Annotated in this window: 58 protein-coding genes and 1 pseudogene (2 of these 59 cut by a window edge); 28 read left to right on the top strand and 31 right to left on the bottom strand. The window is 45.4% G+C overall.

Annotated features, from left to right (window positions below; genetic code table 11):
- The 3 genes from ctaD to PCAR9_RS19625 form a co-directional block, all read left to right on the top strand.
- Positions 1-675 carry the 3' end of a cytochrome c oxidase subunit I gene (gene ctaD / locus PCAR9_RS19635; protein ID WP_179985045.1) on the top strand. It extends 969 nt beyond the left edge of the window, so only the last 675 of its 1,644 coding nucleotides appear in the window; its start codon lies off the left edge, out of view; its stop codon occupies positions 673-675.
- Between the two features lie 151 nt (positions 676-826).
- A complete protein-coding gene (locus tag PCAR9_RS19630; protein WP_179985293.1) occupies positions 827-1,414 on the top strand; it encodes a cytochrome c oxidase assembly protein in 588 nt (195 codons plus the stop codon).
- A 23-nt stretch (positions 1,415-1,437) separates the two neighbouring features.
- Positions 1,438-2,331 carry a cytochrome c oxidase subunit 3 gene (locus tag PCAR9_RS19625; RefSeq protein WP_118491159.1) on the top strand — a complete coding sequence of 298 codons (894 nt, stop codon included), beginning with the start codon at positions 1,438-1,440 and terminating at the stop codon, positions 2,329-2,331.
- 16 nt (positions 2,332-2,347) lie between these two features.
- Here the strand turns inward: PCAR9_RS19625 and PCAR9_RS19620 are convergent, their stop codons facing one another.
- Positions 2,348-2,557: a DUF2909 domain-containing protein gene (locus PCAR9_RS19620; RefSeq protein ID WP_118495343.1), complete on the bottom strand. Its 210-nt coding sequence runs from the start codon at positions 2,555-2,557 to the stop codon at positions 2,348-2,350.
- A 45-nt stretch (positions 2,558-2,602) separates the two neighbouring features.
- On the opposite strand from PCAR9_RS19620, the gene PCAR9_RS19615 reads away from it, so the two are divergent.
- From PCAR9_RS19615 to PCAR9_RS19590, 6 genes are read left to right on the top strand one after another with little or no spacing between them, the layout of a single operon-like run.
- A complete protein-coding gene (locus PCAR9_RS19615; RefSeq protein ID WP_179985044.1) occupies positions 2,603-3,307 on the top strand; it encodes an SURF1 family protein in 705 nt (234 codons plus the stop codon).
- Positions 3,300-3,839 carry a redox-active disulfide-containing membrane protein gene (locus PCAR9_RS19610; RefSeq protein WP_179985043.1) on the top strand — a complete coding sequence of 180 codons (540 nt, stop codon included), beginning with the start codon at positions 3,300-3,302 and terminating at the stop codon, positions 3,837-3,839. The genes PCAR9_RS19615 and PCAR9_RS19610 overlap by 8 nt, the downstream gene beginning before the upstream one ends.
- A 5-nt stretch (positions 3,840-3,844) precedes the next feature.
- Entirely contained in the window at positions 3,845-5,119 is a 1,275-nt protein-coding gene (locus PCAR9_RS19605; RefSeq protein ID WP_179985042.1) for a COX15/CtaA family protein, read from the top strand.
- Positions 5,112-6,029: a heme o synthase gene (cyoE, locus tag PCAR9_RS19600; protein ID WP_179985041.1), complete on the top strand. Its 918-nt coding sequence runs from the start codon at positions 5,112-5,114 to the stop codon at positions 6,027-6,029. Before PCAR9_RS19605 ends, cyoE begins: the two co-directional genes overlap by 8 nt.
- Positions 6,026-6,670, top strand: coding sequence for an SCO family protein (locus PCAR9_RS19595; RefSeq protein ID WP_179985040.1), 645 nt, complete (start codon positions 6,026-6,028; stop codon positions 6,668-6,670). The genes cyoE and PCAR9_RS19595 overlap by 4 nt, the downstream gene beginning before the upstream one ends.
- 1 nt (position 6,671) lies before the next feature.
- On the top strand, positions 6,672-7,259 hold the full coding sequence (locus PCAR9_RS19590) for a GNAT family N-acetyltransferase (protein WP_179985039.1): 588 nt from the start codon (positions 6,672-6,674) through the stop codon (positions 7,257-7,259).
- Between the two features lie 91 nt (positions 7,260-7,350).
- Here PCAR9_RS19590 and PCAR9_RS19585 read toward each other — a convergent pair whose 3' ends face one another.
- A complete protein-coding gene (locus PCAR9_RS19585; RefSeq protein WP_179985038.1) occupies positions 7,351-8,571 on the bottom strand; it encodes a polysaccharide deacetylase family protein in 1,221 nt (406 codons plus the stop codon).
- A gap of 121 nt (positions 8,572-8,692) precedes the next feature.
- Here PCAR9_RS19585 and PCAR9_RS19580 point away from each other — a divergent pair, with 121 nt between their 5' ends.
- Positions 8,693-10,039, top strand: coding sequence for an MATE family efflux transporter (locus PCAR9_RS19580; RefSeq protein ID WP_179985037.1), 1,347 nt, complete (start codon positions 8,693-8,695; stop codon positions 10,037-10,039).
- An 87-nt stretch (positions 10,040-10,126) separates the two neighbouring features.
- Here the strand turns inward: PCAR9_RS19580 and PCAR9_RS19575 are convergent, their stop codons facing one another.
- The 5 genes from PCAR9_RS19575 to nfuA all read right to left on the bottom strand — a co-directional run bounded on the left by PCAR9_RS19575 (position 10,127) and on the right by nfuA (position 13,230).
- A complete protein-coding gene (locus PCAR9_RS19575; RefSeq protein ID WP_179985036.1) occupies positions 10,127-10,801 on the bottom strand; it encodes a class I SAM-dependent DNA methyltransferase in 675 nt (224 codons plus the stop codon).
- 205 nt (positions 10,802-11,006) lie between these two features.
- Positions 11,007-11,390, bottom strand: a complete 384-nt coding sequence (locus PCAR9_RS19570) for a VOC family protein (RefSeq protein WP_179985035.1) — start codon at positions 11,388-11,390, stop codon at positions 11,007-11,009.
- A gap of 74 nt (positions 11,391-11,464) precedes the next feature.
- A complete protein-coding gene (locus PCAR9_RS19565) occupies positions 11,465-12,172 on the bottom strand; it encodes an aspartate/glutamate racemase family protein (protein WP_179985034.1) in 708 nt (235 codons plus the stop codon).
- Positions 12,173-12,375: 203 nt separating this feature from the next.
- The gene (locus PCAR9_RS19560) at positions 12,376-12,606 is read right to left on the bottom strand and encodes a hypothetical protein (protein ID WP_179985033.1); all 231 of its coding nucleotides are present in this window, start codon (positions 12,604-12,606) and stop codon (positions 12,376-12,378) included.
- A gap of 45 nt (positions 12,607-12,651) precedes the next feature.
- Positions 12,652-13,230, bottom strand: a complete 579-nt coding sequence (nfuA, locus tag PCAR9_RS19555; RefSeq protein WP_118491185.1) for a Fe-S biogenesis protein NfuA — start codon at positions 13,228-13,230, stop codon at positions 12,652-12,654.
- A gap of 161 nt (positions 13,231-13,391) precedes the next feature.
- On the opposite strand from nfuA, the gene PCAR9_RS19550 reads away from it, so the two are divergent.
- The gene (locus PCAR9_RS19550) at positions 13,392-16,049 is read left to right on the top strand and encodes a M14 family zinc carboxypeptidase (RefSeq protein ID WP_179985032.1); all 2,658 of its coding nucleotides are present in this window, start codon (positions 13,392-13,394) and stop codon (positions 16,047-16,049) included.
- A gap of 67 nt (positions 16,050-16,116) precedes the next feature.
- Here PCAR9_RS19550 and PCAR9_RS19545 read toward each other — a convergent pair whose 3' ends face one another.
- Positions 16,117-16,830, bottom strand: a complete 714-nt coding sequence (locus PCAR9_RS19545) for a ComF family protein (protein ID WP_179985031.1) — start codon at positions 16,828-16,830, stop codon at positions 16,117-16,119.
- 99 nt (positions 16,831-16,929) lie between these two features.
- Between PCAR9_RS19545 and bioH the strand changes: the two genes are divergently transcribed.
- From bioH to PCAR9_RS19530, 3 genes are all read left to right on the top strand, one after another.
- Positions 16,930-17,739 (top strand): pimeloyl-ACP methyl ester esterase BioH, encoded by an 810-nt coding sequence (bioH, locus tag PCAR9_RS19540; protein WP_179985030.1) that lies wholly within the window; start codon positions 16,930-16,932, stop codon positions 17,737-17,739.
- A gap of 176 nt (positions 17,740-17,915) precedes the next feature.
- Positions 17,916-18,233 (top strand): hypothetical protein, encoded by a 318-nt coding sequence (locus tag PCAR9_RS19535; RefSeq protein ID WP_179985029.1) that lies wholly within the window; start codon positions 17,916-17,918, stop codon positions 18,231-18,233.
- Between the two features lie 14 nt (positions 18,234-18,247).
- Complete coding sequence (locus PCAR9_RS19530; protein ID WP_179985028.1) at positions 18,248-19,198, top strand: putative metalloprotease CJM1_0395 family protein; 951 nt, start codon at positions 18,248-18,250, stop codon at positions 19,196-19,198.
- A gap of 163 nt (positions 19,199-19,361) precedes the next feature.
- Here the strand turns inward: PCAR9_RS19530 and PCAR9_RS19525 are convergent, their stop codons facing one another.
- The 3 genes from PCAR9_RS19525 to greB form a co-directional block, all read right to left on the bottom strand.
- Entirely contained in the window at positions 19,362-21,140 is a 1,779-nt protein-coding gene (locus PCAR9_RS19525) for a C1 family peptidase (protein ID WP_179985027.1), read from the bottom strand.
- A 396-nt stretch (positions 21,141-21,536) separates the two neighbouring features.
- Entirely contained in the window at positions 21,537-23,927 is a 2,391-nt protein-coding gene (locus PCAR9_RS19520) for a Tex family protein (protein WP_179985026.1), read from the bottom strand.
- A 178-nt stretch (positions 23,928-24,105) separates the two neighbouring features.
- Complete coding sequence (gene greB / locus PCAR9_RS19515; RefSeq protein WP_179985025.1) at positions 24,106-24,591, bottom strand: transcription elongation factor GreB; 486 nt, start codon at positions 24,589-24,591, stop codon at positions 24,106-24,108.
- A 174-nt stretch (positions 24,592-24,765) separates the two neighbouring features.
- On the opposite strand from greB, the gene PCAR9_RS19510 reads away from it, so the two are divergent.
- Positions 24,766-25,035, top strand: coding sequence for a hypothetical protein (locus PCAR9_RS19510; protein WP_179985024.1), 270 nt, complete (start codon positions 24,766-24,768; stop codon positions 25,033-25,035).
- 266 nt (positions 25,036-25,301) lie between these two features.
- Here the strand turns inward: PCAR9_RS19510 and fkpA are convergent, their stop codons facing one another.
- Positions 25,302-26,087: an FKBP-type peptidyl-prolyl cis-trans isomerase gene (fkpA, locus tag PCAR9_RS19505; protein ID WP_179985023.1), complete on the bottom strand. Its 786-nt coding sequence runs from the start codon at positions 26,085-26,087 to the stop codon at positions 25,302-25,304.
- 197 nt (positions 26,088-26,284) lie between these two features.
- On the opposite strand from fkpA, the gene PCAR9_RS19500 reads away from it, so the two are divergent.
- The 3 genes from PCAR9_RS19500 to PCAR9_RS19490 all read left to right on the top strand — a co-directional run bounded on the left by PCAR9_RS19500 (position 26,285) and on the right by PCAR9_RS19490 (position 27,884).
- Positions 26,285-27,217 (top strand): WD40 repeat domain-containing protein, encoded by a 933-nt coding sequence (locus PCAR9_RS19500; protein ID WP_179985292.1) that lies wholly within the window; start codon positions 26,285-26,287, stop codon positions 27,215-27,217.
- A gap of 9 nt (positions 27,218-27,226) precedes the next feature.
- Entirely contained in the window at positions 27,227-27,475 is a 249-nt protein-coding gene (locus tag PCAR9_RS19495; protein ID WP_179985022.1) for a SlyX family protein, read from the top strand.
- A 250-nt stretch (positions 27,476-27,725) separates the two neighbouring features.
- On the top strand, positions 27,726-27,884 hold the full coding sequence (locus tag PCAR9_RS19490) for a hypothetical protein (protein WP_012520154.1): 159 nt from the start codon (positions 27,726-27,728) through the stop codon (positions 27,882-27,884).
- Positions 27,885-28,066: 182 nt separating this feature from the next.
- On the opposite strand, the gene PCAR9_RS19485 is transcribed toward PCAR9_RS19490, so the two are convergent.
- Together PCAR9_RS19485 and PCAR9_RS19480 are read right to left on the bottom strand one after the other, a co-directional pair.
- Complete coding sequence (locus PCAR9_RS19485; RefSeq protein WP_179985021.1) at positions 28,067-29,176, bottom strand: DUF748 domain-containing protein; 1,110 nt, start codon at positions 29,174-29,176, stop codon at positions 28,067-28,069.
- Between the two features lie 178 nt (positions 29,177-29,354).
- Positions 29,355-29,561: a YheV family putative zinc ribbon protein gene (locus tag PCAR9_RS19480; protein ID WP_012520152.1), complete on the bottom strand. Its 207-nt coding sequence runs from the start codon at positions 29,559-29,561 to the stop codon at positions 29,355-29,357.
- A 118-nt stretch (positions 29,562-29,679) separates the two neighbouring features.
- On the opposite strand from PCAR9_RS19480, the gene PCAR9_RS19475 reads away from it, so the two are divergent.
- The 4 genes from PCAR9_RS19475 (at position 29,680) to PCAR9_RS19460 (ending at position 33,492) form a co-directional block, all read left to right on the top strand.
- Positions 29,680-31,653 carry an ATP-binding cassette domain-containing protein gene (locus tag PCAR9_RS19475; protein WP_179985020.1) on the top strand — a complete coding sequence of 658 codons (1,974 nt, stop codon included), beginning with the start codon at positions 29,680-29,682 and terminating at the stop codon, positions 31,651-31,653.
- Positions 31,640-32,140: a TIGR02444 family protein gene (locus tag PCAR9_RS19470; RefSeq protein WP_179985019.1), complete on the top strand. Its 501-nt coding sequence runs from the start codon at positions 31,640-31,642 to the stop codon at positions 32,138-32,140. The genes PCAR9_RS19475 and PCAR9_RS19470 overlap by 14 nt, the downstream gene beginning before the upstream one ends.
- Positions 32,141-32,160: 20 nt before the next feature.
- Entirely contained in the window at positions 32,161-33,195 is a 1,035-nt protein-coding gene (locus PCAR9_RS19465) for a hydrolase (RefSeq protein WP_179985018.1), read from the top strand.
- A gap of 63 nt (positions 33,196-33,258) precedes the next feature.
- Entirely contained in the window at positions 33,259-33,492 is a 234-nt protein-coding gene (locus tag PCAR9_RS19460) for a YheU family protein (protein ID WP_179985017.1), read from the top strand.
- A 92-nt stretch (positions 33,493-33,584) separates the two neighbouring features.
- Here PCAR9_RS19460 and PCAR9_RS19455 read toward each other — a convergent pair whose 3' ends face one another.
- Positions 33,585-34,139, bottom strand: coding sequence for an outer membrane beta-barrel protein (locus tag PCAR9_RS19455; RefSeq protein WP_179985016.1), 555 nt, complete (start codon positions 34,137-34,139; stop codon positions 33,585-33,587).
- 812 nt (positions 34,140-34,951) lie between these two features.
- On the opposite strand from PCAR9_RS19455, the gene PCAR9_RS19450 reads away from it, so the two are divergent.
- Both PCAR9_RS19450 and mdoH read left to right on the top strand, forming a co-directional pair.
- Positions 34,952-36,577, top strand: a complete 1,626-nt coding sequence (locus PCAR9_RS19450; protein WP_179985015.1) for an OpgD/OpgG family glucan biosynthesis protein — start codon at positions 34,952-34,954, stop codon at positions 36,575-36,577.
- A complete protein-coding gene (gene mdoH / locus PCAR9_RS19445; protein ID WP_179985014.1) occupies positions 36,558-38,558 on the top strand; it encodes a glucans biosynthesis glucosyltransferase MdoH in 2,001 nt (666 codons plus the stop codon). Before PCAR9_RS19450 ends, mdoH begins: the two co-directional genes overlap by 20 nt.
- Positions 38,559-38,621: 63 nt before the next feature.
- Here mdoH and PCAR9_RS19440 read toward each other — a convergent pair.
- The 5 genes and pseudogenes from PCAR9_RS19440 to nudE all read right to left on the bottom strand — a co-directional run.
- Positions 38,622-39,476: pseudogene (locus tag PCAR9_RS19440) on the bottom strand (IS3 family transposase); the annotation flags it as partial.
- Positions 39,464-39,964, bottom strand: a complete 501-nt coding sequence (locus tag PCAR9_RS19435) for a transposase (RefSeq protein WP_179985291.1) — start codon at positions 39,962-39,964, stop codon at positions 39,464-39,466. The pseudogene PCAR9_RS19440 and the gene PCAR9_RS19435, both read right to left, overlap by 13 nt.
- Positions 39,965-40,093: 129 nt before the next feature.
- Positions 40,094-40,678, bottom strand: coding sequence for a YceI family protein (locus tag PCAR9_RS19430; RefSeq protein WP_179985013.1), 585 nt, complete (start codon positions 40,676-40,678; stop codon positions 40,094-40,096).
- Between the two features lie 127 nt (positions 40,679-40,805).
- Entirely contained in the window at positions 40,806-41,651 is an 846-nt protein-coding gene (cysQ, locus tag PCAR9_RS19425) for a 3'(2'),5'-bisphosphate nucleotidase CysQ (protein ID WP_179985012.1), read from the bottom strand.
- 3 nt (positions 41,652-41,654) lie between these two features.
- The gene (gene nudE, locus PCAR9_RS19420) at positions 41,655-42,218 is read right to left on the bottom strand and encodes an ADP compounds hydrolase NudE (protein ID WP_179985011.1); all 564 of its coding nucleotides are present in this window, start codon (positions 42,216-42,218) and stop codon (positions 41,655-41,657) included.
- Between the two features lie 71 nt (positions 42,219-42,289).
- On the opposite strand from nudE, the gene yrfG reads away from it, so the two are divergent.
- The 4 genes from yrfG to PCAR9_RS19400 all read left to right on the top strand — a co-directional run bounded on the left by yrfG (position 42,290) and on the right by PCAR9_RS19400 (position 46,521).
- The gene (yrfG, locus tag PCAR9_RS19415) at positions 42,290-43,003 is read left to right on the top strand and encodes a GMP/IMP nucleotidase (protein ID WP_179985010.1); all 714 of its coding nucleotides are present in this window, start codon (positions 42,290-42,292) and stop codon (positions 43,001-43,003) included.
- 13 nt (positions 43,004-43,016) lie between these two features.
- Complete coding sequence (yjjX, locus tag PCAR9_RS19410; RefSeq protein ID WP_179985009.1) at positions 43,017-43,562, top strand: inosine/xanthosine triphosphatase; 546 nt, start codon at positions 43,017-43,019, stop codon at positions 43,560-43,562.
- A 280-nt stretch (positions 43,563-43,842) separates the two neighbouring features.
- Positions 43,843-45,231 carry an NAD-dependent succinate-semialdehyde dehydrogenase gene (locus PCAR9_RS19405; RefSeq protein WP_179985008.1) on the top strand — a complete coding sequence of 463 codons (1,389 nt, stop codon included), beginning with the start codon at positions 43,843-43,845 and terminating at the stop codon, positions 45,229-45,231.
- A 252-nt stretch (positions 45,232-45,483) separates the two neighbouring features.
- Positions 45,484-46,521, top strand: a complete 1,038-nt coding sequence (locus PCAR9_RS19400) for an MBL fold metallo-hydrolase (protein ID WP_232091259.1) — start codon at positions 45,484-45,486, stop codon at positions 46,519-46,521.
- Between the two features lie 291 nt (positions 46,522-46,812).
- Here the strand turns inward: PCAR9_RS19400 and PCAR9_RS19395 are convergent, their stop codons facing one another.
- The 11 genes from PCAR9_RS19395 to gspE form a co-directional block, all read right to left on the bottom strand.
- Positions 46,813-48,246, bottom strand: coding sequence for a YdgA family protein (locus tag PCAR9_RS19395; RefSeq protein ID WP_179985006.1), 1,434 nt, complete (start codon positions 48,244-48,246; stop codon positions 46,813-46,815).
- A gap of 87 nt (positions 48,247-48,333) precedes the next feature.
- A complete protein-coding gene (locus PCAR9_RS19390) occupies positions 48,334-49,089 on the bottom strand; it encodes a type II secretion system protein N (RefSeq protein WP_179985005.1) in 756 nt (251 codons plus the stop codon).
- Positions 49,086-49,565, bottom strand: coding sequence for a type II secretion system protein M (locus tag PCAR9_RS19385; protein ID WP_179985004.1), 480 nt, complete (start codon positions 49,563-49,565; stop codon positions 49,086-49,088). Before PCAR9_RS19385 ends, PCAR9_RS19390 begins: the two co-directional genes overlap by 4 nt.
- On the bottom strand, positions 49,562-50,761 hold the full coding sequence (gene gspL, locus PCAR9_RS19380) for a type II secretion system protein GspL (protein WP_179985003.1): 1,200 nt from the start codon (positions 50,759-50,761) through the stop codon (positions 49,562-49,564). Before gspL ends, PCAR9_RS19385 begins: the two co-directional genes overlap by 4 nt.
- Positions 50,761-51,771, bottom strand: coding sequence for a type II secretion system minor pseudopilin GspK (gene gspK / locus PCAR9_RS19375; protein ID WP_179985002.1), 1,011 nt, complete (start codon positions 51,769-51,771; stop codon positions 50,761-50,763). Before gspK ends, gspL begins: the two co-directional genes overlap by 1 nt.
- 59 nt (positions 51,772-51,830) lie before the next feature.
- The gene (gspJ, locus tag PCAR9_RS19370) at positions 51,831-52,457 is read right to left on the bottom strand and encodes a type II secretion system minor pseudopilin GspJ (protein ID WP_179985001.1); all 627 of its coding nucleotides are present in this window, start codon (positions 52,455-52,457) and stop codon (positions 51,831-51,833) included.
- Between the two features lies 1 nt (position 52,458).
- A complete protein-coding gene (gene gspI / locus PCAR9_RS19365; protein ID WP_179985000.1) occupies positions 52,459-52,887 on the bottom strand; it encodes a type II secretion system minor pseudopilin GspI in 429 nt (142 codons plus the stop codon).
- Between the two features lie 26 nt (positions 52,888-52,913).
- On the bottom strand, positions 52,914-53,540 hold the full coding sequence (gene gspH, locus PCAR9_RS19360; RefSeq protein ID WP_179984999.1) for a type II secretion system minor pseudopilin GspH: 627 nt from the start codon (positions 53,538-53,540) through the stop codon (positions 52,914-52,916).
- Positions 53,541-53,545: 5 nt separating this feature from the next.
- Positions 53,546-53,983, bottom strand: a complete 438-nt coding sequence (gspG, locus tag PCAR9_RS19355) for a type II secretion system major pseudopilin GspG (RefSeq protein ID WP_012520130.1) — start codon at positions 53,981-53,983, stop codon at positions 53,546-53,548.
- Entirely contained in the window at positions 53,983-55,209 is a 1,227-nt protein-coding gene (gene gspF / locus PCAR9_RS19350) for a type II secretion system inner membrane protein GspF (RefSeq protein WP_179984998.1), read from the bottom strand. Before gspF ends, gspG begins: the two co-directional genes overlap by 1 nt.
- Positions 55,210-56,282: the 3' portion of a type II secretion system ATPase GspE gene (gspE, locus tag PCAR9_RS19345; RefSeq protein WP_269475078.1), read on the bottom strand. It continues 487 nt past the right edge of the window; the window shows 1,073 of its 1,560 coding nt (coding positions 488-1,560); its start codon lies off the right edge, out of view; it ends in the stop codon at positions 55,210-55,212.

Here is a 56,282-nt window from a genome sequence, read left to right as displayed (position 1 = left end):
CATATGTTTACCACGGGCATGCCGGTGTACATGGAAATGTTCTTTATGTTTGCCACCATGCTTATCTCTGTGCCCACTGGGGTTAAGGTGTTTAACTGGGTAGCGACAATGTGGCGTGGTTCACTAAGCTTTGAAATGCCAATGATGTTCGCTATTGCCTTCATTGTTCTGTTTACCATCGGTGGGCTATCAGGACTAATGCTGGCGATAACACCCGTGGATTTCCAATATCACGATACCTATTTTGTAGTGGCTCACTTTCACTATGTTCTGGTAACTGGGGCGGTCTTTTCAATAATGGCGGCCGTTTATTACTGGCTGCCTAAATGGACAGGCAAAATGTACGACACTACTTTGGCTAAATGGCATTTCTGGTGCTCTTTAGTATCGGTAAATGTGTTGTTCTTCCCTATGCACTTTGTTGGTTTAGCGGGTATGCCACGTCGTATTCCTGACTATGCATTACAGTTCGCTGATTTCAATAAATGGATAAGCTTGGGGGGCTTCGCTTTCGGTTTATCTCAGCTTATCTTCCTTGCCCTGCTTATTAAAGCGTGTAAAAAGCAAGGTGAAGCGGTATCGGCGCAAGTTTGGGATGGCGCTGAAGGGTTGGAGTGGGAAATTCCATCCCCTGCTCCTTATCACACGTTTGAAACGCCGCCTGTCGTGAAGTAACGATAGGTGGGGTTTGTGAATTAGCCATTCTTGTAAAGCGCTAGGCAGTAACGGTAAGGATGGTATTCACATATTGCTGACGGTGAAGTAGGTAAGCGGCTATACAAGCGTTTACCAAGCTTCACTTTTGAAGTTACCCGGAGGTTGCGTGATGTCACAGCAAAGTGCAAATAACAAAATGGTTATCAAGCTTGTTGCTATTGTCATTGGCATGTTTGGCTTTGGCTTCGCCTTGGTTCCTTTGTATGACGTATTTTGTGACGTAGCGGGCATTAATGGCAAAACCGAGAACACGGCAGCCGTCTACCAATCAGTTGAGATTGATGAATCGCGAGAAGTGACCGTAGAGTTTATTACTCGTACAAATACCGGTATGCCGTGGGAGTTTCGCGCCGAAACTAAGCGTGTGAAAGTGCACCCTGGCGAGCTAAACACGGTATCGTTTTATGTGAGAAATCCTGCATCAAGTAATATCGTCGCTCAAGCCATTCCCTCTGTATCCCCCGGCACAGCAGCGCTCTATCTGAATAAAACGGAATGCTTCTGCTTCAATCAGCAGCCACTTGATGCGGGGAGTGAGGCCTATATGCCTATGCAGTTCTACGTCGACCCACAGCTTCCTGAAGATATAACCTTTTTTACCTTGCAGTACACACTCTATGACGTCACAGCGCGAGCCAGTGACCTAACGACAACACCGAATCCCTTTATGGCTTCAACACCATCAACTGGCGAATAAGCAGAAGGGATAAGGAGAAGAAAATGCAAACCGAAGTACAGAATCACGAATACCAAAAATACTATGTACCCGCGCAAAGCCCATGGCCCATTGTAGGGGCCGTTGCTCTATTTCTTATCGCCGTAGGTGCAGGAAACTATGTGGTGCAGGCAACCAAAGGCGAAACCGGCTATGGCGGTCATATCCTTTTAGCGGGAATAGCCGTATTGCTGGTTATGCTAGTGGGCTGGTTTAAAAACCAAATTGATGAGTCTATGGCTGGGCTTTACAGCGACCAGCTAGGCCGTTCGTACCGCCAAGGCATGAGCTGGTTTATCTTTTCAGAGGTGATGTTTTTCGCTGCGTTTTTCGGTGCGCTCTACTACGCACGGTTTATCTCGGTTCCATGGCTTGGTGGTGCATCGAATAACGCTATGACCAATGAAGTTCTGTGGCCGACTTTTGAGGCCATGTGGCCGCTGGTATCAACGCCAGGAGGCATTACTACGCAAGAAATGAGCGCTGCTGGGCTACCGACTATTAATACAATTATCCTGCTTATCTCATCTATTACACTGCACTTCGCCCATGTGGGTCTAGAGCAAAACAAACGCAAGCAGTTAACGCTAATGCTGGGCATTACCATTTTACTTGGGTGTGGGTTCCTGTTTTTACAGGTGGAAGAATATATACATGCTTATCGCGACCTAGGTCTTACTCTGCAGTCGGGCATTTACGGCAACACCTTCTTTATGCTGACCGGGTTTCACGGCATGCATGTGACCCTTGGCACCATCATTCTTATTGTATTGTTTTTTAGAGTGTTGAAGGGGCATTTCACACCGGAAAACCATTTCGCTTTTCAGGCGGGAAGCTGGTATTGGCACTTTGTAGATGTGGTGTGGGTCATGCTCTACATCTTTGTTTACGTGCTCTAAAAATAACGCCCCAAACTTAATAAGGTCTTGGGTTTGGGGTAATTAAACCAGTACCAATAGCGATAAGAATGATAACGACGATGATGGCAGAAGTGAGCACACGTCGACCAATATATTTACTCATTGGCCCCTTAGATGTGTCGTTTTTTATCATAATGCGCATCGCCATGAACAGATTAACAATCATGTACAGTACCAAAGCAACAAGGACTATTTTTATCAACATACTCACCTCTGTTTTTATTCTCATTTTGCAGGGTGCGAGATAATCATGCTTTTTCGCACTCGCTACGTTATTCCTTGGTTACTCACGGGTTTTAGTGTGGCGATTATGTGCGGGCTAGGTTACTGGCAACTTGATCGCATGGTCCAAAAGCAACAACGTTTAGCTAGCATAGCGCAAAAGCAAAGTAATGGAACCTTGAGTTTAGAAGAGGCACTGAACCACACCGATCCAAGAGATATCACCGTTTCTTTCAGTGGTTCCTTAGATGCAAATCACCTATTGCTTTTAGACAACCAGATTTACAATCAACGGGTAGGGTTTGACGTGATAGCGCCGGTATATACCAATGCCGGATGGCTTTTAGTGAACTTTGGCTGGGTGCCCGCACCAGATTTAACTCGCACCTTGCCGGATATAAGCTTTACGAGCGAAATTCGCGATTTTACCGGTGTCATCAGTGTACCGGGTAATAACCCTTTAATTAAAGAAACCAACATGGCCTTGGCGCAAAGCCCCGCACTTATACAACACATCGAATTCCCCGAATTAAACGACGCCTTAGAGCGAAATTTTTTACCTTTTATTCTTCAACTTACTACGCCAGATCCTGCGTTTATTCGTGAACATCAGGCCGTTGTAATGTCTCCCGAAAAGCACCTGGGTTATGCCGTTCAGTGGTTCGGTTTAGCCATTGCCGCTGCGGCGATAGGTGGTTTTGCAATAAATAAGAAAGGACGTAGTTATGAGTAATGCAGCTTCGAAAAAAACGTTAATTATCATGGTAGCTGTGTTTGTTTTGCCTGTCGTTATGGCGAAGCTTGCACTTGATAACGATTGGTTTACCAAAGGCGCTACTAATAAAGGTCAGCTGCTTGCGCCAACAATCGACATGAGCGCACTTTTGAAAGATGCAGAGCCTAAGTGGCGTTTACTTTATGTCATGCCGAATGAGTGCGATGCAGTGTGCGAAAACGCACTTTTTAGCATTAACCAGGTATGGCTTGCTTTAGGTAAAGAGTCTGATCGCGCCCAAGCGGTAGTCGTTACAAGTGATTCAAGTGATCAAGTAGCGATAGCAGCCTTAGCCGACTATCCCTTTGTAGAAACCTTGCCTGTTACCACGCCAACTGCCCTTGCCTCTAGCAGCGTTTATATCGTCGATACCCAAAATAACGCCATGCTCTTTTACGAAATCAAAGACGATAGGAAAGACGCGGTGATGGAAAGCCGCAACATGCTGGCGGATATGAGAAAGCTATTAAAGCTATCACGCATAGGATAAACGCTATGAAAAAGTTAACCCTATTCAGTATATTTTTAGCGGCTGTTGTTATTATTCTAGGTGCCTATACCCGTTTGACCGATGCCGGGTTAGGCTGCCCCGATTGGCCGGGGTGCTACGGTAATTTAACCGTGCCTTTGAGTGAGGAAAAGGTGTCGCAAGCCAACGCTGCTTTTCCTGAACGTCCAGTTGAAGCATTTAAGGCGTGGAATGAAATGATTCACCGCTATTTTGCTGGAGCGCTGGGACTGTGTGTACTGGCTATTGCCATTATTGCTGTTCGGCAGCGCGACAAAGGCACGCCTGTTAAATTACCTCTGTTACTGCTGGTGCTTATTATTTTCCAAGCAGCCCTTGGTATGTGGACAGTGACGCTCAACCTCCTTCCCGTTGTCGTAATGGGGCATTTGTTAGGAGGCTTCTCCGTAATATCCTGCCTATTTATTCTCTATCTTCGCTTGCGCAATACCGCAGGCGGTGCACCGAAAACTAAACAAGCGCCCATAGCGTCAGCTATGCATGATCAGGGCATTACCGACCTACCTCAAGCCAAAATCTTTCAGCGAAACCTTAAACTTTTCGCCCTTGTTGGACTTGGTGTGCTTGTTACACAGGTTGCACTTGGTGGATGGACTTCTGCCAATTATGCTGCGTTAGCCTGTACGGAAATGCCGGTTTGTGAAAGCGGATGGCAGGACAGAATCGATATTGCAGGTGCATTCAGCGTACCTGACGCAGACAACTATGAATTTGGCGCTCACGATTACGGCGAGCGGGTCACTATGCATATCGTTCACAGGTTTGGCGCAGTGGTTACGTTTTTATACTTGTTAGCACTTGGTATAAACGTCTTAGTTAGCCGTTACGCCACAAATAAACAAAAGTATGTGAGCGCATTTATGTTGGTAGCACTGTGTACTCAAGTTGCTCTGGGGCTTAGTAACATTATCTTTATGCTGCCACTGGCTGTCGCCGTCATGCATAACGCAGTAGCAGCCGTACTGCTACTATCCTTGCTAAACCTTATTTTTACCGTTTTCCGAATTCTGGAAAACGATCAGGTTTTCGATTCAGAAAAGCAAAGTAAAGCGCCATTCTCGGTGTCTGAACCGCTGCAAGGCGCCTATAGAAAACAGCAGGCTTTTAGAAACCAGCAAGCTCGTAATACATCACTACACGAATCTGAATACGCATCTTTACGCGGCTCTTTTCAAGATCCTTTGAGCGGGTCTACGTCCTCGCACATTCTCCCTAAAGCTCCAGGAGGTTTCCATGGCTAAATCGGTCTCTTTACTTGCACGTACTACCCGCCACCACGATATAGTAACGTGGCGCGACTATTACGAAATGACTAAGCCAAACGTGGTTATGTTACTGTTGTTAACTGCGCTGGTGGGAATGTGTTTAGCTACGCCTACATGGGTAAATGCAACGGTACTCATCTGCGGCTTATTGGGTATTGGTATGTTATCGGCCTCTGCAGCAGTCATTAATCACGTTGTCGACCATAAGATAGACAGCATCATGGCACGTACGTTTAACCGGCCTGTCGCGAAAGGCAAAGTCAGTGTGAACAACGCTCTGTGGTTTGCCGGTATCTTAGGTGTGGTAGGGTTCGTGGTGTTGGCGTTATTTGTAAATATGTTAACCGCGTGGCTGACCCTAGCGAGCTTAGTCGGGTACGCGTTCATCTATACCATGTATTTAAAACGCGCTACGCCTCAAAATATTGTGATAGGTGGTTTGGCGGGTGCCGCGCCGCCACTTTTAGGCTGGACGGCGGTAACCGGGGAAATACATGCCCATGCACTACTTTTGGTACTAATTATCTTTACTTGGACCCCTCCCCATTTTTGGGCCCTCGCCATCCATAGAGAAAAAGACTATGCCAAAGCGAAGGTGCCTATGCTGCCGGTAACACATGGTGTTTCATTTACGAAAACTTCAGTATTGTTATATACAGTGTTACTAGGGCTTGTGTGCTTGCTTCCCTACCTTACAGGTATGAGCGACCTCATTTATTTAATTGGCTCAAGCGTGCTTAATATTGGATTTTTATATTATGCATTAAAGCTAAAATTTGATGCACAGTCTCAAACGGCAATGAAAACTTTTAGGTTCTCTATCATTCATCTCATGGTATTGTTCGTAGTATTACTCCTAGATCATTACATTCCATTGAGTTTATGAACCAACGAACTATTGTCGGTCTTGTTGCATTTTTAGCGTTATGTGCGGGCATTGTCGGGGCGCTTTACATAGCGCCTCCAAGTGTTGAAAGTCAGCCTGAATACTTTCAAACTTATCCTGAGCCAAGGGCATTATCACCTTTTAAACTAACGTCACATGAAGGTGACGTATTCGATAATTCCTCGCTTAAAGGCCAATGGAGCTTAGTATTTGTGGGCTATACATTTTGCCCAGATATCTGTCCCACTACCATGGCCGAGTTAAACGGAATATACTCTGAACTAAAAGCGTTAAATACTGTCGAACCAATTCGAGTTGTATTTGTATCCGTTGATCCGAATCGCGATTCAATAGAAAGACTTTCAGAGTATGTGAGCTATTTTAATGAGGAGTTCATCGCTGTTACCGGAGAGCACAAAGCGCTATTCCCGTTCGTACGTAATTTAGGGATGATGTATGCTATTGCTGAAAGTACCGATAACCCCAACTATTTAGTTGATCACAGTGCATCTGTTGTACTTGTCGACCCTGAGGCTAGGGTGATAGGAAGATTCAAACCAAAAAGAGAGCCAGGAAAGCTATCGATAAGTGATTCTCAGCAAATATTGGCAGATATGCCGATAATTACCTCGAAGCAGTAGTATGGAAATAGAAATTAGGCAAGGTGTGGCATCTGATGCCGCGCAAACTACGCCGCTCATATTGAACGCGGCGCAGTCATTATTAACGTCTATTTTTGGACATAATAAGAATAAAACAGCCGATGGTTACCTTGCTCATGCTTGGGAACTCGGCGGCGGTCAGTATGGCTTCAACAATCATTGGGTGGCATGCAGTGGTGACGAAGTGCTAGGCGTGGTAACTGCTTGGCATAGCAAACTGGGTGCTGCATTTGATAGAGCAACTCTAGACAGCATAACGTCATATTTTACGCTTGATGAAGCTATGACAGTACTCATGCGTAACCAAACAGTAGCGGTAAACCTTACACCCCCCACCAATACAGAGCTTATGATTGGTCATCTTTCAGTAGAAGAGAGTGCACGCCGTACGGGGGTAGGCTCAATGCTGGTAGATACAATGCACGCACGAGCGGAAAAATTGAAAAAACGTAAACTTGTGCTTGATGTTGAAGTGTCGAACGTGTCGGCTATTCGTTTTTACCAACACCACGGGTTTGAAGAAGAGTCGATAAATAAAGGCTTTATAAGATTCGCCCGTAACGTTTAGGTAAACGTTTTCTTATATAAGCGCGAGCTCATTGACGATAACTCGCGCGAGCCCACATTAGGCAAACTCCAAGTTAAAACTTTTAATTTACTTAGTCAGGATAATTACCACTTTCATCTGCTACAAAGAAAGGCGTAGAGTACCAATAATACCGTCCAGCTTGAGTATTGGATGGTGCTGTACAGTTCACCCGTGAACGTCCTACGGGAAGTGCCTTATCTAAGGTGAACGAAAGCACCTTACCTTCAAGATTTGTCTCGATAGTATCGCCCCCAAAAAAACAATTAACCTGAGTAAGGCGCACATCGTCACTGTCTATCGTCAAGCTTATGGGTGAGGACAAGGTTCGTGTCGTCATGCGAGGGTTTTCGTGTGTACTGTGTGTTACTGGCATTGCTAGGCTATTTAGCTTGGTCTTAAGTGTTGCAAGGTTGGCGTAAGGCCCCGCTGCTGGAAACCGTGGAAGCGCTTGCATGTTGCTATTTGGGCCTACAGCTCCAGAGTGTTGACCAAACCCAATGTAACCTTCTGCTTCGAGCTTATTAGCAAGCGCTGTGTTGTACTCCCCAAATGGGTACGCTAGATATCTAAGGCTTATATTTAGCTTGTCTTTTATCTTCTTTTCAGCACTTTCTACGTTTTCCCACACTTTTTTCAGCCATGCGCGCTCGCCCATCATTTGCTCACCGTTTAGCATGTGAAGATGATCTAGCGTGTGATTGGCAAAAGTAACACCGTCGTTATGCATGGCAATCACTTGGTCCCACGTCAGCTGCTTCGGGCCTACACCGATTTCATCGGGGTTGATAAATACCGTGTACGGGAAACCTAGGTCAGCCAGTATTGGGTGAGCATTGTGTAAGATATTCGCGTAACCATCGTCAAACGTGATAGCCACTGCTTTTTCTGGCAGTGTTTTGTTGTCTTGTATAGCTGAAACAACGTCCTGAATCGACACCACAGTGTGATGTGCATCTAAGTATTCCATATGCGATTTAAAAGCCTCAGGCGAAACGCTAGTGCTGGCCGGTGTAGATGAAGACACGTGGTGATAAAGCAAAATGGCCGCGTTAGGTATGGTGCTAACACTCATTTTGCTGGTTTTAGCGCCTTGCTCTTGCGTGCGATGAGACTTATTAGCATTGGCATTCAAATCAGTTGCAAAGCCAGGTGAGCTTAACAATACACAGAAAACCCCCGCAAGCATTGAATATAAAACTTTCAAACTCGTGGATTGCTTTGTTCTTTTTTGAATTAGGTAGTTGTTTTTCATATCTTCATCCACTGAGTGCCTGATTAAATTAAATAGCATGGTAAACTCTCAAGAAGCAGAGCTTAACTGTCTATTACGCAGATAGACAAGTTCACCTTTCACTAATGTTGATGCATAGCCTGTTAGTATATAGCGAAACCAATCTTTACTGAGATCATTTATGTCCCGTGCCGAAGTAAGCCAGCGCTCCTTTTTTGACGACCATACCCGTCTGTTGGCGCTAGCGCTTCCTATGATCCTAGCGAATGTTACCACGCCTTTATTGGGCTTAGTGGATACCGCAGTTTTAGGGCACATGTCATTGCCTGCTATGCTTGCTGGCGCTTCGGTAGGCGCACTTATTTTAACGCAAATATACTGGGTATGCGGGTTTCTTCGCATGTCTTCAACAGGCTTAAGTGCGCAAGCGAAAGGCTCGCCCAATAATAGGTTAGAATCGGCCAAGGTATTGTGGCAAACGGTGGCTGTGGCCTTATTGTTAGGTGCAGTCGTACTGGTTCTTCAATCCCCTATCCTTTCTATAGGGTTAACCTTAACTCAACCTAATAACGAAGTAGCCCTACACCTTCAAAGCTATTTTTCTATGCGCGTATGGGGCGCGCCTGCTGCCATGCTTAATCTTGCGTTGGTAGGATGGCTAGTGGGGCAGCAAAAAACGCGCAGCGTTATGACGATTCAAATTGTGGGCAATCTACTGAATGCTGCACTTGATATAGTATTCGTATTTTCACTGAATATGTCAGTAGCAGGTGTGGCATTAGCCAGTGTTATTGCTGAATATACTATGGCCATAATGGCGTTAATGGTGGCATTTAAACACGTTGGCGGTGTAGCGGTTAGTGCGTCTTGGTTTAACCGTGCGGCCCGTAAGGTGCTAATGAAGTTAAACGGTGACATGTTACTACGAAATCTGGCACTGCAAGGCTGCCTAGCGTTCCTCACTATTCAAGGGGCCCGTTACGGTGAAACGTCGGCGGCAGTCAATGCCATACTTATGCAGTTCTTTGTTTTAATTGCATTGGGGTTAGATGGTATTGCCTATGGAGTTGAAGCGCTGGTGGGTGAAGCTAAAGGGGCGTCAAACAGCGATGAAGTAAAGCGACGCACCTATCAAGGGCTAGCCTGGTCAAGCTTGTTTGCCCTCATATATAGCCTGATATTCTGGTTATCAGGTGAAGCCATTGTCGAACTGCTTACTGAGCATGGTGACATTGTAGACGCAGCGCTACCTTATCTTGGCCTAATGGTATTACTTCCTTTATTAGCCCATTGGTGCTTTTTGTACGACGGTGTGTTTGTTGGTCTTACCCGAGCAAGTGCAATGCGTAATACCATGATAATAAGTGCACTAGCTGTGTATTTCCCTGTTTGGTTCCTCACGCAAGAACAAGGTAACGTTAGCCTGTGGTATGCCCTACTCGCCTTTTTACTCGCTCGCGGCGTAACACTGGCGTGGAGTTTTTATCGTTTAGACAAACGCAATGAACTAGCGGCATCGCAAAGCTAGCGTTTTTAGAGCGTATCGTTGACCTTATTTAAGGAGAGCGTGCCTAGCACGCTGCTTCTTTAAGTCTTCCTGATGCATTATTCCGCTTTACTTTTGCTCTATTCTTTTTTGCACAATGATAATAGTGTGTTGCTCGGGGTGCTGATCAAATTCAACGTGGCGAATAAAGCCGCCAGCTTCTATCAGTATTTCTAAATATCTATGTAGCCCAAGCGAGGCGTAGTAGACTTCTGGTCCCATCACCTTATTTGTGTGCTCTCCACTTTCACCCGTGCCACCGCAGCTAAAAAGTAACACGCCCTCATCGTTTAAGTGATTCATTAGCTTCTTTAGCAAAGGCTCTTGCTGCGTCAAAGCGATATGCCAAAAGCTATCCCAAGCGCTAATGAAGGAATAGTGCTTAGTTAATGTAAACGTGCAAACGTCGGCGCAATAGAAGGTATGGGAAGGTGCCTGCGACTTAGCTATAGCCAGCATATCTTTAGAAACATCAATGCCTTCGTACGTTAACCCTTTATTTTCGATAATGGGAACAAAGCGGTTGGTACAGCCGCATCCAATGTCTAGTGCGTAGCCGCGGTCCTGTGCTTCTCCCTCATTAGGCGCTCTACTATGCACTCTGCTCTGCTCTAGTTGTGGGGCTTGCGGCAAAAACGACAGAGCTTTTTGATAGGCAGTTATGCCATTTTTCTGATTAAACTCGGGTCGAGTCCAGCGATGAGTAATAGTGTCGTAGGCCTTGCCAGTTTCTTCAGGAGTCATATGCTATCTGTTAGCTGAACTTTTGCTTCTTTAAGGTTAATTCATCTAGCAAAAATGTATAGTGGGAAGTGTATACAGAGAAGTGTATGCAGGGAGGGGAAAGACGCTACCTGCCTTGGTCATAAACTGCCAACAGATAACGCCTATACTTTTTCTCATTATTTCAACCGATTAGGCTGCTCGACATAAAATCAGGATTAATGCTTTATTTTCTTACTAAGTGCGTGGCGCAGAGTTTATTACCGGACGGGTCTCGCAGGTAAGCAAGGTATAATTGGCGTTCGCCATTTCCTCGAATGCCTGGTGGGTCTTCACATGGAACTCCCCCGTTCTCGCTTCCAACTTTATGCCATTCATCTACAATATCTGGTGTACGCGCTGCAAGACCAAGGGTTGTTCCATTGCCGTGTGTCGCTTCCTCGCCATTAATTGGCTTGGTTAGGGCTAAAATACCTTTGGGCGTGTAGTAAAATACGCGTCCATATTCATCAAAAACGCCTGGCTCGTAACCCAATACACCTAAAATAGCGTCATAGAATTTTTTTGACGCTTCAAGGTCGTTTGCACCTAACATAACGTGGCTAAACATAGTTGTGTCCTCTGAAATAGTAGGGGTAACCCCCTTTTATCAAATTAGGTTACTCGTGCTCTGCTCTACTTTATTTATTGCCCTAAAGCGAAGTTTACCGCGGCTCTAGCATGAATAGCGGTAGTGTCGTATAACCTAATCTTGGTATGCTGTTGTTGCACTAATAACGCAATTTCGGTGCAGCCTAGGATAATGCCTTCAGCACCCTCGGCCGCAAGCGCGTTAATTACTTCAATATACGCCTCACGAGAATCAACACAAATCACGCCCTTGCATAATTGTTCATAAATAATGTTATGAATCGTGTCTCGTTGTTGCGCATTTGGAATAACAACCTCAATATCAAAAGCCTCTTCAAGACGGGATGTATAAAAGGTTTGCTCCATGGTAAATCGTGTACCTAGCAGCCCGACCTTTTTAACTTTGTTTTGCTGCAATACACGGCCCGTGGCGTCGGCAATGTGAATAAGGGGGATACTGATATTTTGCTCTATCTCAGCCGCCACTTTGTGCATGGTATTGGTACAAATTAATATTGCTTTTGCACCCGCTGCCTCTAAATGCTTTGCCTCATGAATTAAAATGTCGGCAGTTTTATCCCATTCGTCCTTATGTTGAAGCTGCTCTATGTGAGCAAAGTCAACGCTGCTTATAAGCATGGGCGCACTGTGCAGGCCGCCAAGCTGTGCGTTGATGCTGCGATTTATAGCTTGGTAATAACTGACCGTAGACTCCCAACTCATACCGCCAAGCAAGCCTAGCTTCTTTAGTTTGTTTTCCATGATTTGGCTTCCTTTTTCAAACACTAAGACAAACGCTAAGTTACCGACAAAATGCGTCCGCTACTAGTGGCAGGAAGCTGGCAAGTCATACAAAAAACAAATTATAACAATGTTATGTTTTGGTGGCTTAAACAGGTGCTCTTGCGCTTCGTGAATATTTTAATACGAAAAAGTGGCTGGAATTGAGTAGATAAGTTCAATGACTAGAACTTAGGCGGCGGCTTCTTATTTTTGATGAACGAGAAGCGCTGAATGAAAATGCCCCAGTAACCCAACATGGCAATAGCAAAGCCAAGAAATAGCACTAAAAGGCTTAAGTAGCGCAGCGCGATATGAAATTCGCTAAGGGTAAACAACAGCAAGACGCCGACAACGAAAATAGCTAAGCCTATTTTGAATCGTTGCCAGCTCTTGAGTAAATCTTGCGTCAGCATAGGGGCAGCATTGTACTGTGCACCTAAATAAGCGCAGTATTGCGCTTAGTAGTAAGAGTGCTCACCGGCTTGGTGTTCAGTTGCATCGCGCACGCCTTTAAGCTCGCCAGCAAACTGTTCAATCATTTGCTTCTCGATACCTTCTTTAAGCGTCACGTCTACCATTGAGCAGCCATTACAGCCACCGCCGAATTGAAGAATAGCGTAGCCATCATCAGTTAACTCGGTAAGTACAACATTACCCCCGTGGCTCGCTAGCTGCGGATTGATTTCTGATTCGATCATGTAGTTGATTCGCTCGACTAAAGGGGCATCGTCGGCCACTTTGCGCGCTTTAGCATTAGGCGCTTTAAGTGTTAATTGTGAGCCCATTTGATCGGTAACGTAGTCAATTTCCGCCTCATCGAGGTAAGGTGCACTTTCTTCGTCTACCACGGCATCGAAGCCGTTAAACGTAAGGCGAGTGTCTGTTTCTTCGACAGCGTCTGGCGGACAATAGGACACGCCACACTCAGCTGACGAGGTGCCTGGGTTTACGACGAATACACGAATATTCGTGCCAGACTCTTGTTTACTCAGCAGTTTTACGAAGTGAGCCTGGGCTTCTTCTGATATAGTTATCATCAGCAAGTCCTACATATTTTGAAAATTTAGATTATTGTATCAAATTTACCTGAGTAAAACAGTCAGGTATTAATTAAATAAATAATTCCAGTGAATCGAATTTGTTGAGAGTGGCGTACACCGCTATTACTCTCAACCATAACAACAAGACGGGAAGCGCTATGTTAGCGAAACTAAAAAACTCCGCCAAAAAGAACCCATTATCACTCGCTTTATTGTTGGCGCTTGGCACTATCGGCCTTGGAGCGACGACCAGCCAGCAAGCATTGGCACAGCCAGCCTTATCATCAGTGGTTAGTATTACCCCTGATACAGGTGGGCAGCCAGTTACAGCATACTTACCTGATACAGTATCCTACAACCCAGCTATTCCTACGCCTGAATCTGTACTTGGTTCCAACATTGGTGAGTGGCACGTACGTCACGACCAAGTCGTAAACTATATGCAGCTTCTTGCCGAGAAGTCTGACCGCATTACCATCGAAGAAACTGGCCGTACCCACGAAAATCGCCCGCTTTTACTTATGACTATCACTGCACCGTCAAACAGAAACAACATTGAAGTCATGAGGAAGCAGCACATTGATGCCATGGAAAGTGGCAAAAAAGTAGGTAACGACGCTCCACTGATTTTTTACATGGGCTACAGTATTCACGGTAACGAACCTTCCGGTACCAATGCTTCGCTAGCGCTGGCTTATTACTTAGCCGCCGCTGAAGGCGAAGAAATCGATGCCTTGTTGAACAACAATATTGTGCTGTTTGATCCATCTTTCAACCCCGATGGACTCTCTCGTTTTGCTCAGTGGGCAAATATGCACAAAGGCAAGCAGTTAGTTTCTGACAGCCGCCACCGTGAACATGACGAGGGGTGGCCGTCAGGCAGAACAAATCACTACTGGTTCGATTTAAATCGCGACTGGCTATTGCTGGCGCACCCAGAGTCGCAGGCACGTATTAAACAGTTTCATAAATGGCGGCCACATATTCTGACCGATTTTCATGAAATGGGCACAGACAGTACCTATTTCTTTCAGCCCGGCGTACGCTCGCGCAAAAACCCTTTAACGCCAGACGAGAACGTCACCTTAACCGAAGCGCTTGCGCATTATCACGCGGCTGCATTTGACGAACAAGGCGAGCTATATTTCACCGAAGAAGCATTCGACGATTTCTACGCTGGTAAAGGGTCTACCTATCCAGATTTACACGGTAGCGTGGGTATACTGTTTGAACAGGCCAGTTCACGGGGACACCTGCAAGACTCTATAAACGGCAAGCTTGCTTTCAAAGACACTATAGCGAACCAAATTACCACGTCTCTGAGTACCTTTAGGGGCGCGTTGGCAAATAAGGCTGCAATCCTTGATTACCAATCGGGCTTTGTGAAGAGCACGCAGTCTTTGGCCAAGCAAGATGCACAGGCTGGATTTGTGGTAAGTGCATCGAATGATACCGCTCGTTTTAACGCATTTATCGCATTACTTGAGCAGCATCACATTTTATATGAAGTGCTTACAGAGAACTTCGATGCGAACAAGATTAGCTACAAGGCTGGGAAGGCAATATTTATCCCTACTAACCAACCTCAATACCGTCTAGTAAAATCAATTTTTTCTACGCAAACATCATTTGAAAATAACACCTTCTATGATGTTTCAACGTGGAATTTAGCTATGGCATTTAACTTGGACTACGCGGCTTTAGACAAGGGCGATGTGCGAAGCCTTGCGCTAAGTGACAACTCGGCTCTAGCACAAGCAACACTTAATAATATTCATGAAAACGCTTATGCCTACGCGTTTTCATGGCAGCACTATTACGCGCCCGCCATGCTTCAAACCCTACTGGAAGCCGGTGTGAAAGTGCGAAGCAGTGAAAAAGCGTTTTCCGCTATTAAATACGATGGCAAAAACGTTGACCTTCAGCCCGGTAGTATTGTGGTGCCTAAAGGTTTGGGACAGCCCGAAAACTTAGTAGCCATTTTGAGCAAAGCGCAGCAACAACTTCAGGTACCTGTGTTTAGCTTGAGCAGTGGATTAACGCCGACAGGTAATGATTTGGGTAGCCGAAGTATGGCGCCAGTGGGCTTACCGCAGGTATTAATTGTAGGGGGGGAAGGGACGAGTGAATACGAAGTAGGAGAAATGTGGCACTACTTCGATACAAAAGTCGGCTTATCTGCAAGCATTGTTGAGCAACAACATCTATTAAGTGCGCTTAATGACCCTAGCATCACATACACTCACATTCTATTTCCAAGCGGTCGCTATCGCTTTACAGAGAACGACAGAGCGAAAATTGAAGACTGGGTGAAAGCCGGTGGCGTGATTGTAGGCCAGAAATCTGCACTGCGTTACTTCGCTAAACACAAGTGGCTAGATGCGGACATTATCAGTAGAGAGACGATAGATAATGCCTTCGATGAAAGCGATTTAAGCTACGAAGACGGCTCGTCGCTTTATGCCAGAAAGTTGGTGGCTGGCGCTGTATTTGAAGCGGATATTGATAATACTCATCCACTTTTTTATGGCTATAACGATGACACGCTACCTATGTTTAAAACGAACAATATGATCGTGGAAGCAAGTAGTTCGCCGTTTGTCACACCAGCACGCTACACCGACGAGCCCCTTGTGGCAGGGTTTAGTGATAAAAGAATGGTTGCGTTAATGGCTGAATCGACCGCGGTGACAACTCAGAAGATGGGACGTGGTGTGGTCATTGGTTTTACCGACAATACGCAATTTAGAGGCTACTGGTACGGCACGAACAAAATGCTAGCTAATGCAATTTACCAGGCGCATTTTATTCGTTAAATCAGTTTATGAGGCGCGGTGCATGCCGCGCCTAACAGCGCATTTTTCTATATTCCTTTTTTTAGCCTTACGCCTTTAGCAATAAGCTGCTTTTGGGTGGCGGCGTAAATACCGCTGCCCACACTTGAATCTGTATATTTGGGTAGCGCTGCTTAAGTCTTTTACTTAATGTGTTTACGGTCACACCCGTAGTAAGCACGTCATCCACTATCGCCACGGTGAAATCGCTGCCATCTTTATTACCGTGCGTCGTTGCTATCTCCTCATCGATACACTGCTTAGATAAATTAAATACACGGTTTGCGTTCTCTGCTCTGGCCAGCTTGGATAAGTGGTGCTGCACACTAAAGCCTTTGCGGCTAGCCCATGCTTGGTTAATGGGTATACCTAATTCGCGGCTTAAGCTTTCACACAAAAGCGTAGCTTGGTTGTAGTGGCGCTTTGCAAGCCTCCATGCACTAATTGGAACCGGAAGCAGTACATCTGGCACTGATAGAGTGCACTGTCGCTTTTTATGGACAAACCAGTTACTTAATACTTTCCCTGCCGTCAGTGAATGCGTAAACTTTAACTGGTGAACCAGCGATGACATGGGCCATGTATGGAGCCCGAGCACGGATAGTGCGTCATAGTGGCTATGCTTGACGTGGCCTGCCACAGGGCCGTATTGAAGTAGGTTACTCCCATGTAATGAGGCTTCGAAAAAAAACATGTCATCTTCACACCAGTGACATACTGGCGTAGGACTTGCCTGATAACATAGCAAGCATGAAAGGTTCATAGTGTTGATTCCATCAACTTCCTTGAATTGTCGAACGTCGACCTATTTTCATCATTTCGTGTTTCCTCAAAAAACACGTTTCTGCCTAAGGAGGTGTAAATGGAAATTTTGCATACAAATGGCGAGCTTGTCACCCGTACTCAGGGTACAGGCGTAGATGTTGTATTTCTTCACGGTTGGGGTATGAACAGCGGCGCGTTCACATCCTTTATCCCTTACCTTAGTGATAATTTTCGCGTTACCACCATCGACCTTCCTGGATTTGGAGAAAACGCGGAAATCGTGCCTTCACCTTACAATGTTGAGTCCCTTGCCCAAGCTATTGTAGACAAACTGCCAGACCAGTGCGTGTTGGTTGGATGGTCACTAGGTGGATTGGTAGCTCAAAAGCTCGCGTTATTAGCACCAGAAAAGCTTAATGGACTGGTTACTATTGCTTCAACGCCTCGTTTTATAGCTGGACCTTGTTGGCCAGGCATTGCGGCTGATTTACTTACTATGTTTGAAACACAGCTGGAGAAGAATTACCAAAAGACACTCGAACGCTTTTTGGCAATTCAGGCTATGGGTAGTGAAACGGCAAAGCAAGATATTAAGGCAATAAGAGAGCAGGTCACTCAATTTCCAGAACCCGCTGAGGAAGCGCTTAAGAAAGGCTTACGTATATTGTCTACTGAAGACATGCGACACGATGTAGGACGCATAACTACGCCTACATTACGATTGTACGGCAGATTAGATAGTTTGGTGCCTACAAGCGGTATAGACCGAATTTGCGAGCTCCATCCGCAAGCTGATACCGTCGTACTGCCACACGCCTCCCATGCACCGTTTATTTCTCATCCTCAGCAAACCGCCGATATTCTATTTCGTTTTGCTGCGGGAATTTACCAACAGAAAGCGTCTTGATCTAACGCCTTAACAGGGCTTCAAACTGCTATTAATCAGTGGTTTGAAGCTTTTTCTTTCGTTACAGCTAATTAAAAGTCGCCTGCTTACAATAAGTTAATGGCAGTGTGTGATACATGTCTTTCCATTTGTGTGAAATTGGTCAATAATTGCACATGAGAGGTTAGGGGTAGTGTATGACTAATATTGATGGTTTAAGTGCAGGCTCTGCATTTGCAGCGGCTCAGTATGGGTTACAAAGTGCAAGCGACGGCGTATCGCAGGCAGCGGCAAATATTGCTCAGCGCACAGCTGAAGATGCGATTGCACCCGCTCAACCTACAGTGGCTAGCAGCGAAACAAACAACGCTTCTTCTAACTCCGCTTCTAGCACTACGCGTTTAACCGACGACTTAATTGCGCTTAATGTAAACGAGCGTAATGCCCAAGCTTCTGCCAAAGTTTTAGGGGTGGCCGACGAGATGCTTGGCACTATCATTGACGTATTGGCTTAAGTGGAGCAGGTACGGTGAATATAGTAACGCCAATCCTTAACGCCATTGCTTATCCCACGGCGAACATAAATACAGAATCTGCCCGTAGAGATAACGTGCAGCGGGAAACTATTCCCCAAGCATCAGACTCCCAGCAAGGCGCTTCTCAAAAAGGTTTAGGTTCTGAAACTGATAAGGCTAAAAGCCCGGGTCAGCCGCCAGCTCCTGTCACCTACGAACGTCCTCAAATACAAACCGAGCTTCAAGCCGCTTTCCAAAACGTGTTTGGGCAAGAAAAAGACAATGCGCAGGACGAGAGTGCAGGCAAGCAAGACGCGAAAGACAGGCAGCAACAGCAACAAGAGAAGCAAGAAGCTTCGGAAATTGAACAGTTAAAAGCTCGCGATCAGGAAGTAAGAGTTCACGAGCAGGCGCATGCGACAACAGGTGGGCAGTACGCTGGTGCACCGCGATATGAATACACTACAGGCCCAGATAATAAGCGCTATGTTACCGATGGCGAGGTGTCTATTGACGTCTCAGAAGAAAAAACGCCAGAAGAAACGCTGCAAAAAATGGAACAGGTGCGCGCCGCAGCGCTCGCACCAGCTGAGCCTTCTTCGCAAGATTTAAAGGTGGCCGCAGAGGCATCTCAAAAAGCGACAGAGGCGCGAAGTGAGATTGCTAAAGCGCAAGCTGATAACCCACCAACAGTGGAATCTATTACAGAGCAGACTCCAACTGATAGTGTCGATACAGTTTCAGGTATTGAAACTATCACTGAGTCCGAAATTAACACTGGCCCAAGAATAGGAGCGGCGGCAGACGAAGTGTTGGATAGTGCGTCTAACCCCGCAAACGCTATATCTTCGCAGGGGTTAGAGGCAAATGCGCCTGACGCCATGCAGACAAGAATAGGCCGCATTCAAAATGCTTATCTGCAAGCTTACACCCCGTCAAGAGAAGGTATATCTCTCCAAGCATAATAGCCGGCTTCAAGCATAATAGCGTCAAGTTAGCGCTGGCTGCTTCACATTACACCAACAATTTAGCTTACAGAATAAATCACGATCTAGCCCAAAAAACTGCGAGCTAAATCGCAAGAACGGCACTTTCATTTATGCAAAGGCTTCTTCGCTTCAGCAAGCCTCAATAATCTAATATCGCCTTTGTAAACGGATATTTAGGTGTACCGCCAGTGATATCTGAAAGTACCGAGTTCATGGTATCTACGTCGCTATCAAATCCACCGTGGGATGTAGCTGCCGTCGCATCACCTTCTTTTCCTTCGCTGTATTCAAACGTTACGTTAGACAGCGGCTGATTAAACACGGCCATACCTAATAATGGCATCTCCGGTTTAGGCTCAAATGCATTTGATACTAAATAAAGTAATGATTTTTGGTAAATACGCGCCACGTGATCATCTTTTTCTAATGCTTCGGATAAGTTGTAAATCGTGGTCGACTTGATATGTTCTCCCTCTATAAACTCCGAAAGCTTTTCGTTAAATAGTGAGTAGCTAATGGCTGGGGCCATTAAATGCAGGCTTGTTACTTTTATATTTTCATCAACTTTGAATAACCTTGATAGACTGTGTGCATGAAAAATAGAGCCTGCCGAATGACCCACAACATGCAGCTGTATCCTTGGGTTGTTTTTAAGATAGCCAGCTAACTTGGTCAAAAAGTAGGTGCCGTCGGACGTGGTACGGGTAAAAGGCGAGCAAGCGTCTGATTTCATTTCACGCCACAGTGCGCCGCCCACTTTACGTGTCGCCCATTCTAAAATGCGATCGGTGTAGTCGGTAAATGCCCCGACTTTGGCGCTAATTTCTTCATTCTTAAAGCCCAAAATGTCCTTTAGCTCTTCAAGCATGCCTGTGTCATACATGAAGTGAATGGGGTACACATCGTTTTTAAGAAAGGTGTCTTTCATGGCGGCAATGCGTTTAGCCGAGGCTTTAATGCTATTTAAGCCACCGTGCGCGTACAGCATTACATGCTGATGATTACTGTCAGAGAGCTTTTCAATAATGGTATCGACGTGGTTTTTGTTGCTCCAATATTTACTTTTAGTATCAAAGTGCCCGTCATCAAAATGGACGAAGTGATCTTGAATACTTACTCGTGGTGTAGAGCGATAGAACAGCCCCTGTGCGATAGAGCGCGTAGCCTGATGGTAGGTACCCGTACCTGAAATAGGGAGTGCGAGTTGCACCACCCAAGCATCCATAACATTTAACGCCCAGTCATCGTATCGCCAGAGTGCCAGCCCTGACTTTTTCCAATCCGTACCCCACGAATTTTGAATCCAAAAGCCTTCATCGTTATAGCCAACAATGGCGAACGCATGGCCTCCCATGGGCTCAGGCCTTAATTTTATCGCGTCGCCCTCGGCGTCTTTCCAGCCTTCATGTATTCTTGCTGACACAAAAATAACACCCACTTCATTAAGTGCAGCATGAAAATCGCTAATTTCCCGTTCAAGCCGGTAGTATGCGCCAAGCCTATGATTACTGGCGTTATCAGCTATGGCGAGGGTCATTTCAAATTCGTTGCTGTGATTAATATCTTTTGTCAGAGAGTCGCTGCACACCCCACTGTTATACCAGCCTTTAATAGCGCCGCGGCAACTCGAACCGTCATAGGCTTCGCCCAACCATTCATCGTGACGCTTTGCCATGGCATAAAGCATCCATGGGCTCACGGTATGTTTTCGGCCTTGTTGGCGATAGATAAAATTTATGGTGGCGGCCAAGGCAAAGCCTGTACAGGCGCCGTCTTGGCCTTGGTCTAATATACCCAAGTTACCCGGCGGATCGATAAAAGGCTTAAGCGGGGTGAGGTTGGGTTGGTAATAGCGATCCCGAAGGTCGGGGAAGTCTGCGCTGACATTTAGCATGCTTTCTGAAACAGGTAAGTTCATAACATCATCCTCTGATTAGGGCAGGTGATCTTTGCTGTAGAGCTAGATGAAACACGCGTACATCAAAGGTCGTTGGCCGTTAACTCATTATGGTCGTCCGAAAGTACTGCCTAGAAAAAGGCTGAGGTCAAATGAGCAACATTACCTTCGTTAAACGCTACTAACATACGAACTTCGGTTTCGGTGTGACCCACACCTTTTCATTGTTTCGGTATCTTTAACTATACGGATTGGTATTAATGCTTTTTACGCAAGTATTGTTGAGCGTTAATACTCTCAATTGCACCATAACTAATGTAGCAAAAGCGAAAGGATAAATGGAAGAGCAACAAAAAAGGGCCTGTCTTGCGACAAGCCCTTTATAAAACAAAATAAGCGATAATGAATGGCTAGGGTTTACTTTTTCGCCTTAGCAAACGCGTCAGCAAAGGCATTGCCCATGGCGCTGTTTTGAGGCTGGCTGTTGCGATTGCCGCCTCCCTTATTCGAGCGCGGATTTGCTTTACCGTTGGCACGTCCAGCCCCTTTGTTTTGATCTTTACCTGAGCCTTGGTTATTCGCACCTTTACCTGAAGAGCCCTTACTTGAAGAGCTATAGCCACCGGCATTATTACTTTGATTTGGTGTGTCGTCTAAGCGCATGGTAAAAGAAATACGCTTACGCGGTACGTCTACTTCCAGCACTTTTACTTTCACGATATCGCCGGCTTTAACTACCTCGCGAGGGTCTGAGATAAACTTGTTGGTCAATGCAGAGATATGTACCAGTCCATCTTGATGCACGCCCACATCAACAAATGCGCCAAAGTTAGCTACATTGCTCACTACGCCTTCTAAAATCATACCCGGCTTAAGGTCGTTAATAGTTTCAACGCCTTCTTTAAACGCCGCTGTTTTAAATTCAGGGCGAGGGTCACGACCTGGCTTGTCGAGCTCTTTAAGGATGTCTTTAACGGTAGGTAAGCCGAATGCATCGCTGGTAAAGGTATCTGGCGACAAGCTTTTAAGTAACTCGGTATTGCCGACAATGTCATTAACTGCAACCGCAGTGGTATCTACAATTTTATCGACTACCGGGTATGCTTCGGGGTGAACCGCAGAGGCATCAAGTGGGTTGGTGCCGTTTACAATACGCAAGAAACCCGCCGCTTGCTCAAAAGCTTTTGGACCCAAACGCTCAACTTTTAACAGTGCTTTACGGTCTGGGAAAGCACCATTGGTGTCTCTAAAATTAACAATGTTATGCGCTAGAGTTTTATTTAAGCCTGATACATAGCTTAATAGCGCAGGCGATGCGGTGTTTAGGTCAACGCCAACGGCGTTCACACAGTCTTCAATAACACGGTCAAGGGATTTACCCAGCTGGCTTTGACTTACATCGTGCTGGTATTGGCCTACACCAATGGCTTTAGGCTCAATTTTAACGAGTTCTGCGAGTGGGTCTTGCAAGCGTCGAGCGATAGACACCGCGCCGCGAATTGACACGTCAAGGTCAGGCAGTTCCTTCGAGGCAAGCTCAGACGCTGAATATACAGAAGCGCCAGCTTCACTGACCATAATTTTTTGTGCAGTAAGCTCGCTATTGTTTTTGAGCATTTCGCCAACAAGTTTGTCTGTTTCGCGCGAACCTGTACCATTGCCAATGCTGATTAAATCTACTTTGTATTGTTTGCACAAGGTTGTTAGCGTGCGAATAGACTTATCCCACTGATTTTGCGGAGCATGTGGGAATATGGTGTTGGTTGCTACCACCTTACCTGTACTGTCTACTACTGCTACCTTAACGCCGGTTCTTAAACCTGGATCTAGTCCCATAGTGGTTTTTGCACCTGCAGGTGCAGCCATCAACAGGTCGTTTAAGTTTTTAGCAAATACTTCAATGGCTTCTTCTTCAGCACGCTCTCGAAGGGCACTGAATAGCTCTGTTTCCATGTGTAAACCAATTTTGATTTTCCACGTCCACTGCACAACCTGAGCTAAGAAATCATCCGCGCCACGACCGCGGTGCATGATATCGTAGTGGCTTGCGATAATGTGTTCGCAATGAGATGGCCCCTTTTCTTCTGATTGTGGATCTGCATCTAGCTGAATATGAAGCATGCCTTCATTGCGACCTCGGAACATGGCCAATGCGCGATGCGAGGGTACCTTTTTGTATTTCTCGCTATGTTCAAAATAGTCTTTATATTTGGCCGCTTCTTGTTCTTTACCTGGTACAACCGTACTTTTTACGTGAGCATTTTCAGTAAGGTAATGGCGCACTTTCGCTAGCAAAGCGGCATCTTCAGCAAACCTTTCCATAAGGATATAGCGAGCACCTTCTAGCGCGGCTTTAGTATCAGCAACGCCGTTGTCTGCATTTACAAACTCTTGCGCTTTGCTTTCAGCGTCTGTGTCAGGGTTGCCAAACAATGCATCGGCTAGTGGCGCTAAACCTGCTTCGATAGCAATTTGTCCTTTAGTGCGTCGACGAGGCTTATACGGTAAGTACAAGTCTTCAAGGGTTGTTTTGCTGTCAGCACCGGCAATGCTGCTTTTAAGTTCGTCAGTTAGTTTGCCCTGCTCTTCGATAGATTTAAGAATAACGTCGCGGCGTTCTTCTAGCTCACGTAAGTAGGTCAAGCGCTGCTCTAGATTACGCAGCTGCGTATCATCAAGGCCTTGGGTTACTTCTTTGCGGTATCGGGCAATGAAAGGAACGGTTGCCCCTTCATCGAGAAGTTTTACTGCGGCAGTTACTTGCGAGGGTTGAACGCTAAGCTCTTCTGCAATTTTATTGGTAATCATAAGTCGCTCTAAGATACTAAAAGTTCGCGTTAGGCAATGGCGAATAAACGGTGTGTGACAGGCTTACATACACAGCGTTAGTAGTGAAAATAAGAGCGGTGAGTATATCACCGCGGTGTAGGGAAAGTCGTCTGATCATTGTGTTACAACTGGGTAGTTAAGAAGACCATCTCTTTATTCAAAGTTTATCTGTTGCGTCGTACCAAATACGGTTTATCCACCACTCTTTAGTACCCGCCTCAGTTTTAACAATAAACTCATCGTCCTCTTCTTTGCCAAGTAGAGCACGGGCCATGGGTGAATCAATAGAGATATAGTCCTTACGGCCAAATATTTCATCATAGCCAACTAAGCGAAGCTCCATAACAGCGCCAGATTCGTTTTCAATTTCCACCCAAGCACCAAAGAACACTTTCCCTTCTTGCTGTGGATCGTAATCAACAACTTTTAGGTTCTCTAAGCATTTGCGTAAGTAACGAACTCGACGGTCAATTTCGCGAAGCTTCTTTTTGTTGTATTGGTAGTCAGCATTCTCACTCCTATCGCCCAGGCTGGCTGCCCAAGTTACCTTGCGAGTGATTTCTGGCCGTTCTTCACGCCACAAGAAATCCAGTTCTTGTTTAAGCTTTAAATAGCCTTTTCGAGTGATAAGCGGTGTTTTCACAATGTCCTATAAATAATCCAGCTAATTACCCCTACTTTATGTGGGTAATAAGGCAAAACGCAATCTTTCGATAAGGTAAAAAGTGACAAAATAGACAGATTGAATAATTATTGAACATAAACCTTTCTGTCAGTGTCGTAGTATCAATATCATACTAGCCATTAGGGGAAATGAATGCGTAACAGAATGCCTGTGTTGAACCGCCGACGGTCGGGGAGCGATCCGCTTCAAACCAGCGGCACTATCATAGGTTTTATGCTGTTTTTAAGCGGCGCGCTGTTATTGTTGTATGCCTTACTTGATATAGTTGTTCGCTTAAATAGTGTACGAACTGTGATATACCTTATCTTAGCGTGTGCCATGTATAAAGTAGGGCACTCATTGCTTAACCACTTTGCGACGTTCAAAGTCCATACGGAAAGACGACGCGCACCTAACCGTTAAAACCTTTAGTTTTAAGCCCTAGTTTTTAAGGTTTAATTGTTCCTAAAAAGCTTTGTTAGGGCCGTGAAATTTTGCGATTTTAAGCTATGCTTTAAAGTGTAATTCGAGGCACCAAGCATATTGAATAACCCACATTACTATTTGGGTACGCGCGTGGTGAAAATCCACTAGCTCGTAGGGAAAAGGTAAGCAAGGATCACGCTGACTCACTAAAACAAAAAAGCCGACGCTATGCGTCGGCTTTCTCTTATGCCCAATTCGCTGGTTTATTCAGCTTGCGCTTCGGCTTCAGGTTTAACCACTTCTAGAAGCTCAACATCAAAAATTAGCGTTGAGTTAGGCGTGATCGCGCCTGTTGAGCGTGCGCCATAAGCAAGCTCTGATGGAATGTGGAAGCGGTATTTCGCGCCTTCTTTCATTAGCTGTACGCCTTCAGTCCAACCCGCGATTACGCGATTAAGTGGAAACTCAGCTGGCTCGCCACGCTTATAAGAAGAGTCGAACTCTGTACCATCAAGCAAGGTGCCACGGTAGTGAACTTTTACCATGTCTGTTGCTTCTGGGCTTGCGCCTTCGCCTTCTTCAAGTACTTCGTATTGAAGACCAGACTCTGTTGTCGTCACGCCTTCTTTCTTACCATTTTCTTCTAGGTAAGCAAGACCTGCTTCAATGTTTTTCTCAGCAGCTTGTTCAGCCATTTCTTGCTGTTTAGCACGCAATTCTTCTTCGCCCTGTTGAGCGATTTGCTGAATTTGCTCTGGCGTAAACTTAAGGGTGTCGTTCAGGCCGTCTTTAAAGCCTTGTTGTAGTGCATCTTGGTCTAGGGTTAAACCAAGCTGCTCTTGTTGTTCGGCACGGTTGCTAACGAACAGACCCATACTCGCGCCCATGGCGTAAGCTTGCTTTTGTGTATCTGTCATTTCTTCTGCTGCAACAGCAGTTGTTTTTGCACTATCAGCGCTTGTAGAAGCGGCCTCATCAGATGTGTTTGGCTGGCAAGCGAAAAGGCCTAGCGCAGCGATAGTAGATAAGGCAACGAGCGACTTCTGCATAAAAACGTCTCCATTAATTATTATCATCATGCGTCTATGTCTATACTGCTGCATCTAAGGCAGTTTGCACGATAGTTAAAGATGCGTGATCCATGCTATGTTAAACCTAGCGTTTACAAAGCGAAACCCATTTGATTATGTTTAGGCCTCAAATGTTCCATAGAATAGTGTTACTCACCTTACTTATTGGCAATTCCATGGGATGTTCTGTCCCTGATACTACGCCAATACAGCAGTGGCGTCATGTAGAAGAGGGCGCATACGCGGCAGATATATCCACCGACGGCACGTTAGCGGTGGTATCTGGCGTGAACAATGGGGTCAATGTATGGCGAATTGGGCAGAGCGAACCGCTCTATCATTGGAGTCATCAAGGGGAAGGCAACAACTTAGTGATGTCAGTGCACATTAGTGCAGACAAGCGCTATGTGGTAACTGCTGACCGTGAAGCGTTTGCTCTTTGGAGTTTAGAAACTGGCGAACCAGAAGGGTTTTGGCGAATAGATGAGTCCTCTATTCGCGACGTGGTAGTCACCAATAATGGTAATGGCATACTCGTCGCTCGCTCAAATGGCAAGGTGATGTATTTTGAGCCGCGCACCTCTCGTCGCCTCGAATTTTTTGGACATCAGGAAAAAGTTAATTCCATTGATATCTCACCTAATGGCAAGTTTGCCCTTACTGGTGGCAATGACTATATTGCCTATTTGTGGAGTACTGAGACTGGGCAAATAATTCATACCTTCACCCACCCAACCCGAGTGACAAAAGTTGCGCTTGATGATGAAGGCCGGTTTGCTTTTACTGCCGACAGTCAAAGTAAGTCGCAAGTGTGGAATGTACAAACCGGGCAGCCCGTGACTTCACTGAAGTTTGCTTCACGACAAAAAATCTTCACCGACGTCGAGTTTTCAAAAGATGGCCAGTATTTACTAACAGGCTCGCCAGCCAGAAAGGTTTATCTTTGGAATTTGAAAAACGGCGAGCAAGTTCAGTCAATTCAAGTGGCATCGAGAGAGTCTATTTCACCGCCAACCGCAGTTGTTTATGGCGTCGGCTTCCTTCCCAATGATAATATACTGTCTATAAGTAGCAGTGGCCTTGCCGAAGAATGGCAACGAGAGAGATAGAGAATTTACATGACAGACAAAAGCGCTGAGCAGTTAGAGCAGCAAATAAATAGCGCCAATAGCTATATTGAAGAGTTACAGATGAAAGTAGCCTTTCAAGAACACACTATCGAGGCACTAAACGAAGCGCTGGCTTCACAGCAAAAGCAACTTGATGATTTGGCGTTTAAAGTAAGTCACGTAATAGACCGTGTTAAAAGCATAGAACCGTCTAATATTGCTAAGCAATCAGAAGAAACCCCGCCCCCGCACTATTAATAATAGCCATCTTTAAATGGCACAGGCGCGCCTGTGGTTTGAAGGGGGCGCCTCATAGGCAGTCGACAAATTAGAAAAAATCAAAGGTTTATAAAACCAAACTGCATAAGCTTCGGGTTAAACACTAGTTTATCTTGTTATGAGTTAGGTTAAGACTGCATTTATCCTGACAGTCTAATTGATTTACACTTGCGCCCCGATACAAAGGCTTCAGTTAAAGAAGCCTTTTTACTATTTAAGAGAGAAAATTATGAGTGATTTTGATATGGATGCGTTTGACAGCATCGATTTTGACTCAGTTGAGCAGTCAGTAGCCGAAAAACAGGCTGAAAAAGACAAGCAAGAAAGCCAAGAAATTGAAGGCATGCGCGACGGTGCCAACGATTGTGGTGATAGCTGTACCATATAAGTACCTTATAACAGCAGCTATAACGGTTAGGGCTCATGCAGAGCCCTCAGCGTTAAGTAAGCCCTCAGCGGTTAAATAGCCCTCAGCGTTAAATAAGCCCTCAGCGTTAAATAAGCCCTTAGCGGTTAAATAGCCCTTAGCGGTTAAAGCCCTGAGCAGAGCGAAAAAAAACCTCAGCGACTTTAATTAGACTTCTCAGGGTTTTCCAGTCTATCTAATTCCAATCTGTCGAGCTCTACACTTTCCTCTACATCGCCTTGAAATGCTTTAACAAATGCGTTCTTTAATATCGCCGTAAATGCCTCCCAAGTCTGTGTATCTGGGCTAGATAAATCGCCCTCAATAGGAATACGTGTGGCAATTTGGTCTTGGCTCTGGTTTTCAAACAGTTCAGTGACAAACGCGGAAATCGCTTCAATACTGCCTTCAATAAAACCGTCTCCGTCACGTTCAATGTCGCCTTTCCAAGAAAATACCTCAACGTTATCCAAAATAGGTTTTATATAGCCTTTTACCTGCCCTTCGTTAGACGCGACCTCGGCAGCAAGCGTAAGCGTCCCGGCTTCTAAGTCAAAAGGTGCATAGGTATCAAGCAGGTTTTTAAAATTCACCAGGCCAACGTTGTCAGCTTGAATGTCTAAATCAAAGGTAGGAGCTTTGGTTGCTGGATTAAGCTTGGCGTTTAATGAAATAGTACCTTGCTCGGCCGTCTGGCCCTTCGCTGTAGCTGTGGCCACGCGGGTGTCCGATAAATCGTCGCTGTTTACCAAATTATTCACTTCAAGATGAATGTCGTGCAGCGCAATATCGATAGCCGGAGAAGTATCAGGATTGTGAAAGGCAATTTTCCCTTTGTTAATGGTGAGTTTATCTATACGCAGAGGAAATAATTGGTCGGCAATAGACAGCCAATTTTCGTTCTTACCCGACTGACTCTTTTCTTCCGTGTTTCCGTCTACAAAGTTAATTTCGGGAGAATTTACCACCACCCTTCCAACGGCCGCACCTTTAAAAAGCTGTGACCACGATAGTGTAAACTCCACATAGTCAGCCTTAAACAACGGCTTATCTATTTGTCCGTTCGCTTTATACAGCAACACATATTCTAAGCTGTAGGCACCTCGCCACAGCATTAAATCAACATCGCCCACACGACCATTGTATTGGTCCGATTGGCTTAGTGTGTTGTTGATATATGTGGCTGCGGCATAAGGAAGGTACAACCTAAACGCGATGAGCATGAGCAATAGCCCTGATACTACATAGCAAAATCGTTTTTTAGCGTGTTTCATATTTCACTCCTTAGAGAAAGGAATACAAAAAACATGCCTTGGAGAGCTTTTTTCCTCGGTAAGGGCGTTAGTCGCTACTGGCGCGGTATCCAGAGAAGGTTTTAAAAAGCCTGAGTACAGTATGATAAGGTGTTACACAGGCCTGATGGTAAGATTTTCTTAACAGTGAGTAGGAATGCTAGTGAGGTTTGAAAATACCAATCACGTTTTCGTTGGAGCGAGTGGCGGCACTGACCTTTTCGTCAGTTTGCGCTTCGTTGTACCCACATGCGACGCATTCCAGCTTTTCCACGTTATTTTCAAAATATAACGAAATAGTATCTAGCTCTTGGCATTTTGGGCACGTAGCCCCTGCTACAAAGCGACGTTTTACACGTTTTGACATACATACACCTTTGGGGAATTTCGCCAGTATTATACCTTGAAATGGCATGTGTTGATCAGCTTTTACCTTAAGTTTTTGATACTATACGCGCCCTAGATTGTTCTATCACAGGTTAGTCATGATTAAGCTTTCAAATGTATCGCTACTTCGCGGCCGCAAAATGCTGCTGGAAGAAGCGTCGGCACAGGTTTTTCCAGGCCACAAAGTGGCGCTTATAGGCAGCAATGGCTGCGGAAAGTCTACGCTGTTTGCACTGTTGCGCAGTGAACTAAGCGTCGATGCAGGAGATTGCAGCGTTCCAAGTGATTGGCGAATTGTGAGCGTGGCTCAGGAAACGCCAGCAACTGATCGAACTGCGATAGATTACGTGATAGACGGCGACAAACATTTACGTGATTTACAGGCTAAGCTGGACGCCGCTGAAAAAAGCGGAGATGGCGTGAAAATTGGCCAAATTCATGGGCAACTAGAACAGGCTGGGGCCTACGATGTAGAATCACGCGCAGCGACTATACTTTCCGGCCTCGGATTTACTAATGTGCAGTTAAGTGCACCAGTGAGTGACTTTTCCGGTGGTTGGCGCATGCGCTTAAACCTTGCACAAGCACTACTTTGCCCATCAGACCTGTTGCTGCTTGATGAGCCCACTAACCACTTAGATCTAGACGCCGTGATTTGGTTAGAGAAATGGCTTCAACGCTATACAGGCACCTTGTTGCTTATTTCTCACGATAAAGCATTTATCGATAATACGGTGGCGCAAATTATCAGTGTTGAGCAACAGAAGCTTGTTACTTACACAGGTAATTATTCATCTTACGAAACCCAGCGTGCTGAGCGTATACGTTTACAAAACATTGAGTATGAAAAGCAGCAGCAAAAGGTAGCCCATCTAAACTCGTTTATTACGCGGTTTAAAGCCAAGGCTAGTAAAGCAAAGCAAGCGCAAAGCCGTATTAAGCAGCTAGAGAAAATGGAAACGTTAATGCCAGCCCATATGGCTAGCCCGTTTAGCTTTTCTTTCGCGCCGCCAACAGCGCTTCCTAACCCGCTGGTTCAAATGGAAAAAATACAGCTGGGGTACGATGACCATATAGTTCTCCAACAGGTAAAACTGAATTTAGTACCCGGTAGCCGAATAGGTCTTTTAGGCAGAAATGGCCAAGGTAAGTCAACGTTAATTAAGCTGTTAGCGGGCGTTCATGCGCCCAAGCAGGGCATTTTTAATACCGCTAAAGGTCTTAAAATTGGTTATTTTGCGCAGCATCAGTTAGAAACACTAGACGCTAACGCCACTCCCCTTTTACATTTGCAACGCATTGATGAAAAAGCGACTGAACAGCAGCTTCGCGACTATCTGGGCGGTTTTGGTTTTAACGGCGATGAAGCATTGGCGCCCGTGGCACCTATGTCAGGTGGTGAAAAGGCGCGTTTGGTGTTGGCGTTAATTGTTTACCAAAAAACTAACTTATTGCTGCTCGATGAGCCTACCAACCATCTAGATTTAGAAATGCGCCACGCGCTTAATATTGCTCTTCAAGGTTTTGAAGGCGCTATGGTGCTGGTATCGCACGACCGCTTCTTACTTTCCTCGGTTTGTGAAGATTTCTATTTGGTAGACAGCGGTGAAGTTGAGCCATTTAAAGGCGATTTGGATGACTATCGCGACTGGATTTTAAAACAGCAGGCGGCAGAAAAAGCCAAGGCCAACAGCGAGGCTAAAAGTGCCAACAGCGACGCTAAAAACAGCGCGCAGCACGAGGCCGGAGCGCACAGTAAGCCGGAACGCAAGTTAGATCGTAAAGAAGAAAAGCGCCGCGAAGCCGAGTTCAGACAAAGCGTAGCGCCACTTAAAAAAGCCATCGAAAAACACGAAAAAGCCATGGAGAAATGCAGTGCCGCCTTGGCAGAGGTAGAAGCATCACTCGCCGATACCTCGCTTTACAGCGACGACAAAAAAGCAGAACTCATGGGCTTGCTCGACAAGCAAACTCAGCTTAAGCAACAGCTTGAAGAGGAAGAGATGGCATGGCTAGATGCCCAAGAGCAGATAGAGCAAAAACGAGAAGAGTATGACAATGTCAGCGCCTAATATAAAAAGCAGTGTGTTTTGGGAGTACAGCGTATCTCGCTATACGAAAGGCGATATGGCACCGCTCGCGCTTTTACTTCAGGACAACCACAAGGTGAATGTAAACGTTCTCTTGCTGATTTGCTGGTGTTTAGAGAATAATGTCATTATAAATTTGCCTCAGCTTAAGTCGGTTATAGCGGCATCAGCGAGCACTGACGAAAAGTTAAAGCAGCATCGCGAGAAGCGCAAAGCAGCAAGCCCAGAGAAAGGTGGTGAGCAAACAACCTACGATGCACTTAAAGCGCAAGAATTAGAGCTTGAAAGGCAACAACAGCAAGACATCGTTGCGTCTTTTAATGAGCAGGCGGTTACGCAATTGGGTCAGCAGGCCTCGCCAGCTAATATATTTAACGCGTCTATCGCTGCGTTCATTAATGCATACGAGTTACGCGACAACAACGAGGCGCGCCAGTTAGTGAGCCTTGTAGTTAATCAATTATCGTAAAAACACAATAAGAAAATACAATGAGCAAATCAGCGCTATCGCATGGAAAGATAATAAAAAGTAGCTTTAAAGTGCCAGGATGGGCAAAGAACCGACATGTGCAAACCATATGGCCGCGTTTTATTCAAAAGCGCTTGCCCCTTTCTTATGACATGGAGCGTTTAACCTTACCGGATGACGACTTTGTTGACGTAGCATGGGGCCCCAAACCACAAGAAACATCAGGGATAGTGGTGATGTTTCACGGATTGGAAGGCAGCATCAAGTCGCATTATGCGAACGATATGATGGCCCAACTGTCTGTGAATGGTTGGCAGGTGGTAATGATGCATTATCGCGGCTGTAGCGGTGTGCCAAATCTAAAAGCGCGCGCTTATCACAGTGGCGAAACAGAAGACCCTAGTTTTTTCTTAGAGTGGCTGCACGATAAATTTCCTCGTATTCCCAAAGTCGCTATTGGCTTTTCGCTTGGCGGTAATATGCTGTTGAAACTGTTGGGTGAAAACCCGGCACAAAAGTGGCTGAAGGCGGCTGTTGCCATCTCTTCTCCACTTAAGCTATCTGAGTGCGCAAAGTCAATTAATCAGGGGTTTTCGCGGGTATACCAAAAGTATTTACTTACTAGCATGAAAGATACTTTGCGTAAGAAGATGGAATACATTGATTATCGTAAGCTTATTCAGCTTACAAAAAGTGATGTAGAAGGCATTACTAGCTTTACTCAATTTGACGAAAAGATCACGGCTCCCCTGCACGGTTTTGCAGATGCGCAAGACTATTATGAAAAGTGTAGCGCGTATCACTTTTTAAGCGCCATCCACTGCCCAACGTTAGTATTGCATAGCATTGATGACCCCTTTATGAACCACTTAATTGTGCCGAAAGAAGAAGAGCTTGCGCGTAATGTCACCGTAGAGTTGAGTGAACGCGGCGGTCATGTTGGCTTCATGCAAGGCTCTGTATTAAATCCGAAGGTTTGGCTGCACGAGCGCGTAAAACGCTTTGTTAGCGAAGCCTTACCGGTAAACTCAACCTGTGGTTATGTTAGCCGCTAATACCGCAGTGATATTATATTGGTGTGGTTTGAGTTTTATAAATCGTTTTTCCCAGGAGAGTGAATGATAATTCCCATCGACGCGTTAGAAGGCGATACGCTTTATAGCTTGGCTGAATCTTTTGTATTACGCGAAGGCACCGACTATGGCGCTGAGGAAGTTGAGCTAGAAGTAAAAGTTCAGCAGGTGCTAGACAGGTTAAAGTCGGGCGAGGCTGTACTAGTATACTCAGAGCTTCACGAAAGTGTGGATATAAAAAGAAAAGAAGATATTGAGCCCAGCGACACAGCTGAATAGAAAACGAAGCGAAAAAATAGACGTCTTCTTGAAATGCAGACACAAAAAAGCCGGGTCGAGCAACCCGGCTACCTACCTGAGGAGAGGAAGGCTTAAAAAGCGTAGCGTGCAGTTACCTGCATAATGTCTAAATCATCAATGATTTTGTAGTTTGCACCAACTGCCCACTGTGGCGTGATGTAGTAGTTAGCGCCTACTTTGAATGTCGCTTCTCCATCGTCTACATCGTAATAGCCCACTTCACCAGCAAGCTCTACCTGCTCTGTAATCATTGAGCGAAGACCTGCATTAATGCTGTAACCAGTCTCGTCGTCTACGTCGCCGTCAATACGCTCTAGATTCGCACCGAAGTAGGCATCTGTCGTGGCGTTTACAGGTAAGCGGTAACCTGCACCCAGTGTAAGCATATCAAAATCGAAGTTACCTTCTTCAAAGAAGCTGTACTCGCCGTTTAAGTACCAGTTGCTGTTTAAAAGGTATTTACCATTAACGGTCAGGCCGTCTGGCTCGAAAGACTCGTTGTCGTCAAAGTCCATTTTGGTGTAACCACCTTCTACGTAACGCCAGTCTGGCTTGTCGGCCATTGCTGTAAGAGGAATTGTTGCCGCAGTAAGTGCCGCTGCAATAAGTGTGATTGATTTACGCATGTGATAACTCCTTAGTATTTTCAGTAGCCCACCGTCTGCAGCGCAAACGTTCAATAAGTTTGCAAGGCGTGTCGGGAGTCAGCGCTTTTGCGATGCGCCGCTCTTCTACATCGCGCTGCCCTTATACGTCGCTCTGCAGTGGGTTACTTTGTTGATGAACACAAAGCTAGAAACGTCTTTATGTCATCTCAATTATTTCTTTTCAGAAATCGTGTCCGATGTATTTATCAAAATCGTGAAGTGCAAAGCGTCTGCCAACTTCGAAAAAATATCAGCTGAAAATCAAACAAGAAGTTGCTATCTATCTAATAAGTATGGAGAAATTAAAAGCAAGAAGAGGCGCTATGCAAATGTTGAAGCAGCTAAAGGCTGTGTGGAGTTTAAAAAGTAAACACATTGGCATGGGAAACTGTCTCTAAAAAACAACAGTTAACCTTTTGGCTAACTCATCGGACAAATTTACAACAACGAAATTGCTCACTACCTTCAAGGTGGGTGTTTTTAAGTTGTTGTAAATTAATGTAAATATAATAAATAAGCCCGCTTTTTTAGTGTTGGAACAGCTTTTGCTGAAGTACTTGTGTGTTATCCAGCATTCACTTTTGCCAACGGGCACGGATTTCGTTTTTCTGCGACACCAGTGAATAAGGAAAGGAATAGAGCGCCTTTCTTGAATGGTTTCAATGAATACTTTTTCTCATCATCGCTTTTAGAGCAGCAGATACTCTGTTGCTAGCTATACATAGCTAAGCGATAAAGTTAAGAGATTGACGACCATCTGGATAACCATTGTTTTCATAAGGAGAGGACAAATGGCTAAGCCAGTTTCAATTTTCGGAAAAGATTTACAAACTAATGCGATTCAGCACCGAAAGCTGTCGCGCATTCTTTTAGCGATGACCAGCGTTATTGCCCTATTTGCATTCACCAAAGCTGGCGCTGTCGAGGTTAATGACAACAATCAGCCTCAAAAAGCATCACCCGTTCTTCAATCTATTATTGATGCTGCTCGCAAATCAGCAACAGAAAGCTATGAACAAGACGACCACGGGTTAAACAGCAAGTTAAAAGAAATTGATTACACCACCTATCGTTCTATTCGCTTTAAGCCCGAGCAAAGTCTTTGGCACGGTGAGAATGACTACGAACTTCAGTTTTTTCATCCGGGGTTTCTATACGAATACCCTGTCACTATTCACACTATCGGTGAAAACAATACACCTAAGCGCTTAGCATTTAATAGTGACATGTTTAACTACGATGGTTCTGCTGCAGGTTTGGCAGGCATGACAGATGAAAAGTCGGGGTTTGCAGGCTTTCGTGTTCACTACCCTATAAAAAACGACGAGTACAAAGATGAATTTGCCGTTTTCCTTGGCGCTTCATATTTTCGTTTGGTAGGTAAAAATCAAGTTTATGGTATTTCAGCGCGCGGCCTAGCAATTGATACTGCTTTGGCGAAAGGCGAGGAGTTCCCTCACTTCACAGAGTTCTGGGTTATCGAGCCGGGTGAAGGCAAACCAATTACTATTTATGCCCGTCTTGAAAGTCCTTCGGTAGCTGGCGCTTATAAGTTTGTTATCCAGCCTGATGTTGATACCAGCGTAAAAGTGGAAAGCTGGTTATTTGCACGCGACGACGTAAGTAAACTAGGCATTGCGCCGTTTACCAGCATGTTTTTGTATGGCGAGAATACAGAAAAGCGCCATGACGATTATCGCCCAGAAGTGCACGACAGTGACGGGGTGTTAATGGTAACTCATGCAGGTGAAGAGATTTGGCGTCCACTGACTAACCCAGCACGCCTTCAGGTAACGTCACTTAGCGATACCAACCCTAAAGGGTTTGGCATGCTTCAGCGCGACAATGAATGGGATAATTACCTTGATGCAGAGGCCAACTATCATATACGTCCAGGGCTATGGGTTACCCCGGAAGCAGGCTTTGAGAAAGGCCGTTTAGAAGTAGTAGAAATTCCAACAAAGTCTGAGATTCATGACAACATCGTGGCTTTCTGGACACCTGCAAAGCCATTCAAATCGGGTGAGTCCCTATATTTCTCTTACGACCTTAAAACGGTAGAGCAAAACCCCTTTGTTAGCGAGTTTGCTTCTGTAGTGCGTACTCGTCAGGGAAAAGCTGTGTTACCCGGCGATGAATTTAAAGATGATAGCTTGAACACTACCCGCCAGTTTAATGTGGACTTCAGTGCTCCTTCTGATATTTCTTTTGATAACGAGACTATGAAGCTGGTGGTACAGGGTACTAACGGCACGATTTCACAACAGCGCCTTTATCCGGTAGCCGACGGCCAAGAGTGGCGTGCCTCTTTCTTTGTAAAGCCGAATGAAAGGCAAACGGTAGACATGCGCGCTTACATTGAAAAAGACGGCGAGCGCGTTAGCGAGGTTTGGAATTATGTCTACCAGCCAAAATAGTCGCACTCATACATCAGTATCAAACGAGGCTAAAGCCGTGCCTCAGGTTAAACGTGACAGCACTGTGCGTGCTTCACACTTCATCTTAAAAGGAGAGCATATGCGTTTGTTTATCATGGCAATGCTAGTAATTCCAAGCACGGCATTGGCCGGTTGGAGCTTATACGAGATATTTTTACCGAACGGCCTTACGAACTTAGAAATTGCACAGTTAGGTTTAGGATTAACCCTATTCGCTTGGCTGTGCATGGCGTTTTGGACAGGTATCATTGGTTTCTTTTTACAGCTTTTCAATATAGATCCACTGAGTTTAAGAAAAAACCAAGTTAAGCCTGATGCTGCATCGCCGTTGAAGCAAAAACACGCGGTAGTAATGCCCGTTTATAACGAAGATACCCGCCGCATCATGGTGGGCTTCGAAGCCTGTATTCGCGAGCTGATGGAAAGCGAGAACAGCTCGAATTTTGATTTTTTCATGCTTAGCGACACCCGTGATACGGAAAAAGCGGATGCAGAGCTACGTGCTTTTACGCGGTTAAAGAAGCGTTTAGGCGCTTTTTCAAGCCAAGTGTTTTATCGTCGTCGCGAACAAAACCTGCATAGAAAAGTGGGTAACCTTAAAGAGTTTTGCGAACGCTGGGGCGCAAATTACGAGTCAATGATTGTGTTAGATGCCGACAGCGTAATGACCGGAGAGCGTATGCAGGACCTGGCTCGTCGTATTGAGCAAAACCCTGACACGGCCTTAGTACAGACTATTCCTATGCCAGTACGACAAAACACCTTCTTTGGTCGTTTCGTACAGTTTGCTGCTCATCTGTATAGCCCAATGTTGGCAACAGGCTTATCGTTTTGGCAAACGGACAGTGCAAACTACTGGGGGCATAACGCTATTATTCGTATAGCGCCTTTCATGCAGCATTGCGGTCTACCTACCCTTGAAGGTCGTGCGCCTTTTGGTGGCGAAATACTAAGTCACGACTTCGTTGAAGCTGCGCTGCTGCGCCGTGCAGGTTGGCAGGCTTACTTACTTACCGACACAACAGGTAGTTATGAAGAAGTGCCTAGCAACATTGTTGACTACGCCATTCGCGACCGCCGCTGGGTACAGGGCAACATACAGCATTTAGGGCTTTTAAAGGTGAAAGGTCTTAAAATGGCGAACCGCCTGCACTTTTTATTTGGTGCTTTTGCGTACATTTCTTCATTAATACTATTTTGTATGTTGGCGCTAGGGACTGCAGATGCATTAATTCGCGCTACGTCAGTGCCAGAGTTCTTCGTATCTGAGTATCAGCTTTTTCCTAGTTGGCAGGTAGCCCGTCAAGACATGATGATGGTAACCATGTGGGGCACTGCAGCCTTGTTATTTTTGCCTAAGCTTTTGGGTATTGCCTTAGCCTTAATCAAACGTCGCGAAGAGTTTGGTGGGGCGTGGTCTTTACTTAAGGGATCTGCAATTGAATTAGCCATGGCTGTACTCATTGCGCCGCTGATGATGTTCTACCACAGCTATTTTGTGATCAGTGTTTTTATAGGCCACTCAGTAAAATGGGAAGCGCAAGAGCGTGAAGGTCGCAAAGTACCTTGGACTGTCGCAATCAAACACACGCAAATTATGAGTTGTTTAGCCGTAGCGTGGGGTGTAACTACCTTTTACTTCACACCATCGCTATTTATGTGGCTGCTACCTGTATTGGTTGGCATGGTATTGGCGGCGCCGGTTATTCGCCTTACAAGCAGTGATAAGTTCGGCTTGGCGATGCGCAAGTTTGGAGTGTTTGTTATCGACCAGGAAGTGAATGAGTGTAAAGCGCTTAAGCGCTTACGTGTTGCGATGGGGTATTTCACTCTTTCTCAACATAAAGCGGAAGTACCTGCACTACCTGATAATGCGTGGCAAAGCATGCCAGAGCAAGCGTTAAGTCAAAAGCCATTGCCTATGCGTTACAGACTTCCTAAAAGACTACATCAGTCTTAGAGCGAAGCCTTTAAACCAAAAAAACCGCACGTTTGAAGTGACCCCATTAAGTTGGACTCATTTCTAAGCGGCAACCAAGGCCTGATTTCGATATTGTATCGGACTCAGGCCTTTTAGTTTTAGCTTAATACGTTCGTTGTTGTAATAATCGATATATTCTTTGATGTTTTCAATAAGTTCATTTGCATCTTTGAACGTTTTATTGTGGTACATCTCAGTTTTTAATATGCCGAAGAAGTTCTCTGCTACAGCGTTATCTAAGCAATTTCCTTTTCTAGACATACTTTGAAGTAACCCATTCTGTTTCAAGTGATTTTGATATTGTTTGTTTTGATATTGCCACCCTTGGTCAGAGTGTATGAGTGGCTTTTCATGGGGTAATAGCTTACTAGTCGCGGCTTTAAGCATATCTGTAACTAAGGGTAACGTTACAGATGTCCGCACTTCATAGCTAATGACCTCTCGATTAAATAAATCTATTATCGGTGACAGATACACCTTCTGATTATTCACTTTAAACTCAGTTACATCAGTCACCCATTTTTGATTAGGCTGCTCTACAGTAAATTCACGATTCAATTTGTTTTCTGCGATTCTGCCGATTTCACCTTTGTAAGACTTATAACGTTTAGGCCTGACTTTTGACTTCAAACCAAGTTCGCACATTAGGCGTTGTACACGCTTATGATTAACCACTAAGCCCATCGCTCGCAAAGCGTAAGTCACTCTACGATAGCCATATCGCCCTTTATGTTTGTGATAGATATCACGGATTTTTACGCGTAAGTCAGTATTGGAACAAGGCTGATTCAGTGCATTACGATGGTAGTAATACACACTCTTGGGAAGCCCTGTAACTCTTAATAAATGTTGCAAGCTATATATTGCCTTGAGCTCTTCGACAACTATGGTTTTGTCTTTGCTTTTTTCTTTCTGGCTTGAGCCAAGGCTTCTAACTTTTTTAAGACAGCGTTCTCTGCACGTAAATAATCGAGTTCTTCTCTAAGCTCTTTTTCAGTCATCTCTGATGATGGTTTAGGAGTTGAAGAGTTATTAGTCACGCGGGGCTTACCTTTGTTTTTGGGGATGAGACGGGATATGTCCTCGCGAGCATAAAGCTTTTGCCATTGAAATAAAATACCAGGGGATGATAAGTCGAAATAGGCGCTAGTATAACCCAATGACCAATTGTTCATTTCCATCGTCTTTAGCACATGGGTTTTGAACTCAAGAGAATAAGGTAACTGCTTATGAATAAAGCTATTTGAGCCGTTTATTTGATAAACCTGAAACCAATAGCGAATAAGCCGAGCGCTTACTCCGTACTTTTTACCTAAAGCTTCAGAATTTTTCTCTTCGACTAGCTGGGCGAGCTTTATTTTAAACGCTCTATTGTGTTTTGACATAAAAAGACCCCCAATAATTGGAATGTCCAACTAATGGGGGTCACTTCCCGTTTCGTGCGGTTTTTTAATGCTTCTTATTTTCTTACCACCGCCTAGCGCTTATCGATAGACGCTAGCAATAGCAGTATTCTATTGCGTAAAGGTAACGGAAAACGTCACTGGGACTGTCGTTGTTATGCTCTTTAGCCCTGCAATTTTCTGTAGTGCAGCTACGCCTTCAGCAAGACCGAAAGACTCTGCTTTAATAAGTGTAGGAGCAGTAGTAGATACAGTTAGTGTATCGTCGTCTACTTTACTCGCCTTAACAGAAAATGATGTAGGAACGGCCTTTCCATGTAACATCAAAATGCCATCTACTTTTCCGTTAACGACTTGACCCGCTTTCAGGCTCATCATCGACTCAGGTAAATCGGCTTCAAACTTAGCTTGTGCATATTTGCTCACGTTAAAAAGCATCTCTTGCATTCGCTGATTGCGAATATCAATAGCTGTATTAACTGACGATAAGTCTACCGCCACAGAGAGCTTGCCGCTATCAGACAGGGTACCGTCAAAGCTATCAAACTTATGTACTTCAGTGACCTGTGCATTCTTAGTTGATAAAAAATGTAGCGCACTTGTCTCGCCGTCTATTGACCAGTCGGCTGCGGCAGGGAATGCTAGCCCACATGCGAGCAATGCTGCAGATAACGTGCGAATACGTGTAGTCATCATAGGTTACTCCTTTTACTTTTTGGTTCCATCTGGCTTGATTTAACCAATACCAGAGTAATGTGGCCCAGCAACATTACTACGCTATTATACGTAGGTTTATTTCACTGCGCTAAGTAAATAATACGCGCTAGTGCTGATGTGGGTTTACGAAGTCATCATACTGGACTACATCTTGCCATGGCACCCTTTGATCGCCCATTACCACAAAATCTGGGTTCTCTAACGAATGACGCTGATTGTAGGTAAGAGGTTCGAAGTTAGCGGCGGCAATACTCCCACCCGCTTCAGAGACAATGCATTGCGATGCGCCAGTGTCCCATTCGCCGGTAATACCGATACGCATAAATACATCAGCTTTTCCTTCGGCAATAAAACAGGCTTTCAGGGAACAGCTTCCCAATGGAAGCGTTTGGTATACGCGCTTAGCGCACATTCTGCTGAGCACTTTTTCTCTCGACTGACGACGGCTTATTGCAATCATCACCACACTATTTTTAGGGTCGTCTAGCTTGCGTACGCTTATTGGGTGATCACCATCAGGTGATGACTTAAACGCACCTTTGCCTTTTTGCGCATAATACAACGATTGCCCTGGAGGCCAGAAAATAACGCCGATAGTTGGCTCATTGTTCTCTATTAGGGCAATATTGACCGCAAAGTCTCCGCTTCTGGCAATAAATTCTTGGGTGCCGTCGATGGGGTCGATTAACCAGTATTGAGACCAATGCTTTCGCTCTTCTAAACTTGCGTGTTTGTTTTCCTCTGAGAGGATTGGGATATCAGGCGTCGCGGCTTGTAAGCGCTTGTTGATGATATCGTTTGCCAAATAATCTGCGCTGGTAACGGGAGACTCATCGTCTTTTTGATAAGCGTCAAACTCCCCTTTATCGTATACTTCTAATACGGCTTCACCGGCTTCGATGGCAATTTCTTTCGCAAGTTCTAGTAGGTCGGCATGGGCGTCGTCGGGCATTGTTTATTGTTCCTTAAACCACTTTTGAGCTAAAAACAGCGCGGCTATACAGCGTGCTTCTACAAAGTCTTCTCGTGCAAGTAAAGCATCTGCTTCATCTAAAGGCCAGTGAATCACCTCAAGAGGCTCAGGTTCGTCGCCTTCAAGTTGCTTTGGATACAAGTCTCGAGCCAAAACAATGGTCATATTGGCGTTAAAGAAAGTGGGTGCCATACTGACCTTATGGAGCTCTATAAGATCGTTCGCTGCAAAGCCAGCCTCTTCTTGTAGCTCGCGATTAGCGGCCTCAATAGCTGTTTCGCCAGGGTCTATTAGGCCTTTTGGAAAGCCTAGTTGATACGAATGTGTGCCGGCTGCATATTCACGAATTAACACCATGGTATTTTCATCAAGCATAGGCACTATCATTACCGCGCCCCGGTTTCCGCCTGCCATCCGTTCAAATTCACGGGTAGCGCCGTTCGAAAACTCAAGGTCTAAGCGTTCTACCCTAAAGAGTTTGCTTTGCGCAACGATTTCACGAGAATGAATGTGTGGTAACGGTTTGTTCGGATCAATTTTTGGCATGTCTCTCGCTACAACTTTGTTATCATACTTGTATACAATTTCTTAGCTTACTTCATTATAAGGAAAATCGCTTGCCCTTTCTGCCCTGGAATGAAATAGAAACTGTACTGCTAGATATGGACGGTACTTTGCTGGATCTTCATTATGACAACCAGTTCTGGCTGCACCATTTACCCAAACGGTTAGCTCAGATAAAAGGTATTTCTGAGGCCGAGAGTCAAAAGGAAATGAGCGCGCGTTATGAGTCAGTATTTGGGCAAATTCAGTGGTACTGCTTAGACTACTGGGCTGAAACTCTAGCACTGGACTTAGAAAATGAGTTTATGCCGCTGAAACGAGAGTTGGCGCACTTACTATCCCTTCGCGACGATACCATTCCCTTCCTTGATGCACTTCACGGCTCAGGTAGGCAGGTAGTGTTAGTAACCAATGCGCATCCAAACAGTCTGGCACTTAAAATAGAGCATACCCAACTTGATGCGCATATCGACAACCTTATTTCTACCCACGAATTTGGCGTTACCAAAGAGTCTCAGCTTTTATGGGAGCGACTACAAAAGAGGGTGCAATTTGATAATAGCCGCACCTTATTTGTCGATGACTCACTGCCTATTTTGAAAGCGGCACAGACGTACGGTATTAAACACTTACTTGCTGTAGACAACCCTGATAGTACCTTGCCAAATCGCAATATTAGCGAATTTCCAGCAGTACGCGATTACCGTTTAATGCTAGAAGATATTAAGCGTAACCCAGTGGGTGATGCTGCAAAAGGACGTTTTTAAAGGACGAAAGCAAATGGTTTCTGACACAATTTTTGTAGGGTCGCTGAATCCGGTAAAAATAAATGCTGCGCTCAATACACTTTCTGACACACTAGAGCACGACTTCGACGCCCAGGGCATGTCTGTGCCAAGCGGCGTGCCCGAACAGCCCATGAACGAGGATGAAACGCGCTTAGGTGCTATTAATCGAGTGAAGGCCATGCTAGCTCATCATCAGGGCGGCCTTACAGACGCATGGTATGTGGCAATTGAAGGTGGTGTGGATGTATTTGAAGATGGCCCTGCAACCTTTGCTTATGTGGCGATTTACCATGAAGGTCACTGGTCGGTAACACGAAGTGCGAGTTTACCCCTTCCAGTGAGCGTGTATCAGGCGCTACAGCGTGGCGAAGAGCTTGGGCCGGTTATGGACAAGCTTTTTGATACGGTAAATATTAAGCAAAAAGGCGGTGCTATAGGGTTACTGACTCTAAATCATGCTTCGCGTCAAAGTGTTTACGAAGTTGCGTTGACCCTTGCTATGGCGAAGTTTCATTTTCCAGACTTATATACCGACTAGTCAGGCCAAGTTTCCTCTCACTAAATTAGCCATTACCAAATACAGCATATCGGCCCTCAAACAAATGTTACCTCTTGAGGGCCGCCTTTCTTTTCCTGAAGTGTTCGCTCTGAAATCTTTACTGCGATAAGTAATCTTTTCTAATTCCAGTTTTATTCTCAGACTCCACCTTTGCCGTTAATTTGATCTATGTTTTTGAATATATTGCGAAAAAAAGTTTTTTGCAATTTGGCTTTTTAGTTGCACCTTCATTTTAACAAACGGATTAAGGAGAGTGACAATGAGTGAGACAATTAATACCTACAACCCTGCTACAGGTGAAAAGATCGATCATTATCATTTGATGTCAGCTGAAGACGCCGAACAAGCGGTAACACGTTCTCAAGAAGCATATTTGAACTGGCGCCGTACTTCATTTGAAACTCGAGCAGATTTATTCAATAACCTTGCAGATTTAATGGAAGAGCGCATTGACGACCTTGCCAGCCTAATGACCCGAGAAATGGGAAAAGTGACGGCGCAGGGTAAGCAAGAAGTGCAGCTGTGTGCTCAAATCTGTCGCTATACTGCTGAGCATGGCGCATCATTTTTAGAAGACGAACACCGTATTTTTGAAGGTGGTCGTGCGATTATTACCTATCAACCTATTGGCGTTATTCTGGGCATTCAGCCTTGGAATTTCCCTCTTTATCAGGTTATACGCTACAGCGTATCGAATATCATGGCAGGTAATACGACAGTACTAAAACACGCTAAAAACGTGTTTGGTATGGCACAAGCCATTCAGCAGATGTACGAAGATGCTGGTTTCCCGAAAAACGTATATCAGTCGTTATTAATTGATGGCGGTACGGCAAGCGACTTAATCAAACATAAATACGTACGTGGCGTTACTTTTACCGGCAGTGACGAAGTAGGTAAACAAGTTGCGAAAGAAGCTGCAAGTTTATCGAAGAAAACCGTGATGGAGCTTGGTAGTAATGATGCCTTCTTGGTACTTGAAGATGCCGATATCGATCATGCGGTAGAAATGTGTATTCAAGGCCGTGTTATCAATAATGGTGAAACTTGTGTAGCGGCTAAGCGCTTCGTAATCGTCGATAGCGTTTATGATGAGTTCAGAGACAAATTCGTAGCGCAGTGTAAGAAGCTTAAAGTGGGTGACCCAACGGATGAAAACACTGATCTTGGCCCTATGGCTAGAGAAGACTTACGAGATGAACTTCATGAGCAGGTGAAAAACTCAGTAGAAGCTGGAGCGAAACTTACCCTAGGCGGTGAAATTCCAGAATCTGACGGCTACTTTTACCCAGTAACTATACTTGAAGATGTTTCATCTGGCATGCCAGCCTATGATGATGAGTTATTTGGCCCTGTTGCGTCATTAATTCGAGCTCGCGACGACAAGCAGGCGATGGAAGTCGCAAACGATTCGCGCTATGGCTTAGGCGGCGGTATCTTTAGTACTGATACTGATAAAGCGGTTGCCCTAGCAAAAGATGAATTTGATACTGGTATGGTAAATATCAACGGGTATTCTTTAGCACAACCGAACCTACCCTTTGGCGGTGTGAAAGACAGTGGTTATGGTCGAGAGCACGGTGGTTATGGTATGCGTGAATTCGTAAATATCAAAACCATTATGGTAGCGGAAAACGCTGCCGAATAAATATTAGTTGTTTGATATTGCTAAACGAAAGCGGGTACATCTAATGTGCCCGCTTTTTTATTTGCTTTCGCTTTTAGCCTTTACTCATCTGGCCTTCATCCCTCTGTTCATTGAACAATTTTACGCAGGTATCCGGTCTTTTACTGTGATATGAATGTATAAATTACTAGGAAACGATATAAGGCGATGGCGATGAAGGTCTTACATAGACAGATAAGCGGTGCTGATTTAAGCGTTAGGAATAGGAAACACATGAAGCTTGAGAAGTGCGAGAAACGGCGTAATAAAGCGCATGCTCTCTCGTTAACCATGTTGGTAACGGCTTCCATTTTATCGATTTCTTCTGTGGCGCAGGCATCGTCTACATCGTTACATCAGACCCCACCTAAACAGGAGAAACTAGCAAGCAAAGAGAGTGAAAACACGGCCTCAATGGCTTGTGACAAAGTCTCAGTGCAGGTGTTAGGGTCGGGCGGACCTGAATTGGATGATGGAAGGACCTCTAGCGCTTACTTGGTCTGGGTAGATAACAAAGCCCGCGTGTTGGTAGATGCTGGCAGCGGCAGCAGTGTTCAGTTCGGCGCCGCTGGCGCGTCATTTGAAACCCTTGATGTGATTCTACTTTCTCACTTACATACCGATCATTCAGCGGATTTACCCAGCTTCGTAAAAGGTGGTTATTTCACTAATCGCGAGAAAAATTTATGGGTAATGGGGCCAGACGGTAACGAAACTATGCCCTCCACTAACGCCTACGTATCATCGTTAATTGGCGAGGAAGGTGCGTTTAGATATCTGTCTTCTTACACTATCGAAGGTCAAGACGATTACACAATATCGACGAAAAGCGTTGCAAACACCATACTAGAGAAACCCTTTGAATACGCAGTGAATAATGACATTAGCGTTGAAGCTATGTCGGTAAATCACGGGCCTATACCAACACTTGCGTGGAAAGTTAAGGCTAACGGGTGTGAAGCGGTATTTTCTGGTGATACTAATGATAAAGAGGGAAACCTATCGCGCTTTGCTAAAAACGCTGACATTTTAGTGCTGCATAACGCAATTGACGATAACGCGGGGCGCGTTGCGAAGAATCTGCATATGACACCAACACAAATTATCGATATTGCCGAGCAGTCTAAAGCAAAACGCATCGTGCTATCTCATATTATGAAACGCAGCGAATCGGGCTTAGACGCGCTTACCGAGGCTATTACGGTTGTAGCCGAAGGGCGTGTATACGCTGCTCAAGAATTGATGAATATCGAACTGCTTGATGACAACTAGCCGCAGTTTTAAGTCAAAAACTTAGCTATGGTAGTTTGTAGCAAGGGGCTTGGGTTTTACGGGTATAAAGTTAAGTAGAATGGGGTTATCAAAAAAAATGCAGAGCGTTTGGGCTCTGCATTTTTAATTTGGGGATGTTTTATTCAAACTAAGTCAGTCAATGCTTAGTGCAAATAGCGCTTTGTGTTAACCGTACTTTTTACCGTACTTTTTACCGTACTTTCAACCGTACTTTCAACCGTACTTTCAACCGTATTTAGCTTTCAAGTATTTTAAATACTGTTCTACTCGTTACTGAGGCGCAAAAGGCAGTGGAATAGGCGTGCCGTTAACGCTGGCTTTGCCGTCTTTAAGCTCCAGTTTTGTCTCGTAACCCTTCTCGGTTTCTTTTATCAAGCCTTGCTGAGCAAAGGTGCTTAACATCATAGGAGTTTGCTGCTCTACTGCTGCTTCGAGTTCTTCTGCTGACATGCTTTGCGCTTGTGGTGTCGCCATCAATTGACCCATCATATAACCAGACGCTACGCTTTGCGCAAAGGCCTTATCAGCAACTATTTGTGCGTCGGCCATGAGGTGTGTTACCCAATAGGCCACATCTTCCATGGTACCCGGTAGCGCATCAATGCCTACTAGCTTAGTATTCGCATGGGCAGTAAACGAGCCTTCAGGCAACGTCGCTTTAAGCGTCGTAATGTTAAGTTCAGGTTCGGCTTTCAGCTGTGGAAGTAAGTTAGCTTCGACAAACTCCATCATTTTAGCGTGTACTTCTTCAGGAGGGATCATCAAAGATGTGTTGCTAAAGTCTTGATAAGCCTTGATGAAGTCTACGTCTAAGTTGTTTAGGGCAACGCCTAACACCATATCAGAGGCTTCAAGTTCAGGCCCCTCTACCTTATCAATGGCGTATTCTACGTACACATTGGCGGTGTTGTTGTCTTTATCAATGTTAGTGTCTGTAATCAGTGCAATATTTTCTAGCTGCACCGTAGCGCCCGCTTCAAGGCCAGATACTTCCATGGTTTCGATGAGCGCTTCAATTTTAGATTCAAACAATTCGCCCTTGAAAGCTTCCATCATGCTGCCGTCATAGGTTACATCCATAGATAAATTAGCCATTTTCATTGAAAACTCATCGGCGTTAATACTTAGCGACTCGCCCGAGGACGTATATAAGGTTTGCCCGCCATCAGGCTTCGCTTCACCCGTATAACCGGAAAATAGCAGGGTAAAGCCTTCTTCCTCATTAGTAGCGCTAAGGGCGGGAATTACATCTTTATAACTTAGGCCGCCTAATAGACCAACCACGCCTTCATTGTGATAGATGGACTGTTGCCCATCCCATTGAACGTACTCTCTTAATTCATCGCCATCAATCGACACTGTATAATGAACGCGCCCTAATCCAACGCCGTCACCAAAATACACAGGACCGTGATGAGCGACCAAAGTAGCGGTAATGTTAGGGTTTTCGTCTAAAGGCATTTCTACTGCGTCAACATTTTGCGCATTGAAAAGCGCTCGAAAGTCTATAGCAAGTTTGATTTCTGCTTTTGTTGAGAACCAGCCTTTGTCGTATGAAAGGACTTCGGCTGAATATACAGCCTGTTCGTTAAATCCGTTTACTGCAGCGTTAACGTTATCTTCAACGCTAGAACCGATAAAATAAGGGGCAATACCAAGCGCAACTAAAGTCACGCCAGCGCCAGCTAAAAGAGGTTTGTTCATTGTACAATCCTTTGTTGAGTGTGTTTCCTAGTGGCCCTGATTTAAAAATTCAGGGCGCGCTCTGTGTTAAAAATTCTGTTTTGCTCGTTAAAGCTTTATTGGGATATACCCGCTGCTATTAGGCGCGCCAAACAAGCGAGCTGCTTGGTGTACTTCGTTGGGCAAGCTATCGTCGGGTTTAAATTTACCGCTAACGCGGATATTTTTCATATTGGTAGGAATAACCGCGTCCATGGATAAGCTTAACAAGTTAGGCTCACTTACCATGATGCCAATATCTTTCCCTTCGCAACGAAGTTTCGCTGAGTAAGTACCGAAATCAATGGGCCCTTGGGTTCCCGCAACCGTCGCGTTTAACCAATCTCCTGTACCATCTAGCGACTCGCACGCAGGGCCGAATGTTAAATCATTTAACGAGACTTTAAAGCGTCCGCCTGCATTAACAGGTAAGGGTAGACGAACTTGTGCAAGTACTCTATCTACAGGCAGGTAGAGCGTAAAGTTCTCGGTATTGATTGTATCTTGACTGAAAAGCCCTGTGGTAACAGGCCCTTCAAACGCGATGTCGTTTTTATCGCGAATATTACCTGCTTTTAGGTCTAGCTTAACCTTACCTAATAACATGTGAAGTGGGCTGAGTTCCCACTTCAGGTTGTTAACCGGCAAGCCGTTCACCACTAGGGTCTGTGCTTTACCAGAAAATAAAGTGCCACTTACTCCGCTTACCGAGACATTATTCGGCAGTGTTACACGACCAATAACCTGCACTGCGGGCATATAAGCAATAGCAAACAATAGGAAGGCAAGAATTCCGCCTATGATCCAACTAACTTTCGACTTCATGCTTTACCTAACTGTAGTCGGCGAATTTTGATATAGCCTGGCGCATCCGCTTCAGCTATATCGGCTTGAAGAATAACTACGCCCATGTTTTCCATGGCTTTGAGCCATTCTAGCACCGCATTAAATGGCGCTTGGTCTACCCATACCTGCAGTTCATCACCTTGAGGCTGCATACGGGAAATAGCAATATCATGCTGGGCAGTGGTTCGGTTCACCGCTTGCGGTAACGACCCCGAAAACGCCCGCTTGTTGCCCGTGCTACGACGTAATTGTTGAGCGCGTGCACCGCTGTCTTTTACCCAAACTAGAAGCGACTGCTGGTTATCAAGCAGTTGTTTTTGTTTGTCTAGCGCAGCATTGAGTGGCGACCATACTGCAAAATAAAACAGTGCTATCACTACCATCACTGCAGAAATGAGCACTAATTTTTGTTCCCGTTCAGTGAGGGCTTTGTATTTTTCTAAAAGCGCATTCACAACGTACTCCTTACTGAAACTGTACCCACAACGCCATTGTCACGATTATTAATCGCACCCTGTTCAACCACAAAACCCGCGTTTTCAGCGCTGCGTTTAAACTGTTCTAAGGCTTCAAAGTTTTTGCCCTGCGCCTGAATACGAATTTCTGTGCGGGTAGCGTCAAAGCGCAATGTTTGTGGCTTAACGTCGGTGGCTGAAAAAGCCGGTGCAAGCTGATCTAACATAATAAGCATGGAAGCATCCCCACCGCCCTGCTCTAACTTGGCAAGCTCGCTTTGTAGCTTTAACCGTACGTTGCGATAGGTACCAATGTTGGGAAAGCCGGCTTTAACTGCGCTACTTATTTCACTGCTAAGTGCTTGGTTTTGCGATTTTAGCTGATAAAGAGTAACGCCTTTATCTACTAAGCTGGTACACAGTGCAAGTACAGCGAGTACAGCGGCTACACGCCACTGACTTAGCACACCGCTGCGCTTACGTTTAATCTTGTACTCACCTTGGCACAAGTTAAAGCTGCTTTGCATGGCCTCTTTAGCCAATACTTGCATGGGCAATTCAAGTGGGGCCTGTGCTTCTTCAATATTTGGCAGACTGCTTAAATCGATACCTGCGTAATTCGTAATGGTCACAGGCGCTTCTTGCTGCGCAGTGAAGTGCACTAATGTAGGAAGCAACCAGGTTTGTTCACCTTGAACCCCTTTAAATTCGTCCTGGCGAACCAGTAGCTGCTCACCTAAGGTCAGTACCGACCAGCCGTTTTCGGTTACTGGAACCGCTAGAACGTCAGGAATAAGGGTGTCGCAAAATAACTCTGCTTCGCTTAGCCAGGCTTGCCACTGCTCCATTTTTTCATGGCTAACCACAGCGACAGCTTGTTTGTCCCCGCGCTTAGGGCCAATGGCGAAAAACTGCTGGCTAATGTCGGTAGCCAATTCGTCTTCTAGCATAAATGGAATAGCTGAGATAATTTTACGCCCAGCTTTAGGCGGTAGCTCTACCCATTTAAGCAATATCTCGCTGCTTGGTGCTAGAGCGATAACGCTTCGCTGACCAGCGCGCTCAGTGAGCGTAGATAAGTCTTCTGCACTAGTTAATTCGCCAGAAGCAATGATCTCGTCTTCAGATTTTGAATAAACGAGCCAGCTTATCGGGTCTGTGTAGTTGGCGCCTAAACGCACCAATAATTGTTCCATTAATAGGTTCCCCCAAACTCGCGATTCACAATGCTAACGCCACTATCGGCGCTTGCATGAAACACGGTGGAAAGCTTAAAGGTTGCTTTGTTGTATTGTGTTTTTGTATGCAACATGAAATATTCAGTTTTAACTGAAAACCAATCTTGTCGAGAGCTTGTTAGGTTAAGCGCTTGAATAGACGGCTCATTTAAAAATGCATCCGTATCATCCCACCCGTTTTGCGGGCGGCTGCTGAGTAAACTCGCAGCTTGCTGAATATCAAGCCCCGTTAGGCCTGCTAGTAATGGTGCATCTTCTTCTTCTAACGTATTAACGTTTATTTTCAATTCACTGTAATCTGGGATCACGCAAACCAAAGGCATTAAATCGTCTAGCCACGCAGGCGATACTCCGTTAATAATACGCAATTCGCTTTTCGATGCCAGTGGTCCGTTGGCTGCAAGATATGGAAACTCTCTTGACTCATACTCGCTGTCTTCTGCGCCATAGGGGCGCATGCTGTCATCTTCATCAACCCAGTCTGCTAAGCTGTCGCGCAGTGTATCGGCGGTAAAATTGTCTAACCCGTCAACGTTTAGCGATAGCAGCATGGTGTGAAAAGCTTCCATAGCTTCGGTGGTATTGCTTGACGCACTGTTTGCGTTATTCGAAGCACTACCCGATGCTATTGCGTTAAGATTAAAGCAAGCTTGAAGGTCTTCCAAATTAGCCGTTAAACCACCGTTTTCTAACGGATAGCTAAATTCTTGTGCCCAAGGTTGGTCAATAGAAATAGTATCTGGGCTTTCCTCTATCAGCGACTGAATTGACTTACGTGCAAAAGCTTCGGCGCCCATGGCGTACCAATAAGCCTGATTATTGTCTTTTAAATTCATGGTGCGCTGCACTTGTAGCTGCAATCGCGTACCCATTTCTGTAGCCAGCACGGCCACTAATGCCACAATCATAAGTACAATCATAAGTGCCACACCCTTTTGTTTAGCTGGTGGGCTAGACAGCTGGGGCATACACGTCTCTGTCTTGGCGCGCGTATGGTTTTTTAAAAGGCGTCTTCTTGTGTTTGGCATTATGATGATTCACCCGTAGTTAAGGTGAATTCCCTTCGAATTTTGCCAAAGTCTTTACTTACAAACTCTATGGCGACAGCCCGCGGTAACGCCGCGCCTTTGTAGCTTTCACTCCACGAGATATCTTCGTCATCATCCAACGAACTGCTGTTCGATGTGGCGAGAAACTCAATTTTTAAACTTTCTATGTCTTCTAGCAGCACTCGTACTTTCGGCTCGTAGCCAATAACATTATCCACGTAATTACTGTAAAGTCGCTCAAGCTTGTTCTCTTGAAGCCTGTAGGCAACAAACTGCAAAGTACTTCTCGGCAGCATTAATTGCGGGTTGTGCCAACCGCCTCTTACAAAACCAATACCGTCATCATCGCTGTCGTCGGTTTCTCCACCTGCCATGACCACATCTTGCTTTTCTCCGTTTACACGAGAAGCGCGAGGCACAGCTTGTTGAAGATCTCGTTCAATCGTGATCATGGCCCGCTGTAGCAATTGGAGCTTAGCAAAACGCTCTTCAGAAATATCATTGCTGTCGATAACTGTGGTAAGTAAGCCCGTTGATGCCAGCCCGATAAGGGTAAATATGGCCATGGCAATCAGTATTTCTATAAGCGTAAATCCGCGCTGCATACTAGTTCCCTGCCGTTGGCTTAGCCACAAAAGTGGTAACCGATGTCACTGAACTTTCGTAGCTTTCATCTTCGCCTACCGAAACGGTAACTGCACGTAAGTCGTTATCGTTGGTTTTCGCGACGGTTTGTTGCCAGTACCAAGTGCGGTCAGCCATCTCCATGGTGCCTTTTAAATTATTTTTGGGCGGCCAGGTGGTATCAAGCTGAAGCTGGTTTAACCGATTACTTGCCACCCAATTGGCAAAAGTAACAGACTCTATTTGGCCGACGCTAGATAAGTGCTCGCCAGCGGCTTTAAGCACTGCGGTGCCAGTTAGTGCGAAAATAAGCAGTGCCACCATAACTTCGAGTAGGGTTAAACCACGTTGATTATGGGGTTGGTTAAACGTGCTGCTTTTACCAGAAGAATTTACAGAGCTTGTTCTCATACAAGGTGCTTTTAGAGTGGGCGCGTTCATAATGGACGCTCCAGGGGACCTTCAAGCACTAAAGGCGGTAAGTCTTGGTTTTGTAAGCTGTAATAGACAGGATCGTCGCCGTCATCGCCCTCATAATTAAACGATAGGGTAAAAGGTGTTATTTCGCCGCTCGACATAATCAGCACTTGAGGCGGAGGCAGCTTTTTCTCTTCTTCGTTACCTATTTCAACCCCTTCATCAGAAACACTTAAATTCTCGTCGAACAGCTCCCTGTCAAAGAGCCTGTCTTCAACGTCCCATGGTAAGTCGTCTAAATTTAAAGTGAAGGTAAAAGGTTCAGGTAGCGTGTAAGGTTCGTAGGTCTTTTCGCCCTCGATACGCTGCCACTCATCATCGTCGTCTAGGTAAACGAAATAGTATTCGTTTTTTTCGGCTTCAAAGCGTACGCCCAGCTGCTGTTGATTTAACACCGCAAAATCGCTGGCCATATCAATAATCACCTGCAGGCGTTGGGCTTGGGTTTTTAATAGGTCTGACTTACTTGCTCCGAAGGCGTTAAACATAACGTAACCCGCCGCCAAGCCCATAAGCAGCAGTACCAGCATGACTTCTAATAAGGTAAAGCCTGCTTTATAAGCCGATGTACTGCCGCGGTAGCGCATATAGGTTAGTTCAAGTATTCGTTGATGTTCCAGTTACCAATGTCGTCATCAGTACCCGGCTCACCGTCTGGACCATTAGAGAAGATATCCACCACACCAAGCTCTCCTGGACTAATTAACGCATATGGATTGCCCCATGGGTCTTCAGGTAGACGCTTAATAAAGCCGCCTTCTGGGTAGTTGCGTGGGATTGGGTCGATAGTCGGCGCTGTTACTAGCGCGTCCAGACCTTGTTCAGTGGTAGGGAAGCGGTTGTTGCGTAACTTGTACATTTCCAGCGCACTTTCCATTTGCTGAATGTCTACCGCGGCCTTTTTAAGCTGTGCTTCTTCTTGATTACCCAAAATTTGTGGTGCAACCATTGAGGCCATAATACCGATGATTAGAAGTACGACCATGACTTCAATCAAACTGAAACCAGAACTGCGATTAAGTGTTTTCATTAAATATTCACCATGTTGTTCAATGCTAAAATTGGTTGCAATATTGCCATAACGATAAACAGGACAATACCTGCCATAGATACAATAAGTAAGGGTTCAAATACCTTAAGTGAGACACCAATAAGCGCTTCAAATTCCCTATCTTGATTATCTGCGGCGCGAGCTAGCATTTGCTGTAGCTCACCCGATTTTTCACCTGACGCAATCATGTGCATCATCATTGGTGGAAACATTTTCGTGTTATCTAGCGCGGCGCGCAAGCTGGAGCCTTCTTTAACGTTGACTGCCGCATCGGCTACTTGATTTTTAATATGCTGGTTTTCCAGTACATCGCCTGAAATACGCATAGCTTCAAGTAGTGGCACTGCACTGGCACTTAATATACTTAAGGTACGAGCAAATCGGGCCGTATTTAAGCCTCTAGAAACTTTGCCTATTAAAGGCAGGGTTAAAAGTGCTCTGTGATAGCGCAGCTTCATGTGCTTTTGCTGCAGTACGCGCTGAATAATAACAATAAGTACGCCTATGCCAATTAGCATAAATAAACCGTAGTTCTGAAGCCATGTACTTACAGAAATAAGAAACTGTGTGATGCCCGGCAGGTCTTGCCCCATGTGGTCAAACTGGCCAACAATTTTTGGCACTACCACGGTTAAAAGCAATAAGACGATACCCATTGCAAAGAACAGCATTAACGATGGGTAAATCATCGCTTGAGTAATTTGGCTGCGAGTTTGCTGCCTGCGCTCTGTGTAGTCGGCCAATCGGTTAAGCACGGTATCAAGGTGCCCTGATTTTTCACCTGCTGCGACCATCGCGCGGTATAGCTCATCAAAAACGCTGGGAAACTGTGCAAGCGCGTCGGCAAGGCCGTGACCTTCTACCACTTTACTGCGTACCGCCATCATCATGTTCTTCTGACGGGGTTTTTCACACTGTTCGGCGACGGCGAGTAGCGCTTCTTCAACAGGAAGTGCTGATTCTACAAGCGTTGCCATTTGGCGTGTAAGAAGCGCTAGATCCGATGCTGAAATACGTGGTTTAAACAGTGAAAAAGAAAGTCCTTTGCCTTCGTTTTGTGACCGCTCTGCAACTTGCTCCACTTCTAACGGGATTAAGCCTTTTTCACGCAGCTGTTGGCGTACCTGACGTGCGTTATCGCCTTCAAGTACCCCATTTGTATTTTTACCGCGGGCATTAACCGCTTTATAAGCGAATGCCGCCATTTAGTCTTCCCTCGTTACTCGAAGCACTTCTTCAAGAGAAGTTTCTCCAGCTAGCACCTTGCTGCAGCCGTCTTCACGGATGCTCGGGGTCGAGGTTCTGATATAACGCTCAATGGCTTGTTCGCCCACACCTTCGTGCATCATTTCACGTACTTTTTCATCAACTAGCAACAGCTCGTGAATGCCGGTACGGCCACGGTAACCAGTTTGATTACACGCTGCGCAGCCGTGCGGCTTATAGATGGTGGTGTCGCTCGTCGCACTCTGCCCTAGTACTTCAAGCTCAGAAGCGTCTGGCGCATGTGGCTTTTTGCAATCCGGGCAAAGGGTACGTACCAGTCGCTGTGAAAGTACGGCCAATAAGCTCGACGACAGCAAAAATGGCTCAATACCCATGTCTTCTAAACGGGTAATGGCGCCTGCTGCAGTATTGGTATGCAGTGTAGACAGTACCAAGTGTCCGGTTAAACTCGCTTGAACGGCAATTTGCGCGGTTTCGATGTCGCGAATCTCACCTACCATGACTACATCAGGGTCTTGACGCAAAATAGCGCGAAGCCCGCGGGCAAAGGTCATATCAACGCGGGGGTTCACCTGTGTTTGACCGATACCTGGAAGATCAAATTCGATAGGGTCTTCAACCGTTAAAATGTTTCTGTCTCGCGAGTTTATTTCAGTTAATCCTGCATACAGTGTGGTACTTTTACCAGAGCCTGTTGGGCCGGTAACCAAAATAATGCCGTGGGGCTTTCTGATAAGAGAAGAAAAATGGTTTCGGTTTTGAAGCGTCATGCCCAAATCTTCTAGATTCAGGCGAGCATTGTTTTTATCAAGTAAACGCAGCACCACACGTTCGCCATGACTCGATGGCATAGTAGAAACACGAACATCTACAGCGCGACCGGCGATGCGAAGCGTAATACGACCATCCTGAGGCACACGTTTTTCGGCGATGTCTAACTTCGCCATAACTTTAATACGCGATACCAACATGGATGAAAGCTTGCGATTAGGACGCAAAATTTCGCGCAATACGCCATCTACGCGAAAACGAACAACAAGCTGGTTTTCAA

Source organism: Alteromonas macleodii (genome assembly GCF_903772925.1).
Classification (GTDB): domain Bacteria; phylum Pseudomonadota; class Gammaproteobacteria; order Enterobacterales; family Alteromonadaceae; genus Alteromonas; species Alteromonas macleodii_A.
This window is presented reverse-complemented; position numbering and strand designations above follow the sequence as displayed.

Excerpts from the sequence above, each read along its gene's own strand:
- PCAR9_RS19630 (WP_179985293.1), top strand. The coding sequence starts at position 827 with ATGTCACAGCAAAGTGCAAATAACAAAATGGTTATCAAGCTTGTTGCT.
- PCAR9_RS19625 (WP_118491159.1), top strand. The coding sequence starts at position 1,438 with ATGCAAACCGAAGTACAGAATCACGAATACCAAAAATACTATGTACCC.
- PCAR9_RS19620 (WP_118495343.1), bottom strand. The coding sequence starts at position 2,557 with ATGTTGATAAAAATAGTCCTTGTTGCTTTGGTACTGTACATGATTGTT.
- PCAR9_RS19615 (WP_179985044.1), top strand. The coding sequence starts at position 2,603 with ATGCTTTTTCGCACTCGCTACGTTATTCCTTGGTTACTCACGGGTTTT.
- PCAR9_RS19610 (WP_179985043.1), top strand. The coding sequence starts at position 3,300 with ATGAGTAATGCAGCTTCGAAAAAAACGTTAATTATCATGGTAGCTGTG.
- PCAR9_RS19605 (WP_179985042.1), top strand. The coding sequence starts at position 3,845 with ATGAAAAAGTTAACCCTATTCAGTATATTTTTAGCGGCTGTTGTTATT.
- cyoE (WP_179985041.1), top strand. The coding sequence starts at position 5,112 with ATGGCTAAATCGGTCTCTTTACTTGCACGTACTACCCGCCACCACGAT.
- PCAR9_RS19595 (WP_179985040.1), top strand. The coding sequence starts at position 6,026 with ATGAACCAACGAACTATTGTCGGTCTTGTTGCATTTTTAGCGTTATGT.
- PCAR9_RS19590 (WP_179985039.1), top strand. The coding sequence starts at position 6,672 with ATGGAAATAGAAATTAGGCAAGGTGTGGCATCTGATGCCGCGCAAACT.
- PCAR9_RS19585 (WP_179985038.1), bottom strand. The coding sequence starts at position 8,571 with ATGCTATTTAATTTAATCAGGCACTCAGTGGATGAAGATATGAAAAAC.
- PCAR9_RS19580 (WP_179985037.1), top strand. The coding sequence starts at position 8,693 with ATGTCCCGTGCCGAAGTAAGCCAGCGCTCCTTTTTTGACGACCATACC.
- PCAR9_RS19575 (WP_179985036.1), bottom strand. The coding sequence starts at position 10,801 with ATGACTCCTGAAGAAACTGGCAAGGCCTACGACACTATTACTCATCGC.
- PCAR9_RS19570 (WP_179985035.1), bottom strand. The coding sequence starts at position 11,390 with ATGTTTAGCCACGTTATGTTAGGTGCAAACGACCTTGAAGCGTCAAAA.
- PCAR9_RS19565 (WP_179985034.1), bottom strand. The coding sequence starts at position 12,172 with ATGGAAAACAAACTAAAGAAGCTAGGCTTGCTTGGCGGTATGAGTTGG.
- PCAR9_RS19560 (WP_179985033.1), bottom strand. The coding sequence starts at position 12,606 with ATGCTGACGCAAGATTTACTCAAGAGCTGGCAACGATTCAAAATAGGC.
- nfuA (WP_118491185.1), bottom strand. The coding sequence starts at position 13,230 with ATGATAACTATATCAGAAGAAGCCCAGGCTCACTTCGTAAAACTGCTG.
- PCAR9_RS19550 (WP_179985032.1), top strand. The coding sequence starts at position 13,392 with ATGTTAGCGAAACTAAAAAACTCCGCCAAAAAGAACCCATTATCACTC.
- PCAR9_RS19545 (WP_179985031.1), bottom strand. The coding sequence starts at position 16,830 with ATGAACCTTTCATGCTTGCTATGTTATCAGGCAAGTCCTACGCCAGTA.
- bioH (WP_179985030.1), top strand. The coding sequence starts at position 16,930 with ATGGAAATTTTGCATACAAATGGCGAGCTTGTCACCCGTACTCAGGGT.
- PCAR9_RS19535 (WP_179985029.1), top strand. The coding sequence starts at position 17,916 with ATGACTAATATTGATGGTTTAAGTGCAGGCTCTGCATTTGCAGCGGCT.
- PCAR9_RS19525 (WP_179985027.1), bottom strand. The coding sequence starts at position 21,140 with ATGAACTTACCTGTTTCAGAAAGCATGCTAAATGTCAGCGCAGACTTC.
- PCAR9_RS19520 (WP_179985026.1), bottom strand. The coding sequence starts at position 23,927 with ATGATTACCAATAAAATTGCAGAAGAGCTTAGCGTTCAACCCTCGCAA.
- PCAR9_RS19510 (WP_179985024.1), top strand. The coding sequence starts at position 24,766 with ATGCGTAACAGAATGCCTGTGTTGAACCGCCGACGGTCGGGGAGCGAT.
- fkpA (WP_179985023.1), bottom strand. The coding sequence starts at position 26,087 with ATGCAGAAGTCGCTCGTTGCCTTATCTACTATCGCTGCGCTAGGCCTT.
- PCAR9_RS19500 (WP_179985292.1), top strand. The coding sequence starts at position 26,285 with ATGGGATGTTCTGTCCCTGATACTACGCCAATACAGCAGTGGCGTCAT.
- PCAR9_RS19495 (WP_179985022.1), top strand. The coding sequence starts at position 27,227 with ATGACAGACAAAAGCGCTGAGCAGTTAGAGCAGCAAATAAATAGCGCC.
- PCAR9_RS19490 (WP_012520154.1), top strand. The coding sequence starts at position 27,726 with ATGAGTGATTTTGATATGGATGCGTTTGACAGCATCGATTTTGACTCA.
- PCAR9_RS19485 (WP_179985021.1), bottom strand. The coding sequence starts at position 29,176 with ATGAAACACGCTAAAAAACGATTTTGCTATGTAGTATCAGGGCTATTG.
- PCAR9_RS19480 (WP_012520152.1), bottom strand. The coding sequence starts at position 29,561 with ATGTCAAAACGTGTAAAACGTCGCTTTGTAGCAGGGGCTACGTGCCCA.
- PCAR9_RS19475 (WP_179985020.1), top strand. The coding sequence starts at position 29,680 with ATGATTAAGCTTTCAAATGTATCGCTACTTCGCGGCCGCAAAATGCTG.
- PCAR9_RS19470 (WP_179985019.1), top strand. The coding sequence starts at position 31,640 with ATGTCAGCGCCTAATATAAAAAGCAGTGTGTTTTGGGAGTACAGCGTA.
- PCAR9_RS19465 (WP_179985018.1), top strand. The coding sequence starts at position 32,161 with ATGAGCAAATCAGCGCTATCGCATGGAAAGATAATAAAAAGTAGCTTT.
- PCAR9_RS19460 (WP_179985017.1), top strand. The coding sequence starts at position 33,259 with ATGATAATTCCCATCGACGCGTTAGAAGGCGATACGCTTTATAGCTTG.
- PCAR9_RS19455 (WP_179985016.1), bottom strand. The coding sequence starts at position 34,139 with ATGCGTAAATCAATCACACTTATTGCAGCGGCACTTACTGCGGCAACA.
- PCAR9_RS19450 (WP_179985015.1), top strand. The coding sequence starts at position 34,952 with ATGGCTAAGCCAGTTTCAATTTTCGGAAAAGATTTACAAACTAATGCG.
- mdoH (WP_179985014.1), top strand. The coding sequence starts at position 36,558 with ATGTCTACCAGCCAAAATAGTCGCACTCATACATCAGTATCAAACGAG.
- PCAR9_RS19435 (WP_179985291.1), bottom strand. The coding sequence starts at position 39,964 with ATGTCAAAACACAATAGAGCGTTTAAAATAAAGCTCGCCCAGCTAGTC.
- PCAR9_RS19430 (WP_179985013.1), bottom strand. The coding sequence starts at position 40,678 with ATGATGACTACACGTATTCGCACGTTATCTGCAGCATTGCTCGCATGT.
- cysQ (WP_179985012.1), bottom strand. The coding sequence starts at position 41,651 with ATGCCCGACGACGCCCATGCCGACCTACTAGAACTTGCGAAAGAAATT.
- nudE (WP_179985011.1), bottom strand. The coding sequence starts at position 42,218 with ATGCCAAAAATTGATCCGAACAAACCGTTACCACACATTCATTCTCGT.
- yjjX (WP_179985009.1), top strand. The coding sequence starts at position 43,017 with ATGGTTTCTGACACAATTTTTGTAGGGTCGCTGAATCCGGTAAAAATA.
- PCAR9_RS19405 (WP_179985008.1), top strand. The coding sequence starts at position 43,843 with ATGAGTGAGACAATTAATACCTACAACCCTGCTACAGGTGAAAAGATC.
- PCAR9_RS19400 (WP_232091259.1), top strand. The coding sequence starts at position 45,484 with ATGAAGCTTGAGAAGTGCGAGAAACGGCGTAATAAAGCGCATGCTCTC.
- PCAR9_RS19395 (WP_179985006.1), bottom strand. The coding sequence starts at position 48,246 with ATGAACAAACCTCTTTTAGCTGGCGCTGGCGTGACTTTAGTTGCGCTT.
- PCAR9_RS19390 (WP_179985005.1), bottom strand. The coding sequence starts at position 49,089 with ATGAAGTCGAAAGTTAGTTGGATCATAGGCGGAATTCTTGCCTTCCTA.
- gspL (WP_179985003.1), bottom strand. The coding sequence starts at position 50,761 with ATGGAACAATTATTGGTGCGTTTAGGCGCCAACTACACAGACCCGATA.
- gspK (WP_179985002.1), bottom strand. The coding sequence starts at position 51,771 with ATGCCCCAGCTGTCTAGCCCACCAGCTAAACAAAAGGGTGTGGCACTT.
- gspJ (WP_179985001.1), bottom strand. The coding sequence starts at position 52,457 with ATGCAGCGCGGATTTACGCTTATAGAAATACTGATTGCCATGGCCATA.
- gspI (WP_179985000.1), bottom strand. The coding sequence starts at position 52,887 with ATGAGAACAAGCTCTGTAAATTCTTCTGGTAAAAGCAGCACGTTTAAC.
- gspH (WP_179984999.1), bottom strand. The coding sequence starts at position 53,540 with ATGCGCTACCGCGGCAGTACATCGGCTTATAAAGCAGGCTTTACCTTA.
- gspG (WP_012520130.1), bottom strand. The coding sequence starts at position 53,983 with ATGAAAACACTTAATCGCAGTTCTGGTTTCAGTTTGATTGAAGTCATG.
- gspF (WP_179984998.1), bottom strand. The coding sequence starts at position 55,209 with ATGGCGGCATTCGCTTATAAAGCGGTTAATGCCCGCGGTAAAAATACA.